General features: G+C 74.8%; 51 protein-coding genes and 1 pseudogene (2 of these 52 cut by a window edge). 23 read left to right on the top strand and 29 right to left on the bottom strand.

Annotation, left to right across the window (positions count from 1 at the left end; genetic code table 11):
* On the bottom strand, positions 1-556 hold the 5' end (the start) of the coding sequence (locus J2S46_RS16495) for an MFS transporter (protein WP_191289730.1). It extends 782 nt beyond the left edge of the window; 556 of the gene's 1,338 nt are visible here — the first part of the coding sequence; its start codon is at positions 554-556; its stop codon lies beyond the left edge, outside the window.
* 118 nt (positions 557-674) lie between these two features.
* On the opposite strand from J2S46_RS16495, the gene J2S46_RS16490 reads away from it, so the two are divergent.
* The 3 genes from J2S46_RS16490 (at position 675) to J2S46_RS16480 (ending at position 3,589) form a co-directional block, all read left to right on the top strand.
* Positions 675-1,727 (top strand): LysR family transcriptional regulator, encoded by a 1,053-nt coding sequence (locus J2S46_RS16490; RefSeq protein WP_370882193.1) that lies wholly within the window; start codon positions 675-677, stop codon positions 1,725-1,727.
* Between the two features lie 136 nt (positions 1,728-1,863).
* A complete protein-coding gene (locus J2S46_RS16485) occupies positions 1,864-3,012 on the top strand; it encodes an adenosine deaminase (RefSeq protein WP_073924210.1) in 1,149 nt (382 codons plus the stop codon).
* 208 nt (positions 3,013-3,220) lie between these two features.
* Entirely contained in the window at positions 3,221-3,589 is a 369-nt protein-coding gene (locus J2S46_RS16480; RefSeq protein ID WP_191289731.1) for a hypothetical protein, read from the top strand.
* 149 nt (positions 3,590-3,738) lie between these two features.
* Here the strand turns inward: J2S46_RS16480 and J2S46_RS16475 are convergent, their stop codons facing one another.
* From J2S46_RS16475 to J2S46_RS16455, 5 genes are all read right to left on the bottom strand, one after another.
* Positions 3,739-3,921, bottom strand: a complete 183-nt coding sequence (locus J2S46_RS16475; RefSeq protein ID WP_073924208.1) for a PspC domain-containing protein — start codon at positions 3,919-3,921, stop codon at positions 3,739-3,741.
* Positions 3,922-4,255: 334 nt separating this feature from the next.
* On the bottom strand, positions 4,256-4,879 hold the full coding sequence (locus tag J2S46_RS16470; RefSeq protein WP_191289732.1) for a VanZ family protein: 624 nt from the start codon (positions 4,877-4,879) through the stop codon (positions 4,256-4,258).
* Positions 4,880-5,064: 185 nt separating this feature from the next.
* On the bottom strand, positions 5,065-5,487 hold the full coding sequence (locus J2S46_RS16465) for a hypothetical protein (protein ID WP_191289733.1): 423 nt from the start codon (positions 5,485-5,487) through the stop codon (positions 5,065-5,067).
* Positions 5,484-6,986: an ATP-binding protein gene (locus J2S46_RS16460; protein ID WP_191289734.1), complete on the bottom strand. Its 1,503-nt coding sequence runs from the start codon at positions 6,984-6,986 to the stop codon at positions 5,484-5,486. Before J2S46_RS16460 ends, J2S46_RS16465 begins: the two co-directional genes overlap by 4 nt.
* An 81-nt stretch (positions 6,987-7,067) precedes the next feature.
* Positions 7,068-7,745 carry a response regulator gene (locus tag J2S46_RS16455; RefSeq protein WP_184918780.1) on the bottom strand — a complete coding sequence of 226 codons (678 nt, stop codon included), beginning with the start codon at positions 7,743-7,745 and terminating at the stop codon, positions 7,068-7,070.
* Between the two features lie 482 nt (positions 7,746-8,227).
* Between J2S46_RS16455 and J2S46_RS16450 the strand changes: the two genes are divergently transcribed.
* Positions 8,228-9,034, top strand: coding sequence for a SigE family RNA polymerase sigma factor (locus J2S46_RS16450; RefSeq protein WP_229912649.1), 807 nt, complete (start codon positions 8,228-8,230; stop codon positions 9,032-9,034).
* Between the two features lie 278 nt (positions 9,035-9,312).
* Here J2S46_RS16450 and J2S46_RS16445 read toward each other — a convergent pair whose 3' ends face one another.
* Positions 9,313-10,533: a PucR family transcriptional regulator gene (locus J2S46_RS16445; protein ID WP_191289735.1), complete on the bottom strand. Its 1,221-nt coding sequence runs from the start codon at positions 10,531-10,533 to the stop codon at positions 9,313-9,315.
* Positions 10,534-10,666: 133 nt separating this feature from the next.
* Here J2S46_RS16445 and lysA point away from each other — a divergent pair, with 133 nt between their 5' ends.
* The gene (gene lysA / locus J2S46_RS16440) at positions 10,667-12,070 is read left to right on the top strand and encodes a diaminopimelate decarboxylase (protein ID WP_229912650.1); all 1,404 of its coding nucleotides are present in this window, start codon (positions 10,667-10,669) and stop codon (positions 12,068-12,070) included.
* Between the two features lie 39 nt (positions 12,071-12,109).
* Here the strand turns inward: lysA and J2S46_RS16435 are convergent, their stop codons facing one another.
* The gene (locus J2S46_RS16435; protein ID WP_191289736.1) at positions 12,110-12,760 is read right to left on the bottom strand and encodes an ATP-binding protein; all 651 of its coding nucleotides are present in this window, start codon (positions 12,758-12,760) and stop codon (positions 12,110-12,112) included.
* Positions 12,761-13,074: 314 nt separating this feature from the next.
* On the opposite strand from J2S46_RS16435, the gene J2S46_RS16430 reads away from it, so the two are divergent.
* On the top strand, positions 13,075-14,196 hold the full coding sequence (locus J2S46_RS16430) for an ALF repeat-containing protein (protein ID WP_191289737.1): 1,122 nt from the start codon (positions 13,075-13,077) through the stop codon (positions 14,194-14,196).
* 82 nt (positions 14,197-14,278) lie between these two features.
* Here the strand turns inward: J2S46_RS16430 and J2S46_RS16425 are convergent, their stop codons facing one another.
* From J2S46_RS16425 to J2S46_RS16405, 5 genes are all read right to left on the bottom strand, one after another.
* Positions 14,279-14,689: a hypothetical protein gene (locus J2S46_RS16425; RefSeq protein WP_191289738.1), complete on the bottom strand. Its 411-nt coding sequence runs from the start codon at positions 14,687-14,689 to the stop codon at positions 14,279-14,281.
* A 356-nt stretch (positions 14,690-15,045) separates the two neighbouring features.
* On the bottom strand, positions 15,046-15,948 hold the full coding sequence (locus tag J2S46_RS16420) for an aldehyde dehydrogenase family protein (protein ID WP_191289739.1): 903 nt from the start codon (positions 15,946-15,948) through the stop codon (positions 15,046-15,048).
* Positions 15,941-17,419 carry an aldehyde dehydrogenase family protein gene (locus J2S46_RS16415; RefSeq protein ID WP_191289740.1) on the bottom strand — a complete coding sequence of 493 codons (1,479 nt, stop codon included), beginning with the start codon at positions 17,417-17,419 and terminating at the stop codon, positions 15,941-15,943. The genes J2S46_RS16420 and J2S46_RS16415 overlap by 8 nt, the downstream gene beginning before the upstream one ends.
* 5 nt (positions 17,420-17,424) lie before the next feature.
* Complete coding sequence (deoC, locus tag J2S46_RS16410) at positions 17,425-18,411, bottom strand: deoxyribose-phosphate aldolase (protein WP_079197768.1); 987 nt, start codon at positions 18,409-18,411, stop codon at positions 17,425-17,427.
* Between the two features lie 129 nt (positions 18,412-18,540).
* Positions 18,541-18,819, bottom strand: coding sequence for a PDDEXK nuclease domain-containing protein (locus J2S46_RS16405; RefSeq protein WP_191289741.1), 279 nt, complete (start codon positions 18,817-18,819; stop codon positions 18,541-18,543).
* A gap of 98 nt (positions 18,820-18,917) precedes the next feature.
* Here J2S46_RS16405 and J2S46_RS16400 point away from each other — a divergent pair, with 98 nt between their 5' ends.
* From J2S46_RS16400 to J2S46_RS16385, 4 genes are all read left to right on the top strand, one after another.
* Positions 18,918-19,529 carry a TetR/AcrR family transcriptional regulator gene (locus J2S46_RS16400; protein WP_229912651.1) on the top strand — a complete coding sequence of 204 codons (612 nt, stop codon included), beginning with the start codon at positions 18,918-18,920 and terminating at the stop codon, positions 19,527-19,529.
* 54 nt (positions 19,530-19,583) lie between these two features.
* Positions 19,584-20,327, top strand: a complete 744-nt coding sequence (locus tag J2S46_RS16395) for an ABC transporter ATP-binding protein (RefSeq protein WP_229912652.1) — start codon at positions 19,584-19,586, stop codon at positions 20,325-20,327.
* Positions 20,324-21,061 carry an ABC transporter permease gene (locus J2S46_RS16390; protein WP_191289742.1) on the top strand — a complete coding sequence of 246 codons (738 nt, stop codon included), beginning with the start codon at positions 20,324-20,326 and terminating at the stop codon, positions 21,059-21,061. The genes J2S46_RS16395 and J2S46_RS16390 overlap by 4 nt, the downstream gene beginning before the upstream one ends.
* An 81-nt stretch (positions 21,062-21,142) precedes the next feature.
* Positions 21,143-21,823 (top strand): PH domain-containing protein, encoded by a 681-nt coding sequence (locus J2S46_RS16385; protein WP_191289743.1) that lies wholly within the window; start codon positions 21,143-21,145, stop codon positions 21,821-21,823.
* Positions 21,824-21,907: 84 nt separating this feature from the next.
* On the opposite strand, the gene J2S46_RS16380 is transcribed toward J2S46_RS16385, so the two are convergent.
* The 6 genes from J2S46_RS16380 to J2S46_RS16355 form a co-directional block, all read right to left on the bottom strand.
* Positions 21,908-23,608: a phospho-sugar mutase gene (locus J2S46_RS16380; RefSeq protein ID WP_191289744.1), complete on the bottom strand. Its 1,701-nt coding sequence runs from the start codon at positions 23,606-23,608 to the stop codon at positions 21,908-21,910.
* A 218-nt stretch (positions 23,609-23,826) separates the two neighbouring features.
* A complete protein-coding gene (locus tag J2S46_RS16375; protein WP_191289745.1) occupies positions 23,827-24,660 on the bottom strand; it encodes a purine-nucleoside phosphorylase in 834 nt (277 codons plus the stop codon).
* A 249-nt stretch (positions 24,661-24,909) separates the two neighbouring features.
* Complete coding sequence (locus J2S46_RS16370; protein ID WP_191289746.1) at positions 24,910-25,995, bottom strand: NlpC/P60 family protein; 1,086 nt, start codon at positions 25,993-25,995, stop codon at positions 24,910-24,912.
* A gap of 116 nt (positions 25,996-26,111) precedes the next feature.
* A complete protein-coding gene (locus tag J2S46_RS16365; protein WP_191289747.1) occupies positions 26,112-26,594 on the bottom strand; it encodes a poly-gamma-glutamate biosynthesis protein PgsC/CapC in 483 nt (160 codons plus the stop codon).
* Positions 26,591-28,168 (bottom strand): poly-gamma-glutamate synthase PgsB, encoded by a 1,578-nt coding sequence (gene pgsB, locus J2S46_RS16360; protein ID WP_229912653.1) that lies wholly within the window; start codon positions 28,166-28,168, stop codon positions 26,591-26,593. The genes J2S46_RS16365 and pgsB overlap by 4 nt, the downstream gene beginning before the upstream one ends.
* 110 nt (positions 28,169-28,278) lie before the next feature.
* Complete coding sequence (locus J2S46_RS16355) at positions 28,279-30,525, bottom strand: HAMP domain-containing protein (protein WP_307350346.1); 2,247 nt, start codon at positions 30,523-30,525, stop codon at positions 28,279-28,281.
* 302 nt (positions 30,526-30,827) lie between these two features.
* On the opposite strand from J2S46_RS16355, the gene J2S46_RS16350 reads away from it, so the two are divergent.
* Positions 30,828-31,811, top strand: a complete 984-nt coding sequence (locus J2S46_RS16350; protein WP_191289749.1) for a hypothetical protein — start codon at positions 30,828-30,830, stop codon at positions 31,809-31,811.
* Between the two features lie 35 nt (positions 31,812-31,846).
* Here J2S46_RS16350 and J2S46_RS16345 read toward each other — a convergent pair whose 3' ends face one another.
* A complete protein-coding gene (locus J2S46_RS16345; RefSeq protein WP_073924190.1) occupies positions 31,847-32,284 on the bottom strand; it encodes a gamma-glutamylcyclotransferase family protein in 438 nt (145 codons plus the stop codon).
* Between J2S46_RS16345 and J2S46_RS16340 the strand changes: the two genes are divergently transcribed.
* Entirely contained in the window at positions 32,283-33,884 is a 1,602-nt protein-coding gene (locus tag J2S46_RS16340) for an NAD(P)H-quinone dehydrogenase (protein WP_268255684.1), read from the top strand. The genes J2S46_RS16345 and J2S46_RS16340 overlap by 2 nt on opposite strands.
* 234 nt (positions 33,885-34,118) lie before the next feature.
* Positions 34,119-35,042 carry a DeoR/GlpR family DNA-binding transcription regulator gene (locus J2S46_RS16335; protein ID WP_229912665.1) on the top strand — a complete coding sequence of 308 codons (924 nt, stop codon included), beginning with the start codon at positions 34,119-34,121 and terminating at the stop codon, positions 35,040-35,042.
* Positions 35,043-35,117: 75 nt separating this feature from the next.
* On the opposite strand, the gene J2S46_RS16330 is transcribed toward J2S46_RS16335, so the two are convergent.
* The 7 genes from J2S46_RS16330 to J2S46_RS16300 all read right to left on the bottom strand — a co-directional run bounded on the left by J2S46_RS16330 (position 35,118) and on the right by J2S46_RS16300 (position 42,617).
* Entirely contained in the window at positions 35,118-36,479 is a 1,362-nt protein-coding gene (locus J2S46_RS16330) for an esterase-like activity of phytase family protein (RefSeq protein WP_191289752.1), read from the bottom strand.
* 482 nt (positions 36,480-36,961) lie between these two features.
* The gene (locus tag J2S46_RS16325; RefSeq protein WP_191289753.1) at positions 36,962-38,737 is read right to left on the bottom strand and encodes an acetyl/propionyl/methylcrotonyl-CoA carboxylase subunit alpha; all 1,776 of its coding nucleotides are present in this window, start codon (positions 38,735-38,737) and stop codon (positions 36,962-36,964) included.
* Between the two features lie 228 nt (positions 38,738-38,965).
* Positions 38,966-39,715 (bottom strand): hypothetical protein, encoded by a 750-nt coding sequence (locus J2S46_RS16320; protein WP_191289754.1) that lies wholly within the window; start codon positions 39,713-39,715, stop codon positions 38,966-38,968.
* Positions 39,716-39,880: 165 nt separating this feature from the next.
* The gene (locus tag J2S46_RS16315; protein ID WP_191289755.1) at positions 39,881-40,480 is read right to left on the bottom strand and encodes a nucleoside triphosphate pyrophosphatase; all 600 of its coding nucleotides are present in this window, start codon (positions 40,478-40,480) and stop codon (positions 39,881-39,883) included.
* Positions 40,481-40,542: 62 nt separating this feature from the next.
* Positions 40,543-40,668: a morphogenic membrane protein MmpB gene (gene mmpB / locus J2S46_RS16310; RefSeq protein WP_266323152.1), complete on the bottom strand. Its 126-nt coding sequence runs from the start codon at positions 40,666-40,668 to the stop codon at positions 40,543-40,545.
* Positions 40,669-40,785: 117 nt separating this feature from the next.
* Complete coding sequence (locus J2S46_RS16305; protein WP_191289756.1) at positions 40,786-41,004, bottom strand: acyl-CoA carboxylase epsilon subunit; 219 nt, start codon at positions 41,002-41,004, stop codon at positions 40,786-40,788.
* A 23-nt stretch (positions 41,005-41,027) separates the two neighbouring features.
* The gene (locus J2S46_RS16300; RefSeq protein ID WP_190213074.1) at positions 41,028-42,617 is read right to left on the bottom strand and encodes an acyl-CoA carboxylase subunit beta; all 1,590 of its coding nucleotides are present in this window, start codon (positions 42,615-42,617) and stop codon (positions 41,028-41,030) included.
* A gap of 291 nt (positions 42,618-42,908) precedes the next feature.
* On the opposite strand from J2S46_RS16300, the gene J2S46_RS16295 reads away from it, so the two are divergent.
* From J2S46_RS16295 to J2S46_RS16280, 4 genes and pseudogenes are all read left to right on the top strand, one after another.
* Complete coding sequence (locus tag J2S46_RS16295; protein ID WP_191289757.1) at positions 42,909-43,823, top strand: biotin--[acetyl-CoA-carboxylase] ligase; 915 nt, start codon at positions 42,909-42,911, stop codon at positions 43,821-43,823.
* Between the two features lie 185 nt (positions 43,824-44,008).
* Positions 44,009-45,121, top strand: coding sequence for an adenylate/guanylate cyclase domain-containing protein (locus J2S46_RS16290; protein WP_229912654.1), 1,113 nt, complete (start codon positions 44,009-44,011; stop codon positions 45,119-45,121).
* 384 nt (positions 45,122-45,505) lie between these two features.
* Positions 45,506-46,633, top strand: a pseudogene (locus tag J2S46_RS16285) (GGDEF domain-containing protein); the annotation flags it as partial.
* Between the two features lie 925 nt (positions 46,634-47,558).
* Positions 47,559-47,921 carry a hypothetical protein gene (locus J2S46_RS16280; protein ID WP_191289758.1) on the top strand — a complete coding sequence of 121 codons (363 nt, stop codon included), beginning with the start codon at positions 47,559-47,561 and terminating at the stop codon, positions 47,919-47,921.
* A 213-nt stretch (positions 47,922-48,134) separates the two neighbouring features.
* Here the strand turns inward: J2S46_RS16280 and fdhD are convergent, their stop codons facing one another.
* Positions 48,135-49,010, bottom strand: coding sequence for a formate dehydrogenase accessory sulfurtransferase FdhD (gene fdhD, locus J2S46_RS16275; protein ID WP_191289759.1), 876 nt, complete (start codon positions 49,008-49,010; stop codon positions 48,135-48,137).
* 143 nt (positions 49,011-49,153) lie between these two features.
* Here fdhD and hutH point away from each other — a divergent pair, with 143 nt between their 5' ends.
* Positions 49,154-50,737 (top strand): histidine ammonia-lyase, encoded by a 1,584-nt coding sequence (hutH, locus tag J2S46_RS16270; protein WP_191289760.1) that lies wholly within the window; start codon positions 49,154-49,156, stop codon positions 50,735-50,737.
* Positions 50,738-50,779: 42 nt separating this feature from the next.
* Here hutH and J2S46_RS16265 read toward each other — a convergent pair whose 3' ends face one another.
* Positions 50,780-51,229: a hypothetical protein gene (locus tag J2S46_RS16265; protein WP_191289761.1), complete on the bottom strand. Its 450-nt coding sequence runs from the start codon at positions 51,227-51,229 to the stop codon at positions 50,780-50,782.
* 183 nt (positions 51,230-51,412) lie between these two features.
* Between J2S46_RS16265 and J2S46_RS16260 the strand changes: the two genes are divergently transcribed.
* The 5 genes from J2S46_RS16260 to J2S46_RS16240 form a co-directional block, all read left to right on the top strand.
* Positions 51,413-52,282: a MurR/RpiR family transcriptional regulator gene (locus tag J2S46_RS16260; protein ID WP_073924176.1), complete on the top strand. Its 870-nt coding sequence runs from the start codon at positions 51,413-51,415 to the stop codon at positions 52,280-52,282.
* A gap of 271 nt (positions 52,283-52,553) precedes the next feature.
* A complete protein-coding gene (locus tag J2S46_RS16255; RefSeq protein WP_073924175.1) occupies positions 52,554-52,928 on the top strand; it encodes a hypothetical protein in 375 nt (124 codons plus the stop codon).
* 172 nt (positions 52,929-53,100) lie between these two features.
* Entirely contained in the window at positions 53,101-53,460 is a 360-nt protein-coding gene (locus J2S46_RS16250) for an SHOCT domain-containing protein (protein ID WP_191289762.1), read from the top strand.
* 172 nt (positions 53,461-53,632) lie between these two features.
* Complete coding sequence (gene hutU, locus J2S46_RS16245; protein WP_191289763.1) at positions 53,633-55,306, top strand: urocanate hydratase; 1,674 nt, start codon at positions 53,633-53,635, stop codon at positions 55,304-55,306.
* 20 nt (positions 55,307-55,326) lie between these two features.
* On the top strand, positions 55,327-55,471 hold the start of the coding sequence (locus tag J2S46_RS16240) for an allantoate amidohydrolase (RefSeq protein ID WP_191289794.1). The gene runs 1,040 nt beyond the window's last position; only the first 145 of its 1,185 coding nucleotides appear in the window; its start codon is at positions 55,327-55,329; the stop codon falls past the right edge of the window.

Below are 55,471 nucleotides of genomic sequence, written 5' to 3'. Positions count from 1 at the left end.
TGTTGCCCGCGACGTACAGGCCCATCGCGGAGGCCAGCGCGCTCGGGTGGATCTCCTCGGCGAGGTAGGCCATCGCGGTGGCGGGGAGCCCGGCCAGGGCGGCGCCCTGAAGGACGCGCAGCACCACCAGGGTGCTCAGGTCGGGGGCGAACGGCAGGGCCAGGGCGAGGGCGGAGGCCGCCAGCATGGAGGCCGTCATCACGGCGGTGCGCCCGTACCGGTCGGAGAGCGCGCTGGCCGGCAGCAGGGCCAGGGCCAGGCCGAGGGTGGCGGCCGACGCCGTCCAGCTGGCCTGGCCCGGGGTGAGGTCGAGGTCGGCCGAGAGGATCGGCAGCAGGCCCTGGGTGGAGTACAGCAGGACGAAGGTCGCGACGCCGGCGGCGAACAGGGCCAGGTTGGCGCGGCGGAAGGCGCGGTCGCCGGGGCGGTGGCGGCGGTCGGCACCGACCGTGCCGCCGGGGGGCCGGCCGGTGGGGGCTTCGGTGGCGGGGGACGACTGGGTGAGGGCACCCGTCGGCGTGGTGGCCGCGGCTGCCCCGGTACTGGCGGGTGGCATGGGACGACCGTAGGACCAGGCCGACTGATGCGTCCAATGCATGATTGACTCGAAATCGATGCGTACAGGCATGAGTCGAGGTGGCGGGGCCGAGGCGCCGCCGGGAGGCGGGGACGGCGTGACGGACGGCACCGGGCGGCCGGCGGAGCGGGCCGGGGAGCGGACGGCGGGCGGGACGCCCGATGCGCCGCCGCAGGGGCTGCGGGACGCGCCGCCCGCTGGGCCGCCGGTGGAGCTGCCGATCCGGCTCGCCGAGCTGGGGCCGGAGACGGCGGTGGCTCAGCTGGCGCCCCGGCTCGCGCAGTTCGCGGCGGTCGCCCGGCTGGAGCACGTGACCCGGGCGGCGCAACTGCTGGGGATGCCGCAGCCCACGCTGTCCCGGGCGGTGGCCCGGCTGGAGGAGGAGCTGGGGGTGGACCTGCTGGCCCGTCAGGGGCGGACCGTCCGGCTGACCAGGGCGGGCCGGCTGCTGCTGGGCTCGGTCGAACGGGCCCTCGCCGAGCTGGAGCGCGGGGCGGAGGCGGCCAGGGCGGAGGCGGACCCGGCGAGCGGCCGGGTGGCGTTCGGGTTCCTGCACACCATGGGGACGGACGCGGTGCCGGCCCTGCTGCGCGGGTTCCGGGCGGTGCAGCCGCAGATCCGGTTCCAGCTGGTGCAGGACTACACGGCGGCGATGCTGGAGCGGCTGCGCGCCGGCGAACTGGACCTCTGCCTGGTCTCCCCGCTGCCGGACGCCCCGGACCTGACGGCCCGCCCGCTGGACGAGCAGCGGCTCGCGCTGGTGGTGCCGGACGGGCACCGGCTGGCGGGGCGGCGGCGGATCCGGCTGGCGGAGGTGGCGCGGGAGCCCTTCGTGGCGGTGGAGCGCGGGTACGGGCTGCGGGCGATCACGGACGGGTTCTGCGCGGAGGCCGGGTTCGTCCCGAAGCTCGCCTTCGAGGGGGAGGACGCCGAGACGCTGCGCGGCCTGGTGGCGGCCGGGCTGGGGGTGGCGCTGCTGCCGCCGGCCCTGGTGGCCCGGCCGGGGGTGGTCGAGCTGGAGGTGACTGCGCCGCGGACCCGGCGGGCGATCGGGCTGGCCTGGGCGACGGGCCGGCCGCTGACCCCTCCGGTGGCGGCCTTCCGGGACTTCGTGCTGTCGCGGCGCGGGCGGCTGCTGGACCACGGCTGACGGGAGCCGCCCTGCCGCTGGACCACGGCTCCCGGGCCGGCCGGGACGGGGCCCTTCGGTGGAATCCGGGTGCCGGTTCTTCACCGGGTGTGATTCGTGCTAGGGAATCTACGCGCGTAGGGGCTACACTCCCGCAATGGAGAAGCAGATCCCCGTGACCGCGGGCACCACCGGCCCCCGCATCCCCACTCCCGACCAGATCGCCCGCGCGCCCAAGGTGCTGCTGCACGACCACCTCGACGGCGGGCTGCGGCCCGAGACCATCGTCGAGCTGGCGGCGGCCTGCGGCTACGAAGGGCTCCCCACCACCGACCCGGCCAAGCTCGGCCTCTGGTTCCGCGAGGCCGCCGACTCCGGCTCGCTGGTCCGCTACCTGGAGACCTTCGCGCACACCTGCGCCGTGATGCAGACCCGCGACGCGCTGGTCAAGGTCGCCGCCGACTGCGCCGAGGACCTCGCCGCCGACGGCGTCGTCTATGCCGAGGTCCGGTACGCCCCCGAGCAGCACCTGGAGGCCGGTCTCACCCTGGACCAGGTCGTCGAGGCCGTGAACGAGGGCTTCCGGCTCGGCGAGGCCAACGCCCGCGCGGCCGGCCACCGGATCCGGGTCGGCACCCTGCTGACCGCCATGCGGCACGCCGCCCGCTCGCAGGAGATCGCCGAGCTGGCCAACCGCTTCCGCGACCACGGGGTGGTCGGCTTCGACATCGCCGGGGCCGAGGCCGGCCACCCGCCGACCCGCCACCAGGGCGCCTTCGACTACCTCAAGGGCGAGAACAACCACTTCACCATCCACGCCGGCGAGGCCTTCGGCCTGCCGTCCATCTGGGAGGCCCTGCAGTGCTGCGGCGCCGACCGGCTCGGCCACGGCGTGCGGATCATCGACGACATCACGGTGCACGAGGACGGCGGCGTCGAGCTCGGCCGCCTCGCCGCGTACGTGCGCGACAAGCGCGTCCCGCTGGAGATGTGCCCAACCTCGAACCTGCAGACCGCGGCCGCGGCCTCGTACGCCGAGCACCCGATCGGGCTGCTCAGCCGGCTCAAGTTCCGGGTCACGGTCAACACCGACAACCGGCTGATGAGCGGCACCAGCATGAGCCAGGAGTTCGGGCACCTGGTGGACGCCTTCGGCTACACCCTGGGCGACATGGAGTGGTTCACGGTCAACGCGATGAAGTCGGCGTTCCTGCCCTTCGACGAGCGGCTCGCGATGATCAACGATGTGATCAAGCCGGGCTACGCCGAACTCAAGGCGGAGTGGCTGTTCAGCGTGGGCGGCTGAGCCTCCGGCCGGTGGCCGCGGTCCGATGGGCGCCTCCCGAGCGGGATCGGCGCTCATCGGACAACTGGGCCGTGTGAGTGAAGCGGCTTTGATCCGCATGCGACGGAGTCACTACGGTGTGCCAGTCGTTGCTGACACGGTGTGGCGGCGGGTGCCGTCCTACGCGCCCGGACGGCTGCCACCGACGAGGACTCAAGGGGACCAACTCATGAAGCAGGCCACTCTCAAGGCTGCCGGCGTCGCCGCTCTCGGCGTCGCTATGGCGGCGGCCGCCGCCGGCACCGCGTCCGCCGCCCCCGCCGCCACCGGCGGGCTCGGCACCCCCGTCGGCGCGCTCACCAACCCCGCCCTGACCGGCGCCGCGACCAACGCCGTCAGCAGCCTGCCGGGCGGCGACCGGGTCGCCAGCACCGTCGGCACCCTCGCACCGAGCGCCGGCCAGGCCGTTCCGGCCGCCGCGGACGCCGCGCCCGCCCCCCGCGCCGGCCTGCCGGCCGTCCCCGGCCTGAGCAGCACCCCGGTCGGCGGCCTCACCGGCGCGCTCGGCGGGGCCGGCCTGCCCGGCCTCGGCGGCTGAGCCGGTCCCACCACCCGCCGCGCGGCCGGGCCCGCGCGAGCGTTGCCGTGAACAGGCCTGCGGGCCCCGGAACTCCCGGGGCCCGCAGGCCTGTTCACGTGTCGGTGGTGCTGCCCTCCGGCCGCCGGGGCGCGCGCGGCGCCCCGGGCTCACGGTTCCTGGGGCAGCAGCAGCCAGAGCGCCAGATAGACCAGGAACTGCGGCCCGGGCAGCAGACAGGAGAGCACGAACAGCACCCGGACGGTCCACGGGGTCAGGCCGAAGCGCTCGGCGATCCCGGCGCAGACGCCGGCGATGACTCGGTTGTGACGGGGGCGGGCGAGGCGGCTCATGACAGTCTCCGAAGGGTTTCGGCCCGGTGCCGGTCTCTCCGGTGGGCGTGTCTCCATCCTCGGCGGGGCGGGGCGTCCGGGCGTCAGCCCCGAAGGCGACCCGGCCCCTGGCATCCCACCGGGGCCCGCGCGGCCGGTTCTCGGGGTCCCTCTCAGGGTCTCCCCGGAGGGCGGACCGCGGGCCGGCCCGGGGAGGGGGCGCGGTCCACCGGCCGTCCGAGCAGGGCCGCGAGGCCCGCGACCGCGGTGCGTCAGCAGGGTGTCGTGCTCCGGGCGCGGTGGTTCGGGCGCGGTGGTTCGGCGTCCGCGGGGCGGGGCGGTCGTACGCGGTGGTTCAGCGCGTCCGCGGGGCGGGGCGGCCGTACGCGGCGGCAGTCAGCTTGGCCGCCGTCGGCACCGGGACGGAGACCGGAGCCGGCACCTGGGCGGGTACGGGCGCCGGGGCCGCAGGGCGGCGCTCCCGCGCGGGCCGGGCCCGGAGCACGGCCCGGGCGGCCGGGACGACCGCGAGGTGGGTCAGCGAGACCCCGGCCACGCCGAGCAGGATGTGGTCCACGTTCAGCACATGCCCGGGTACCCAGGAACCCAGGATCTCCAGCCCGGTGGCCAGCAGCGCCGACACCCCGGCCACCCGCAGGAAGGACGGCAGCCAGGCCGCCCGCAGCCGGCCCCGGACCAGTGGCAGCAGCACCCCGAGGGGCGCCAGCAGCAGCAGTTCGCAGGCCACCTGCCAGAGCCCGGCGGCCTCGCCCAGGGACAGCGCCTGCCGGACCGACCCGAACGGGGTCAGATTTGCGTCGTACACCCAGGCCACCGGCAGCGGACGCAGCACGAACCAGCCGACCACCAGCAGGTGCAGCACCAGCGCCGTCAGGCCGGCCGCGCGGAACGCGCGGGGGACTTCGGCGGCGGACGGCGGAGCCGACCACTGACGGGTCGGCTCGTTCTCGGTCCGCACTCCGACACGCTCGGCGCGTGTGCTGGTGCCATCTCGCTGCACATCGGGGAGGACGCGGGCCCGGGGCACCTCGGTTCCCACCGGTCGCGGGGACCTTCCGGGCCGCCGACGGGGCTACGCGGACTCGACGGGCGATGCGCGCTACGCGGGCGATGCGGGCCCGGGGCGCCGGGGCGCCCGGCCCGTCAGGGGCAGCCGGGCCGGCCGGACCCGCCGGCCGAGGGCGAGGGCAGGGCGCTGAACAGGCTGTCCGTCGGGACGGCGGCGGGCGAGGGCGTCGCCGGCCCGGACGGGCTCGCGGCGGGGGAGGCCGCGGCGGACCTGCCGGTGCCGGCCGCCTTGGCCGACGGTGTCACGGCAGCGGGCGCCCGCTGCACGCTCGGGGCGGCGGAGGGGGTGGCCGCCGCGGTCGGTACCTGCACCGGGCTCGGGCAGGCCGTCCGGCTGGCGGGCCCGCCGGCGTCCACCGGGACGGCGGTCGGGCGGATCCCGCAGCCGCTGGCCAGGGCCGCCAGCACGGCCGCCGTCACGAGGACGCCGGCCGGCACCCGGCGGGAGGTGTCCGCGCGACGCCGCGAGGGCTGTCGCACGTCGGGGCGGGCGTTCATCGGATGTCCTCGTCCTGGTCTGCGGGCCGCGGCTGGGTGAGCGGCAGGGTCAGGGTGAAGACCGCCCCCTGCTCGCCGTTCGCGGCCTCGATGGTGCCGCCGTGTATCTGGGCGTTGGCCATCGCGATCGACAGCCCCAGACCGCTGCCCTCGGAGCGGGCCCGGCCCTTGTCCGCCTTGTAGAAGCGGTCGAAGACGTGCGGCAGCACGTCCTCGGGGATGCCCGGCCCGCTGTCGGAGACCTCGACGACCACGTTCTCCCCGCGCTCGCGGACCTTCACCCGCACCGGTGACCCGCCGTGCTTGAGCGCGTTGCCGATCAGGTTGGCGAACACCACGTCCAGCCGGCGCGGGTCGACCACCGCCCGGACGCCGCGCGGCGCGTCCAGCTCCACCGCGTCGTACCAGGCCCGGCCGTCGATGCAGGACATGATCAGGTCGGCGATGTCCACCTCGTCGGCGACCAGCTTGGCGGTGCCGGCGTCGAAGCGGGTCACCTCCATCAGGTTCTCGACCAGGTCGGAGAGCCGCCTGGTCTCGCTCACCACCAGCCGGACGGCCGGCTCGATCATCGGGTCCAGCGACTCGGCCTCGTCCTCCAGGATGTCCGTCACCGCCGTCATCGCGGTCAGCGGCGTGCGCAACTCGTGCGACATGTCGGCGACGAAGCGCCGGCTCTGCGCCTCGCGGGCGCTCAGCTCCTCGACCTGCTCGTGCAGGGACTCGGCGGTGCGGTTGAACGTCCTGGCCAGATCGGCGAGTTCGTCCGCGCCCTCGACCTCCAGACGGGTGTCGAGCCGGCCCTCGCCGAGTTGCCGGGCGGCCTCGCCGAGCCGCTTGACCGGCCGCAGCACGGTGGCGGAGGCGGCCTGCGCCAGCAGGGCCGAGCCGATCAGCGCCAGCAGGGTGGCGATCGCCAGCGACCAGCCGAGGGTGTTGAGATCGGCCCGCTCGTTCTCCAGCGACTTGAACATGTAGGCGGTCGGGCCGGTCGGTACGACCTTGGTCCCGCCGATCAGGAAGGGCCGGCCGGACAGGCTCTGCCGCTGCCAGTACAGGTGGTACGCGTCGGAGTTGCTCGCCGTCAGCTCGCGGGGCTTGTTGACGGTGGTCCGCAGCGGGCCGGGGACCTGGGCCAGCGTGTAGAGCGACGGGTCGGAGGAGGCGGTGCACTCCGGGTGCGCGTCGTCGACGACCAGGACGTCGTAGCTGAGCCCGGAGCTGGCCACCTGGGCGGCGAGCGCGGTGAGTTCCTCGCAGGTCGCGCCGAGCGGCAGTTCCGAGACGTTGCGGGTCAGCGACACCCGGAAGTCGTTGAGGGCGGTGTCCTGGGCGCGCTTGAGGACGGCGTCCCGGTTCAGCCAGTACGCGATCCCGGAGGCCGACACGGCGGTGGTCAGCGCGACCACGGCGAACACCGCGATCAGCCGCACCCGCAGCGAGCGCAGCCTGCGCCACCGCACCGGTCCGAACCGCCGGGTCCCCTGAAGGTCAGTCACTTGAACCTGTCGCGTAGATAGTCGTCGGGATGGATGTCTGCTGGACGAAGGACCGCACGGCTCGGCGCCCGGCCCGCCCGGTCAGGCCGGCGGGTCGAGCCGGTAGCCCACGCCGCGCACCGTCCGGATCAGCGTCGGGGCCGAGGGCACGTCCTCCACCTTGGCGCGCAGCCGCTGGACGCAGGCGTCCACCAGACGGGAGTCGCCCAGGTAGTCGTGCTCCCAGACCAGCCGCAGCAGTTGCTGCCGGGACAGCGCCTGGCCGGGCCGCCGGCTGAGCTCCAGCAGCAGCCGCAGCTCGGTGGGCGTCAGCTGGAGGTCCTCGCCGTCCTTGGTGACGGTCATCGCGGAGCGGTCGATCACCACCGAGCCGTAGGCGGAGGAGTCGGAGCTCTCCCGTTCGCCGCGCCGCAGCACGGCGCGGATCCGGGCGTCCAGCACCCGTGGCTGCACCGGCTTGACGACGTAGTCGTCCGCGCCGGACTCCAGGCCGACCACGACGTCGATGTCGTCCGAGCGCGCGGTCAGCAGGATGATCGGCAGCTGGTCGGTGCGCCGGATCCGGCGGCACACCTCGAAGCCGTCGATTCCGGGCAGCATGACGTCCAGGACGATCAGGTCCGGACGCTGCTCCTTGAAGAGCTTCAGTCCGTCCTCGCCCGAGGCGGCGGCGGCCACGCGGTGGCCCTGGCGGGTGAGAGCGAGTTCGAGGCCGGTCCGGATGGCGTCGTCGTCCTCGATCAGAAGGAGGAATGGCACGGCCTCATTCTGGCCCACCCGGCCCGCCGAATCACCCCCGCGACCGGCATCGCGGACAGTCGCCCGGGCGGCGGCCGTGACCGGGCGCCGGGAGCCGCAACCGGAACGAGGTGTTCAGGCGTCCTCGGGTGCGAGCGGTGAGGGGTGCGTGATGGTCCCGGCCGCTGTGACAGCCCTGTGACAGTCGGCGGACAGCGCCATCACAACCGGCGGGCAAGATTTTCCATGTCGCCGCAACGCAGCAGGCCAACAGGCCGGTCGCGGAGGCGGCGCAAGGAATCCGCTCGTACCGACCAAGGGGGCGCACGATGAACGCATCGCTTCAGACCCGGAGCAACCCGGCTGTGCGGAACGCGCGTTCGTCAGCCGGCGTCCAGCCGGCCCACCGGACGCGGTACGAGGTCAGGACCGACGAGACTTCCGGTGCCGTCGTCGTACGGGGGTGCGCCCACAGCACCGGTGGAAACCCTGCCGGACGCCGGGTGGGTGGCGTCGGCAGGGCGGGGGAGCTGTACGGGATCGGCCGACGGGGGAACGCGGCCGACTCCGCCAACACCCTCACGCTGCGGGGCATCCTCCCCGTCCGCGTCGAGGGCAAGGACACCCCGGGGGGTGCAGGGAACGGCCTGGCGGCGCTCGGCTCGGGGGAGCCGGACGCCCGCGAGGCCGCAGGTGCGACGCTGCTGCGGCTGTCTCCCGCGGCGGGACGCACCGGCGGGGGAGTGCAGGGAGGCGCGCAGGGGGAGCCCTCGGCCGCCGCGGAGGACCACATCACGGAGTTCACCGCGTACGTGCGCGAGCGCCGCGCCTCCCTGTACGCCACCGCCTACCACCTGACCGGTGACCGCTACGAGGCCGAGGACCTGCTGCAGAGCGCGCTCTTCAGCACCTACCGCGCCTGGGGCCGGATCACCGACAAGGCCGCGGTCGGGGGCTACCTCCGCCGCACCATGACCAACCTGCACATCTCCGCCTGGCGGCGCCGCAAGGTCAACGAGTACCCGACCGAGGAGCTGCCGGAGACGGTCGGTGACACCGACGCGATGGGCGGCACCGAGCTGCGCGCCGTGCTCTGGCAGGCGCTCGCCAAGCTGCCCGAGAACCAGCGCACCATGCTGGTGCTCCGCTACTACGAGGGCAAGACCGACCCGGAGATCGCCGACGTGCTCGGCATCAGCGTCGGCACCGTCAAGAGCAGCATCTGGCGCGCCCTGCGCCGGCTGCGCGAGGACGAGCAGCTCAACCGCACCGGCGACACCGCGCACGCCTTCGGCGAGCTGGTGGCGTAACGGGCACCACCACAGGACTCCCGTCGGGGGACGGGACAGGAAAGGCCGCGGGAAGGCGGCGACCGCTCGGGGGAGCGGACGCCGTGGGGGGAGGCCCGCGGTGCAGGACTCCCGTCGGGGGACGGGACAGGAAAGGCCGCGGGTCCGCGGTGGACGCTCGGGGGAGCGGACGCCGCGGGGGAAGTCCGCGGCCGTGAACGGCGGCCGGACCGGTGCGGGGGAGATGCACCGGCCCGGCCGCCGTTCGCCGTGCCCGGGCCGGGACGCCGGCCGGACGGTCAGGTGGACAGCCGCAGTTGCAGCCAACAGGAGAGCCGGACGTCCGGATCGTCCAGGTCCAGGCCGAACAGCTCCCGGGCCCGGCGCAACCGGTACTTGAGGGTGTTGGGGTGCACCGCCAGGCGCTCGGCCGCCTGCGCGACGTTGCCGACCGCGTCCAGCCAGGCGGTGACCGAGGCGGCGTAGGCGGTCTGCTGCGCCCGGTCGTGCGCGACCATCGCCTCGATCCCGGGGTGCCGCAGCCGGGGCAGCCGGGCGAGTTCGTCCGCGACGTGGGCGAGCAGCACCCGGGCGTGGGCGTCCCCGAGGTCGGCCACCTCGGGGGAGTCCTCGCCGGCCGTGGTGACCCGCAGGATGTCGTCCACCTCCGAGCGCAGGTCGGGGAGTTCGGCGAGATCGTCGGCGGAGCGGCTGAAGGCGGCCCGCAGCGGGGTGTCGAAGGTCCGGCCGAGGGTCGCCACGGCCTGCTCGGCGAGCCGGCGCACCGCCGCCGGGTCCAGCTCCGCCAGCAGCACGTAGACCGTCCGACCGGCCGTGCTGACGGCGGCGTCGGCGTGCACCGCGGCCCAGTGCCGGGCCGCGGCCGCCGCCAGCCGGACCAGCGGCGGCGTCTCGCGTCCGGCGGCCCGCAGCGGCGCCAGGCCGATCAGGGTGAGCCGGGCCCGGGCGGGCAGCCCCAGCCGGTAGCGGGCCTCGGCGGCCGGCCGGCCGCCGTTGAGGGCGTCGCGCAGCGCGTCCTCCCTGGCGTGCAGGTCGAGTTCGGCGGAGCTGCGGCGGCGCAGCATGTGCAGCGCGGCGAGCCGGGCGCCGTCGACCAGGGCCCGTTCGGCGGCCGGCACGAGCCGGCCGGCCGGGTCGGTGGCGGCGGGGCCCTCGATCGCCCAGATGGTGCCGAGCGGCAGGTCCCCGGCCCGGATGGCCACCGCCGAGCGGGGCATCTCGTCCGCGCCGAGGGTCGGCACCCGGACGACGCCCGGGGCGGCCAGCACCTCGCGGTACTGCCCGCGCTGCTCCGGTTCGTCGTCCGGTACCCGGCGCTCCAGGATGCCGCGCCGGCGCAGGTCGTCCATCGGCTGGCCGGGCAGGGCGGAGTAGGCGAGGACCCGCCGGTCGAGGTCCTCGACCGCCACCGAGCCGCCGACCACGGCCGCGATGGCGTTGGCGAGCGCGAAGAGTTCCTCGCTGGTCCCGTCGACGATTGGCGATTTCGCGAGGTCCATGCCCCCACCTTAGGCAGTTCCGCCAAAGACCGGCCGGCCCCGCACCCGGACGATGGTGCTCACACCCTCCGGACGCGTCCCCTCGCCGGTGCGCGGCCGACCACACCCCAGCAGCAGGAAAGGCAGGGAGTCCATGAGCTTCGCCGCCACCACGCCCGCGGCCCGGCCGTCCACCGCCCGGAGCACGGGGAACGCGGCCCCCGGGCCCCGGGTCCCCGCGGCGGGGACCGGCTCGGCGACGGGCGGCGCGGCCGCGGGGCAGCGGGTGACGGCCGCCGGCGAGGAACTGCTCGGGCTCTTCCCGCCCGGCACCTCCGTGGCCGGCGACGGCACCCTGCTGATCGGCGGGGTCCCGGTCACCGAGCTGGCCGAGGCCTACGGCACACCGGCCCTGCTCGTGGACGAGAACGCGGTACGCGCCCGGGCCCGCCGGTACGCCGACGGACTCGCCGCCCGCTGGCCCAACTCCCGGGTGACCTTCGCCTCCAAGGCCTTTCCGTGCACCGCCGTCTACCGGTTGCTGGCCGAGGAGGGCCTGGGCTTCGACGTCGCCGGCGGCGGCGAGCTGACCCTGGCCCTGGCCGCCGGCGCCGACCCGGAGGGCCTGGTGGTGCACGGCAACGCCAAGACCGAGGAGGAGCTGCGGCTCGCGGTCGAGGCGCGGGCGGGCCTGATCGTGCTGGACAGCTTCGACGACATCGACCGGCTGGAGCGGATCGTGGGCGAGGTGTCCGGCCGTACCCAGGGGGTGCTGGTCCGGGTCACCCCCGACATCCGGCCGGACACCCACGAGGCCGTCTCGACCGGCCAGGCGGGCTCGAAGTTCGGCCTGCTGCTCCCGCAGGCGAGGGAGGCGATCGCCCGGCTGCGCGGCAGCGACCGGCTGCGGCTGGACGGCGTCCACGCCCACGTCGGTTCGCAGATCATGGAGACCGGGCCGTTCGCGCGGGCCGTCGAGGCGCTGGCCGGGCTGGGCGAGTTCGCGGTGTACGACCTGGGAGGCGGGCTCGGCTCCCGCTACACCTACCGGGACCGCCCGCCGAGCGTCGAGCACTACCTGGACACGCTGGTGGGGACGGCGGGCATGGTGCTGCCGGCGGGGGCCCGGATCCTGATCGAGCCGGGCCGTTCGGTGGTCGCGGAGGCGGGGGTCTCGCTGTACCGGGTGGTGACGGTCAAGCCGGGCGGGCAGCCGTTCGTCGCGGTGGACGGCGGGATGGGCGACAACCTGGAGGTCTCGCTGTACGGCCAGCGCTTCGAGGCCACCGTGGCGACCAGGGTGGGCGGCGGCGAGCGGTGCCGGCTGGTCGGCCGGCACTGCGAGTCCGGCGACCTGCTGAGCGCGGGCGTGCCGCTGCGCGACCCGCGCCCCGGCGACCTGGTCGCGGTGCCGGTGACCGGCGCCTACACGTACGCGCTGAGCAACAACTACAACGGGGCCCGGCGGCCCCCGGTGGTCTTCTGCCGGGACGGCGGGCACCGCGCGGTGGTGCGTCGCGAGAGCTACCAGGACCTGCTCCGCCGCGACCTCGGCTGAGGCCGGCGCCGGGCCGCCGCCGGCCGGCGGGGACGGCCGTCAGACGCCGACCTGTACCTCGACGGGCGCGGGTGCGGCGGCCACCGCCCGGACCCGGCGCCCGGCCTCCGGGCCGGCGCAGGCGTACGCGCCCAGGCCGACCTGGCGGGCGACGATGCCGCGCTCGGCGCGCATCAGCCGCCAGCCGCGGCGCAGCAGCACGGGAAGGGACTTGCGGCCCTCGCGGACGTCCCGGCGCAGCCGCCGCCAGGCGGTGGTGGCCGGGCGGTTGCGCAGGCAGATCGCGTCCCCGAGCAGGCCCTCGGCCGCGCACTGCCCGACGATCTCGGCGGCGAAGATGCCCTCGGCGATGAACGCGGGTGCCCCGGCGAGGTCCAGTGCGCGGGTGCCGACCCGGCCGTTGTCGGGGATCGAGTAGACCGGGACGTCGGTGCGGCCGGTGGCGCCGAGCCGGCGGATGGCCTCGACGGCCTGCTCGCGGTGCCAGGAGAGCGGGGAGTCCCAGTCGACGGCGCCGTCGTCGAGCCGCGGCAGGCTCGGGTCGTCGCCGTCCTTGTAGAAGTCGTCGAGCTGGAGCACGGGGAGTCCGCTGCGCTCGGCCAGTGAGGACTTCCCGGAGCCGGAGGGTCCGGACAGCAGGACGACCTGGGCGCGGGCTGTCGGCGCGGGGTTCAGCGGGGAGTCACTCACGAGACACCAGTCTGACGCATCGGACGGCGATGCCGAAACGGTGCGGAGCGGACTTCCGGCGGCCGGCGGGGCGGCCGTCCGCCGGACGGTGACGGGGGCGGACCGGCGGGCTACGGGGCGTACCGATCGGCGGGCCGTCCGGCCGGCCGGTGCCGCACGTCCTGCCGCGGTGCCGCCCGGCCGGCACCTTCGGAGCCCGGCCGTGCCAGGCCCGCACGGATCACCTCGGCCAGTAAAAATTCGGTCATACGAAAGTCAAAAACGATCTAGGCTGGGGCGGTTCACGATCTTCCTAGGCAAGGCAGGTTCTTCGGATGAAGTTGGCGCGCGTTTCGGCGATCCTCGTGGCGGTCGCGATCGCACCCGCTGTCCTGCTCCCCGGCTCGGCGTTCGCCGTCGGAACGGCCGACGGCGGTGCGCCGGCCGGCACCTCCGCCCCGGACGCCCCCTCGGCCGAGGAACAGGAACCGGCGCCCGAGGCACCGAAGGCGTCCGACCCGGCCGAGGACGCGGACCGCGCCGCGGTGCAGAAGCTGCTGGACGACCCGAAGAGCGGCCGGGGCGTCCGGGAGGCGGCCGCGAAGGCGCTCGCCGGCACCGCGGAGGACCTGCGGCGCTTCCTGGAGACCGGCCAGTACATCGCCCGCGGGGAGGACGACCGGGTACGGGTCTTCCAGATCCTGAGCGTGGGCGGCCCGGCGGTGCGGAAGGCGGCGAGCGCCGCGCTGAGCGCCAACACCGATGAGTCGATCAGGGAGTTCCTGGAGGTCGGCCAGTACGTGGCCCACGAGGAGGACGACCGGGCCGAGATCCTCGCGATCCTGGGCGACCCGACGAGCGGACGGGGCGTCCGGGAGGCGGCCGCGAAGGCGCTCGCCGGCACCGCGGAGGACCTGCGGCGCTTCCTGGAGACCGGGCGGCAGGCGGCGCAGGACTCGGACGACCGGGTCCGGACCTCCCAGCTCGCCGAGACCGGTGGCCCCGCCGTGCGGGCGGCCGCCCTGGCCGCGCTGAACGGCAGCATCGAGGACGTCCGGCTGTTCCTGAAGACCGGCCAGTACGAGGCCGCGGCGAAGGACAAGGCGGCCGCGGACAAGGCTGCCGCGGACAAGGCCACCGCCGACAAGCAGGCGGCCGACAGGCAGGCGGCCGACAGGCAGGCGGCCGACAAGGCCGCCGCGGACGCTGCCGCGGCCCAGGGCGGACGGGGTGACGGCGCCCGGCCCGCGAGCCTGACCACCCCGGTCACCGCTCCCGCCACCGGGACGACCACGACGGCCGGCACCACCGCGGGCGCCCGCACCGGCGGCACCCAGCTCGCCGCCACCGGTGCCGGTGACGCCCTCCCCTGGGAGGTCGGCGGCGCCGCCGCCGCTCTGGCCCTCGGCGCGGGCGCGGTCCTGGTGTCCCGCCGGCGCACCGCCGACGAGGGCTGAGCGGCTCCGCCCGCACGGATGACGACGCCCCGACCCGGCCACCGGCCGGGCGGGGCGTCCGGCGTTTGCGGCCGGCGGCCGCTCAGGCCTCGCGCAGGGGGGCCGGCCCGGTGAGAGCCGTGTGCAGCAGCGGCAGGTAGCGGCTGTCCACCTGCAGGTGCACCGGGCGGCCGCCGCCGGGCGGCCGGTAGGTCTTGGCGGCCCAGTCCTGGCTCTGCCAGGAGTCCGGCTCGGGGTCGTGGAGGGTGCCGCCGACCGGCAGGTCGAGGTCGGCGCGGCCGCGGGCACGGAAGACGGCGCGGGTCGCGCCCGGGGTGAGCCACAGCCGTCCGGAGACGTACTCGGCCGGCCACGCGGACCCGTCGGGGCGCGCCGAGCACGGCACCCGGACCGGCCGGCCGGCGCCGAGCCGGCGTCGTGTGCGGGCCACGTGCAGGCTGCGGACGAAGCCGTCCGTCAGCAGTGCCAGCAGCTCGCCGATGACTTCCCCCATGGTGTTCCCCTCCCGGTCGGTGGCCCCAGTCTGGGCGCCGGGGACCGGTGGGGGGAGCGCCGATCGCCTCGGTCGGTCGCGACGAAAGTCGACGGCCGGAGACGGCCGGTGAAGGCAGGTGAAGGCCGGAGACGTCCACTGGCGGCCGGTGACCCGCGGGGGTCGGTCGGGCCGTGGCGCGGTGACGGTGCGCCGGTACGTGCGGGCCGGTCTGGCCGGGCCCGGAAAGTCGACGGACCCGCGCCAGGGGGGGGAGGCGCGGGTCCGTCATGGCACGTCCGGGCCCTGGGGGGGGTAGGGCACTGGGGACGGCCAGTCTGTGGAGTTGTACCGGAGCCCTCCGGCCCCGGGGCCGGTCAGATCCCGATCGGGTGCCAGACCGTCTTGGTCTCCAGGAAGGAGAGTAGCCGGTCGGTACCGGGCGCAACGGTCCAGTCCTGGGCGAACGGGTCCACCTCGGGTCGAACCACCCGCTTCAGGGTATCCGCGGCGGACGCCTCCAGCTCCGCCGCCGCGCCGGGCCCGTCGGCCGCGATCGCCCCGGTGAGGTCGACCGCGTTGACGTCCTGGTGCGAGGCCAGCGTCGGGGCGATGTCCGCCGTCCGGCCCGAGATGATGTTGACGACGCCGCCCGGCAGGTCGGAGGTGGCCAGCACCTCGCCCAGCGAGAGGGCCGGCAGCGGGGCGTCGGCGGCGGCCGCCACCACCACGGTGTTGCCGGTGGCGACGGCCGGCGCGATCACCGAGACCAGGCCGAGGAACGAGTGCCCGTACCCGGCCTGCGGCGCGACGATCCCGACCACGCCGGTCGGCTCGGGCACCGACAGGTTGAAGAACGGCCCGGCGACGGGGTTGCCGTTGCCCGCGATCTGGGCGACCTTGTCGGTCCAGCCCGCGTACCAGACCCAGCGGTCGATGGCGGCGTCCACCAGGGCGGCGGCCTTCTTGGCGCCGATGTTCTCGGAGACCGCCACCTCGGCCGCGAACGGCTCGCGCCGGCCCTGCAGCATCTCGGCGACCCGGTAGAGCACCTGACCGCGGTTGTACGCGGTGGTGCCCGACCAGCCCTTGACCGCCGCGCGGGCGGCGAGCACGGCGTCGCGGGTGTCCTTGCGGGTGCCGAGCGGGGCGTTGGCCAGCCACTGGCCCTTGCTGTCGGTCACCTCGTACACCCGCCCGCTCTCGGAGCGCGGGAACTTCCCGCCGACGTACAGCTTGTAGGTCTTGAGGACGTCAAGTCGCGTGCTGGTCTCAGACATCGAGGTACGCCTCCAGGCCGTGGCGACCGCCCTCGCGGCCGTAGCCCGACTCCTTGTAGCCGCCGAACGGCGAGGTCGGGTCGAACTTGTTGAAGGTGTTGGCCCACACCACGCCGGCCTTGAGCTGGTTCGCCATCCAGAGGATGCGCGAGCCCTTCTCGGTCCAGACGCCGGCCGAGAGGCCGTACGGGGTGTTGTTGGCCTTCTCGACCGCCTCGGCGGGGGTGCGGAAGGTCAGCACGGACAGCACCGGGCCGAAGATCTCCTCGCGGGCGATCCGGTGGGCCTGGCTGACGCCGGTGAACAGCGTCGGCTTGAACCAGAAGCCGGCGCCCGGCAGTTCGCAGGCGGGCGACCAGCGCTCGGCGCCCTCGGCCTCGCCGGCGGCGGTCAGCTCGGTGATCCGGGCCAGCTGCGCGGCCGAGTTGATCGCGCCGATGTCGGTGTTCTTGTCCAGCGGGTCGCCGACCCGCAGGCTGTCCATCCGGCGCTTCAGCGAGTCCAGCACCTCGTCCTGGACGGACTCCTGGACCAGCAGGCGCGAGCCCGCGCAGCAGACGTGGCCCTGGTTGAAGAAGATGCCGTTGACGATGCCCTCGACGGCCTGGTCGATCGGCGCGTCGTCGAAGACGATGTTCGCGGCCTTTCCGCCCAGTTCCAGCGACAGCTTCTTGCGGGTGCCGGCCAGCTGCTTGGCGATCGCCCGGCCGACCGGGGTGGAGCCGGTGAAGGCGACCTTGTTGACGTCCGGGTGGGAGGTCAGCGCGGCGCCGGTGCGCCCGTCGCCGGTGACGATGTTGACGACGCCCTTCGGCAGACCGGCCTGGCGGCAGATCTCGGCGAAGCGCAGCGCGGTCAGCGGGGTGGTCTCGGCGGGCTTCAGCACCACGGTGTTGCCGGTGGCGAGCGCCGGGGCGATCTTCCAGGCCAGCATCAGCAGCGGGAAGTTCCACGGGATGACCTGGCCGGCCACGCCCAGCGGACGCGGGTTGGAGCCGTACCCGGCGAAGTCGAGCTTGTCGGCCCAGCCCGCGTAGTAGAAGAAGTGCGCGGCGACCAGCGGCAGGTCGACGTCGCGGGTCTCGCGGATCGGCTTGCCGTTGTCGATCGACTCCAGCACGGCCAGCTCGCGCGAGCGCTCCTGGATGATCCGGGCGATCCGGAACAGGTACTTGGCGCGCTCGCTGCCCGGCAGCGCCGACCAGTCGGTGAAGGCCTTGCGGGCGGCGGCGACCGCACGGTCGACGTCCTCCTCGGTGCCCTGCGCGAACTCGGCGAGCACCTGCTCGGTGGCCGGGTTGACGGTCTTCAGGGCCTCGCTGCCACTGCTGTCGACGAACTCGCCGCCGATGAAGTGACCGTACGAGGTGGCGATGTCGCCGGCGGCCGCGGGGGACTCGGGAGCGGGCGCGTACTCGAAGAGGCCGTTCTTGCGCACGGGCTCTTCCGCCTTCTTGGTGTTCTTGGCCATGGTTCTCAGTCCACCGTCACGTAGTCGGGACCGGAGTACCGGCCGGTGGTCAGCTTCTGGCGCTGCATGAGCAGGTCGTTGAGCAGGCTGGAGGCGCCGAAGCGGAACCAGTGCGGGCTCAGCCAGTCGTCGCCGAGGGTCTCGTTGACCATGACCAGGTACTTCATGGCGTCCTTGGTGGTCTTGATGCCACCGGCGGGCTTCACACCGACCTGGACCCCAGTCTGCTCCTTGAAGTCGCGGACGGCTTCGAGCATCAGCAGCGTCACCGGGGGCGTCGCGTTGACCGCGACCTTGCCGGTGGAGGTCTTGATGAAGTCGGCGCCGGCCAGCATGGCCAGCCAGGAGGCGCGGCGCACGTTGTCGTACGTCTGCAGCTCGCCGGTCTCGAAGATCACCTTGAGGTGGGCCGCGGTGCCGTCGGGGCGCTTGCACGCCTCCTTGACGGCGGTGATCTCCTCGAAGACGGACAGGTAGTGGCCGGAGAGGAAGGCCCCCCGGTCGATCACCATGTCGATCTCGTCGGCGCCGGCGGCCACCGCGTCGGCGGTGTCGGCCAGCTTCACCGGGAGCGAGGCGCGCCCGGCGGGGAAGGCGGTGGCGACCGAGGCGACCTGGATGTCGGTGCCGTTCAGGGCCGCCTTCGCGGTGGCGACCATGTCGGGGTAGACGCAGATCGCGGCGACGCGCGGGGTGGTCTGGTCGGTCGGGTCGGGGTTCCTGCCCTTGGTGCACAGGGCGCGCACCTTGCCGACCGTGTCCGCGCCTTCCAGCGTGGTCAGGTCGATCATCGAGATCGCCAGGTCGATGGCGTACGCCTTCGCCGTGGTCTTGATCGAGCGGGTGCCGAGGGTGGCGGCGCGGGCTTCCAGGCCGACGGCGTCGACTCCTGGCAGACCGTGCAGGAAACGGCGGAGCGAGGCCTCGGAGGACGCGACGTCACTCAGGCCGCCGCCCGCAGCGCTGGAGGCTTGGGCTGCAACAGTGGACATAGTCACCAGACCAGCATATCTACGCGCGTAGCCATCCGCTAGGGCGAGCTACTTTCTGTCGGTCTTCGATACGGGACCGAGACCTCGGCCGCTCCGGCGCCCCGGCCCGGGTGTCGGACCGGCCCGCGACTACGTCTCCTGTGCCTCCCCGCCCCCGTGCTTCTCCAGCGCCTCGTGCGTCACCCTGGCCAGGTCCTCCGGGCTCGGCAGCAGCGGGTGCGGCTCGGCGGGCAGCGTCCGGCGGGTGGTCACGGCCGGCGGCTGGTTCGTCCCGCGCGGCGAGTGCTGGACGATGTCCTCGTCCCGGTGGGCGGCGATCAGGATGCCGAGCGTGGCGTCGTCGCGCTCCGGGTCACGGACCTTGTCGTCGACCACGGCGGTGTGGAAGTCGAGCTTCTCCTTGCTCATGCGGCAGAGCCTGCGGGTCCGGCGGTTCGCCTGCGGAGAAGTAACGATCCTGCTCGCTCGAACGAGTGGCCGGGGCGTCCGGTGCGGACAATGGTCCGGTGACGACCGCAGAGCAGCCCCCCGCCCCCCGCAAGAAGACCGGCCGGCGCCCCGGCGGCGCCGACACCCGCCGGACGGTGCTGGAGGCGGCCCGCGCGGAGTTCGCGGCGCGGGGCTACGAGAAGGCCAGCATGCGGGCGATCGGCCGGGCGGCCGGGGTGGACGCGGCCCTGCTGCACCACTACTTCGGGAGCAAGGACCGCCTGTTCATGGCCGCGCTGGAGTTCCCGGTGCAGCCGAAGGCGGCGGTGGCCCAGCTGCTGGACGGCGACCGGGCGGTGCTGGGCGAGCGGGTGGCGGAGTTCGTGCTGACGCTCTGGGAGCAACCCGGGGTGCTGGACCGGCTGATGGCGCTGGTCCGGGCGGCGGCCACCACAGAGCAGGTGGCGCGGTTGATGCGGGAGTTCGTCCAGGAGGAGCTGGTGGCCCGGATCGCGGCCGAGTTGCAGGTCGAACAGCCGGAGCTGCGGGCCGAGTTGATGTTCTCGCAGATCGTCGGGTTGGCGATGGCCCGGTATGTGATCGGGGTCGAGCCGCTGGCCTCGGCGACCCGTGCGGAGCTGGTGCCGCTGCTGGCGCCGACCTTCCAGGGGTATCTCGGCGGCGCCTGAGCCGGCCGCGTCCGACGGCTTGACGCCATGGGTCCGCGGCGAGAAACTCATCACATGATGAATTCACTCGCGGGCGAACCTCCCGCGATCCGGGTCACGGCGCTGAACGTGCTGCGCGGCGGCCGGAGCGTCCTGCACGACCTGGCCCTCGACGTCCCCCGGGGCTCGATCACCGGCCTGCTCGGCCCCAGCGGCTGCGGCAAGACGACCCTGCTCCGCTCGATCGTCGGCGTCCAGAAGACCGCCTCCGGCCGGGTGGAGGTGCTCGGCGAACCCGCCGGCGGCGCCGGCCTGCGCAGCCGGGTCGGTTACGTCACCCAGGCGCCCTCCGTCTACAGCGACCTCAGCGTCCTGGAGAACCTCCGCTACTTCGCCGCCGTCCTCGGCGCCCCCAAGGGCGACCCGGAACGCGTCGTCGCCGCCGTCGGCCTGGCCGGCCACGAGCACGACCTGGCCGCCCGGCTCTCCGGCGGCCAGCGCGCCCGGGTCTCGCTGGCCGCCGCGCTGCTGGGCCGGCCCGAGCTGCTGATCCTGGACGAGCCGACCGTCGGCCTCGACCCGGTGCTCCGCCAGGACCTCTGGCGGCTCTTCCGCGAACTCGCCGACCACGGCAGGACCCTGCTGGTCTCCAGCCACGTCATGGACGAGGCCGCACGCTGCGACCGCCTGCTGCTGATGCGCGAGGGCCGGCTGCTCGCCGACGACACCCCCGCCGAACTGCTGCGCCGCACCGGCGCCGCCGACGTCGACAGCGCCTTCCTCGCCCTGGTGGCGGGCAGAACGGAAGCAGTGGCATGAACCTCACCCGAACCTCCGCCACCGCCCGCCGGGTGCTCGCCCAGCTGCGCCACGACCCGCGCACCATCGCCCTGCTGCTGGTCGTCCCCTGCCTGCTGCTGACCCTGCTGCGGTTCATGTACGACGGCCAGCCGCAGGCCTTCGACCGGGTCGGCGCCGCGCTGCTCGGCATCTTCCCGCTGCTGGTTATGTTCCTGGTCACCTCGGTGGCGATGCTCCGCGAGCGCACCTCCGGCACCCTGGAGCGGCTGCTCACCATGCCGCTCGGCAAGCTCGACCTGCTGCTCGGCTACGCCCTGGCGTTCGGGGTCGTCGCGCTCGTCCAGGCGGCGCTGGCCTCCGCGCTCACCCTCGGCCTGCTCGGGCTGGACGTCGCCGGTCCGACCTGGCTGCTGTTCGCGGTCGCGCTGGGCGACGGGCTGCTCGGGATGGCCCTCGGCCTGCTGGTGTCCGCCTTCGCGGCCACCGAGTTCCAGGCGGTGCAGTTCCTGCCCGCGGTGATCCTGCCGCAGCTGCTGCTCTGCGGGCTGTTCGTGCCGCGCGAGAGCATGGCCCCCGTCCTGCGGTGGCTCTCCGACGTGCTGCCGCTCTCCTACGCGGTGGACGCCATGAGCAGGCTCACCACCACCGGCGGGACGGGCGGCCCGCTGCTGCGGGACCTCGCGGTGATCGCGGGCTCGGCCCTGCTCGCCCTCGCCCTCGGTGCGGCCACCCTGCGCCGCCGGACGGCCTGAACCGGCGCCCGGCGCTGTGACCTCGGTCCGGGCCCCTTCGACCCCTGTGGATCGGGGGGCCCATGGGGCAGAATCGACGCCATGACCGATTCAGACGGCACGCCCCACCAGGGCTCCGCCGCCCCCGAAGGCGAGCCCGTGTACGCCGACCGCGTGTACCGCTCCGTTCCCGGCATCATCTCCGGCGTCATGCTGCTGGCCATCGCCGGCTGGCTGATCGTCGACGCCGTCCTCAACGGCACCGGCAAGACGCCGTGGGTCGCGCTGGCCGCGGTGCCGGTGTTCGCAGCCCCGGTCGTCGCCTACACGCTGCGCCCCGCCGTCCTCGCCGACGACCGGCGGCTGCTGGTCCGCAACCCGCTGCGGACCGTCCGCGCTCCCTGGGCCTCGGTCGAGGGACTGCGCGCCGGGTACTCGGTCGAACTCTTCGCCAGCGGCAAGAAGTACCAGGTGTGGGCCGTGCCGGTGTCGCTCCGCCAGCGCAAGCGGGCGAACCGGCTGGCCGCCCGCAGCGCCGCCTCGGGTGACCCGCACGCCTCCCGGCTGGGGACGCTGGTCCGCCCGAGCACGCCCGTGCTGCCGGGCGCACCCGACCCGAACCGGGCCTACTCCGACCAGGTCGTCGCGGTGCTGCAGGATCTCGCCGAGCGCAACGCCGGCCGGCCGGACGCCGCCGGCGAGGCGACCGCCACCTGGTGCTGGTGGATCATCGCGCCGACCCTGGCCGGGCTGGTCGCCCTGATCGCGGTGATCGCGGCCTGAGCCCGCCCCGCCCGGATGCGAGCGGGCCCGGCCGACAGGACTTCGTCGGCCGGGCCCGCTGCTGTGCCGGGGGCGTTCCGGGGGTCAGGCCTCGATGCCCGCGGCCTCGGCGAGGTCCCGCTTGATGCCGGCCAGCACGCCGGCCGCCGCCTCCCGGGCCGCGCCGAGCGCCTCGGCCGACGCGACCGGCAGGACCACCTCCAGGTAGCACTTGAGCTTGGGCTCGGTGCCGGAGGGACGCACCACGATCCGGGCCGAGCGCACGCCCTCGCCGGCCAGCCGGTAGCGCAGGCCGTCGGTGGGCGGCAGGTCGGCCGAGCCGGCCGTCAGGTCGTCCGCCTGGGTGACCCGCAGCCCGGCCAGCACGGTCGGCGGCCGCTCGCGCAGCCGGCGCATGGCGTCGCCGATCAGCGACAGGTCGCTCACCCGGACGGAGAGCTGGTCGGTGGCGTGCAGCCCGTGCTCGACGGCCAGGTCGTCGAGCAGGTCGGTGAGGGTGCGGCCGTCCCGCTTGAGGCCGGCGGCCAGCTCGGCGACCAGCAGGGCGGCGCTGATGCCGTCCTTGTCCCGGACGCCCTCCGGGTCGACGCAGTAGCCGAGCGCCTCCTCGTAGCCGTAGCGCAGGCCCTCGGCGCGGGAGATCCACTTGAAGCCGGTCAGCGTCTCGGCGTAGCCCAGGCCCGCGGCGGCCGCGATCCGGCCGAGCAGGGTGGAGGAGACGATGGTGGTGGCGAAGGCGCCGACGGCCTTCTTGGCCACCAGGGCCTCGCCGAGCAGCGCGCCCACCTCGTCGCCGCGCAGCATCCGCCAGCCGCCCTCGGCGGCCGGGTCGGGGACGGCCACCGCGCAGCGGTCGGCGTCCGGGTCGTTGGCGATGACGATGTCGGGCCCGGCCGCGGCGGCGGTCCGGAAGGCCAGGTCCATCGCCCCGGGCTCCTCCGGGTTGGGGAAGGCCACGGTCGGGAAGTCGGGGTCGGGCTCGGCCTGCTCGGCGACCACGGTCGGGGCGGGGAAGCCGGCCTTGGCGAAGGCGGCGACCAGCACGTCCCGGCCGACCCCGTGCAGCGGGGTGTAGACGACGTCGAGCTCGCGCGGGCCGCCCGGGTCGAGCACGCCGGCGGCGCGGGCCAGGTACGCCTCGACGACCTCCTCGCCGAGCACCTCCCAGCCCTCCTCGGCGCGCGGGACGTCGGCGAGCGCCAGGACGGCGTCGATCTCGTCGGCGATGCCGGCGTCCGCGGGCGGGACGATCTGCGCGCCGTCGCCCAGGTAGACCTTGTAGCCGTTGTCCTGCGGCGGGTTGTGGCTGGCGGTGACGGTGACGCCGGCGGCGGCGCCCAGGTGCCGGACGGCGAAGGCCAGCACGGGGGTGGGCAGCGCGCGCGGCAGCAGGGCGGCGCGCAGGCCGGCGCCGACCATGACGGCGGCGGTGTCGCGGGCGAAGTCGTACGACTTGTGCCGGGCGTCGTAGCCGATCACCACGAGGTCGCCCAGCTGCTCGCGCCTGACGTATGCGGCCAGGCCGGCGGCGGCGCGGATCACCACCGCGCGGTTCATCCGCATCGGGCCGGCGCCGAGTTCGCCGCGCAGTCCGGCGGTGCCGAACTGGAGCCGGCCGGCGAAGCGCTCGCTCAGCTGGGACCAGGCGATCCGGTTGCCGGACTCGGTCTCGCCCTCCGCCTCGGCCAGCAGGGCCGACAGCTCCTCGCGGGTCTGCGGGTCGGGGTCCTCGGCCAGCCAGGCCCGGGCCCGGGCGAGGAGGTCGGTGGTGGGTGCCTGGGTCATCGCTTCCAGCTCCAACGGGGAAGTCGTGCGGATGTCGGCAGGGTCGCCGGGGGACGCCGGGGGACGGCGTCCGGGGGCGGTCGGGGCCCGTGGCCGGCGAAGGCGCGCGGGCGGAGGGGGCGGGCGGCGGTGGGCGGGCAGCGGGGCAGGTGGACCGACGGGGTCCGCGGGAGGTGTCCCGCGGACCCCGTCAGTGATGATTCTGCGCCGCGGGCGGCTCAGATCCGCTCAAGGACCTTCGCCAGCAGCGCGCCCATGCGCTCGGCGGAGGCCTTGCCGGCCTCCAGCACCTCGGCGTGGTTGAGCGGCTCGCCGGTGATGCCGGCCGCCAGGTTGGTCACCAGGGAGATGCCGAGCACCTCGGCGCCGGCCTCGCGGGCGGCGATGGCCTCCAGCGTGGTGGACATGCCGACCAGCTCGCCGCCGATCACCCGGGCCATGTGCACCTCGGCCGGGGTCTCGTAGTGCGGGCCGCGGAACTGGACGTAGACGGCCTCGTCGAGGGACGGGTCCACCTCGCGGCACAGCTCGCGCAGCCGCTTGGAGTAGAGGTCCGTCAGGTCGACGAAGTTGGCGCCGACGATCGGGGAGTCCGCGGTGAGGTTGATGTGGTCGCTGATCAGGACCGGCTGGCCGGGGACCCAGCCCTGGCGCAGGCCGCCGCAGCCGTTGGTCAGCACGATGGTGCCGCAGCCGGCGGCGGCGGCGGTGCGCACGCCGTGCACCACGGTGGCCACGCCGTGGCCCTCGTAGTAGTGGTTGCGGCCGAGGAAGATCAAGGCGCGCCGGTCGCCGTCCGGGCCGGGGATCCGCACGGAGCGGATCTTGCCGGAGTGGCCGGCCACGGCCGGGGCGGGGAAGCCGGGGAGCTCGGTGGCCGCGAACTCGGCCACCGTCTCTCCGAGGGCGTCGGCGGCGGGCACCCAGCCGGAGCCCATCACCAGGGCGACGTCGTGGCGCTCGGCACCGGTCAGCTCGCGCAGGCGCTCGGCGGCGGCCTGGGCGGCGGCATAGGGGTCGGCGGAGACGACCGACTGAGGAGATACGTTCACGGGTCCGAGGATAGACGGGAATCGACTACGCGCGTAGAAAACCCTCTCAGGCCATGCCGGATTGTTACCCGGATGACCCAAAACCACAGGTCGAGGCCGGATCTGACCGTGCCCTTCCGGCGATATCCACAAACGCGGCCGCCCGGGCGGGCTCCGGCGAGCCCGTTCCGTCCGGCCCGGGTCGAGTTCCGGCCGGCGACCCCCCTCCGGTCCGGACGGTCCGGCCCCGGCCCGGTCCCGTCCGGACGGTCAGAGGCGCTTGGCGCTGCGCAAGCCCTTGGCGTACATCCCGTTGTCGTCCAGGCGGGCCGTGCCGCCCTTGTCGCCGAAGGTCGGGCCGTCGGCCTCCTCCCGGCTGGAGATGTAGCGCGGGTGCCCGTCGGTGTCGATGCCGAGGAAGATCCCGGTGTGGTCCAGCCTGGCGCCGGTCCGGCTGTCAATCTCGAAGAAGACCAGATCACCGGGCTGCAGGGCGTCGATCGACAGCGGCCGCACCGTCACGTCCGAGCCTGGCAGGGTGGTCAGCGGCAGGACGGGCACGCCGGGCGAGAACCGGGCCAGGCCGTTGGCACTGCGGGCCAGGCCGGCGCCGGCCACGTCCTTGCTCAACAGCGGGAAGCCGGACCGGTAGCCGTACACCATCCGGACGAAGCCGGAGCAGTCGAAGGCGCCGTAGCGGGTCTTGTCCGGTCGCTTGGTGACCTTGTCGGCGAAGCTGTACGGGATCCCCAGGTAGTCGAAGAAGTCGGTCTGCTCCAGCCGGAGGTCCTGGCCGGTGGAGCCGTCCGGGTTGATCGGGCCGAACGAGGCGTCGCCCCGGTAGCGGACGCCCTTGCCGTCCTTCTCGGGCGCCGCGCCGGCCATGTACTGGGTGGCGATGGCCAGGACGTCGTCGGCCGTGCTGCCCAGCGACTGCTGGAACCACGTCCGGAACCAGGCCTCGCCCTCCGCGCCGACCCGCCACGGCTGGGGCATCAGCCGCACCCAGGAGTCCCCGGTGACGGTCGCGGAGGTGGTGCCCGGCTCGGCGAATACCCGGCCGGGGCCGGTCAGCACGGCCGTCCTCGCCTTGTCGGTGAGGGTGGCCAGCACCGCGCCGCCGGCGTCCCGGACGACCGTCCGGTCCGGGGCGGCCAGCCGCTCGTAGCGGTAGTCCCCGGCTTTCGGTGCGGCTCCCGCGGCCTGGTGGGACGCGCGCGCGGCCGCGACCAGCGGGGCCGCCGCGGTCGCGGGCCGCTCCGCGCGCCGCCGGAGCTCCATGGTCGTGTAACCGCTGGTGGCGAGCAAGGTCAGAGCGAGCGCGCCGCTGAACAGGGACTTGCGGGAGACGCTCATTGCGGGGTCCTCGGGAGGTGACGGGGGCCGTGCCGGCCGGGAGCGGGCTCTGCGGTGGGAGTGGGGTGGTGCGGGGCCGCCTCGGTGCGGGTCCGGGGGCCGGGTCGGGGGCGGGCTCAGCTGCCGGGCAGGGCGCCGAGCAGCAGGCCGGCGGTGAGCACCACGTAGTTCGCCAGCGTCACCGTGCTGGTGGCCATCAGCGTCGCCGCCCGCGGCTGGCGGACCAGCTGGTAGGCGATCAGGCCGGGCACGATGAAGCCCAGCGTCTGGTTGGCGTACAGCGTCGGCAGCTCGCGCTGCAGCACCAGCATCACGGTTGCCTGGAGCACGACCCCGGTGAGCACCACGGCGGCGAACAGCCGCTTGCCGTAGAGGATCACCAGCTTCTGGACCACCCTGGTCGCCAGGTAGGTGAGCAGCGTGACGCCGATGACGATCCCGACCCGCTGGAGGTCCTCGACCAGGGTCAGCGCCAGCCAGCCCGGGGTGATCATGCCGCCGGGGGAGAGGTTGGTGGTCAGGTAGCAGACGAGGGAGAAGACCAGGCCGAGCGCGATGCCGATGGCGGCGATCTCGGGGGTGAGCTCGGTGGGAATCACTGCTGGTCTCCGTACTGGTTCTGGAACTGGCCGGGCGTGGGGGGCCACGGCTGCCGGTGCTGGTCCGGCGGCCGGTACTGCTCCGGGACCGGGGTGGGCGAGGGCTCCCGGTACGGCGGGGGCTCGCCGTACGACGGGTCGGACGGGCGCTGCCCCGGGTGCGGGGGCCCGTACGACGCAGGGGGCCCGTACGAGGCCTGGTGCCCGTACGGGGCCGGGTAGGCCTGCGGTGCCGGGGCGGGGTACTGCCACGGGAGGGGGCGGCCCGGCTCCGGACGGGGTTCCGGCGCCGCGTACGTATCCGGGTAGGGCTCCGGCTCCGCGTGCGCGGGGCGGGCTGCGGCTCCGGCCGGTCCTGCGGCCCCGTCCTCACTCCCGCCCCGGTCCTCCTCCTCGTCGGGGACGAGGTGGGTGAGCTCCTCCAGGAAGAGCTCACCCTGGCCGTGGATGTTGCCGACCGCGACCAGCGAGGTGTCGGGGCCGAGGGCCGCCAGCAGTTCGGCGGTGAGGGCGGCGGGGTCGCGCCGGTCGCCGCCGAGGTCCACCACCCGGCCCTGCCACGCGGCCGGGATGCCGTCCCGGGCGCTCCTGGTCGGGTGACCGATCAGGAAGACGGTGTCCGGGTCCAGGTCGGGCACGATGCCGCCCATCTGGCCGTTGCGCTCGACCCGGTCCGGACGGCAGTTGATCACCACGTTCAGCGGCCGCCGGATCGCCCCGAGGTCCAGCAACTGCTGCACGTTCATCAGCGTCGACTCGGGGTCGTTGGCCGCGAACACGTTGGCGAAGCGCAGCCGCTTGCCGTCCTCGGTGCGGTAGCGGTCGACCGACAGCACGCCCGGGTCCGGCGGGGCCTCCCGCATGCCGCGCAGCGCGGTCCGGCGTTCCACGCCGAGCAGTTCGGCGACGGCCAGCGCGATCGCCACGTTCTCCTTGAAGGTGAACCAGCTGAAGCCGCGCAGTTCCTCGTCGCTCACCGTCTCCGGGTCGACCACGATCAGCTCGCAGTTCCGCCTGGCGGCCTCCTCGCGCAGGATGTCCACCCGGTCCCGTTCGGCCGTCACGCAGACACCGCCGACCGGCATCGAGCGGGAGAGCGAGCGGGCGACGTCGTCCAGGGTCGGGCCCATCTCGGCGAGGTGGTCCTCGCGGACGTTGCAGAGCACGCCGATGGTGGAGCGGATCAGTTTGGTCTGGTTGACCTCCTGGAGGGCCGGCATCACCGCCATGCACTCGATCACCAGGGCGTCGGGCCGGTAGGTGGCGGCCCGGCGGACGATGCCGATCTGCTCCACCACGTTGGCGATGCCGAACTTCCGGTGGACCGGCTCCTCGGTCGCGTCCGGGTGGATGAAGCGGGCCGCCGTTCCGGTGGTCTTGGCCACCGTCACCAGGTCGCCGCCGCGCAGCGCGCCGGCGCACAGCCGGGTGATCGAGCTCTTCCCCCGGATGCCGTTGACCAGCACCCGGACCGGGATCTGCTCCAGCGCCGCGAAGTGCCGGCGCTGTTCGACGATGCCCGCCACCAGCAGGACGGCGCAGCACACCACCAGCACGATGTAGAGGAAGAGCACGGGGGGTTCCTTCGGCCGGCCCGTTCGGGCGGCGGCACGGGGGTCTCGGGTCGTACGGCGGGCGTACGGCGGTCGGGCTTACGACGGTGGGCCGGCAGGCGGGTGCCGCCCTAGCGCTGTCCGGCCGGGGCCGGTCGGTCCGTCGGCTGCCCGGGTGGGCGGGCTGCCCTTCGGCCGGTGGGTGGCCGGCCGAGCAGTTCCAGCTCCTGGCGGAGCAGCTCAAGGCTCCGGGCGATCGCTCCCACCTCGTCGTGGTGCGCGGGGTACAGCACCGTCCGGCGGTCGCCCGCGGCCAGGTTCTCGGCGCTCGCGGCCAGCCGGCGCAGCGGGATGCCGACCGCGACGAACAGCCAGCCGAGGCAGAGCGCGGCCGCGGCCAGGCCGAGCATCCCGGCCAGCAGGGCCCGCCGGTCGGCCTTGTTCTGGTCCAGGTGGAGCCAGGCCACGGGCTGGGCGCTCACCACGGACCAGCCGAGCCCGGCCACCGTGCCGTTGCCGCCGAGCGGTGCCGCCGCCAGTACGGCCGGGGACCCGTCGTGGCGGACCACGTCGGCGGCGGCGCCCTTGCCGGCGGAGGTGAGCACCGCTTCGGCGCGGGATTCGGGCAGGTCGCCGAAGGAGCTGAAGGCCTCGTTGGCGGAGAGCACCTTGTGCCGGTCGTCGAGCAGCCAGACCCGGCCCAGGCCGGGGCGGCTCAGCAGGCCGTCGAGGAACTCGCGCTTGAACTCCCCGACCACGACGGCGGTCGGCGGGGCAGCGGGGGGCGCCGCCCCGCCGGCCGGTTCGGCGCTCCCGCCCGGGACCTGCGGGCCGAGCCCGACCCGGGCGGCGACCTGCGGTTCCTTGCCGCTCTTGTTGAGGAGCAGGACGCCGTCCGGCCCGACCGCCCCGGCGCCCGCGTGCCGCGGTGCCTCGCCGGCCCGGGCCACCACCGCGCCGGCGGGGCTGAGGACGTACAGCGACCGGTAGCGGCCGTGCTCCGCGAGCGTGCCGCGCAGCACCGCCTCGATCGGCTTGGCCTCGGTGCCGTCGCCGAGCGCCGGGGCGATCGATCTGAGGTCGGCGTAGCCCTCGTTGAGCGCCTGCCGGATCCGGTCCGCGGCGGTGTCGGTGCGGTCCCGCTGGGCGGAGACCACCTGGCCGGGGACCCGGATCGCGCCCTTGTCGCCACTCAGCAGCAGCAGCGGAGCGGACCAGCTCAGGACGACCACCGCGCCGAGCGCGAGTGGCAGGGCGATGCCGGGTGCGAACCGGCCTCGACGGCCCGCGCCGGACCCCGGGGCGGTGGCCGGCGGACGGGAGGGGTCGAGCAGCTGGCGGCGGACCTCCTCCAGCGCGCGGGTGATCCGGCCGGCCTCGCCCCGGGCGGGGCCGGCGACCGGCTGGTCGAGCCGCTCGCCCCGGGTCAGCCGGCGGGACTCCAGGAAGAGCCGCAGCAGCGGGCGCTGCAGGGTGAGCACGAGCAGGCCGGCCACCAGCAGGGCGACCAGCAGCAGGGCGCCGGCGGCGGCGGTGCCCAGGAGCGGGTGACGCAGGCTGCCGGCCTGCCGTTCCACGGTGGTGCTGGAGATCAGGGTGAGGCCGAGCGGGGCGGCCAGGTCCTGGGGGTCGGTGCCGGCGACGGCCGAGTAGCCGACGATCCGGCGCGTCCCGTGCTGGTCGGCGGGGCCGACCAGGCTGCCGGAGGCCACCTCCGCGGGGTCGCCCGGCTGCCGCGCCGCGCGGGTGCGGGCGGTGGTGACGATCCGCCTGTCCGGTTCGGTGCCGAGCGGTGGCCCGGCGCTGTCGAGCACCGATCCGGCGCTGTCGAGCACCTGCAGGCTCTGGGACTTGCCGGTGGTGATGCCGGGCAGCCGCAGGCCGCCGGAGGCGACCAGCAGGGCCCGCTGCCCGCCGGGGGTCGCCACCAGGGCGAAGGTCAGCAGCCGCGGGCCGCTCGCGGTGCCGGTGAGCAGGGGGGACGGCGCGGTGTCGCCGAGGGCGCCGAGGTCCAGCAGGCCGGCCAGCGGTACGGTCTCGCCGCGGGCGGCCAGCAGTTTGCCGCTGCCCGGCTGGAGGATCACGGTGCCGCGCCACTTCTGGTAGGCCTGGCCGAGGGCACCGAGCACGGCGGCCGGCTCGGCCGGCGCGGCGTCGAAGCGGGCGGCGGCGCGGCGCAGGTCGGTGGCGTTCTCGTTGACGGCGGCACGCAGCGCGGTGGCCCCGTCCTCGGCCGCGTACTGCTGGGACTCCCGGACGGCCTGCGGGGCGTCGTCCAGCCGCAGCCCGCCGACGGCGATCGCGGTGAGGGCGGAGACGGCCAGCAGGAGCACCAGCAGCAGGGCGATGGGTGGCCGGATCCCGCCGAGCAGGGGCATGTCGGCCCGTCGCCGGTAGCGGTGCTGGCGAGGCGGTGACGCGGCCGTGCTCAAGAAGGGCCTCGATGTCGGTGTGGGCCGGAACGGGACGGACGGGCGAGCGGGGCCCCCGACGCCTCGCACGGGTGAGCGATTGAAGCCTGAACAGCATACGTACCCGAGCCCGCCGATCGGCGGGGTACGGTAACGGAGCGGTATCGATCCGGTCGTTCGCCTGACCGGCTGCCGCCGGCCCCGGGATCCTTATCGGTTTGCGACAGCCCCGGCCGTCACCTCCCGCGCGGGCCGGTAGGTTCTCCGGCATGGACATACGGGTTGCCCGGCGCCGGGCCCTTCCGGTGGTGCTGCTGGCTCTGGCCGTGCTGGCCGTGGTGCTCACGGCGGCGCTCGGCGGCGCCCGTGACGGATCCGGGGCGGACGGTGCGACGGGGCAGGCGGCCCCGGCCGGGCCCGAGCAGGTCGATCTGGCCGCCCGGGTGCACGCCTACACCGCCGGTTTCGGCCCCTCCACGCCCTACACCACGCCCGACGAGGAGCAGCGGCGCGCGGTCGCGGACGGTGTGGCGCAGGCGGTGGAGGGCGGCCCGGCTCAGGCCGGTCCGCGCCTGCGGGCGGCCGGCTACCGGCTGACCGAGTGGGTGGACAGCGCTTCGGGGCGGCGGTTCGCCGAGATCGCGGACGCGTCCGGGGGCAGCGAGGCCGAGCGCGGCTGGGGCCGGGTGTACCTGGACCTGTCGGCGAAGGCGTCCTGGTCGGTCCAGGTGCCCCATCCGGTCTTCGACACCGACACCGAACTCCTGGGCGTGGCTGCCTTCCGGGCGGCGCCGGGCGGGGTGATGGTGCTGGCGGGGGCGCACCGCAAGGCCGGGGCGGGCGGTTCCTCCGACCCGGCCCACCGGACGGACACGGTGTTCGACGCGGTGATCGGGGCGCTGGCGGCCCGCGGGCTGCCGGGCATCCAGGTGCACGGGTTCGACGAGGGCAGCCTGCCCGGACGGGACGCTGTGGTCTCCGGTGGGAGTTCCTCGCCCGGTCCGGCCGCCCAGCTCACCGCCGACGGCCTGGAGGGCGCCGGGTTCGCGGTCTGCCGCGCCTGGCGTGACAGGTGCGGGCACCTGGAGGGCACGACCAACGTGCAGGGCAGGTTCGCCGCCGGCCTCGGCGTGCCCTGGCTGCACGTGGAACTGGGCAACGGCCTGCGGACCGACCCGGCGCGGCGCGCCGAGGTGGCGGCCGCACTGGGCGTGACCGCCCGTTCCTGGAGCGCGGCCCGCCGCTCGCCCTGAGGGGCCCGGCCCGGCCGGTGCCCCGGCGGGTGCCGTCAGCAGGGCCGGCGGCGCAGGTCCAGCACGTAGTCGTGGGGGGCGCCGGCGCTCTCGGCCGCGTCCGCGATCAGCCCGAGGTAGCGGGCTGCGGGCAGTCCGCCCTCGTAGTCGTTCAGGACGTACGTCCAGACCTGGATGTCGCCGTCCAGGGTGTGCGCCCGCAGCTTCATCTTGCGGTAGATGCCGAGTTGCACGCCCTCCCAGCGGTCCAGCCCCTCCTCGTCCATCGGCGCGACGTCGTAGAGCGAGACGAAGACCTGCTCCTTCTCGTCCTCCACCACCGTGGCCAGCGAGCCCTCCCAGCCGAGCTGCTCGCCGCCGAAGGTCAGCCGCCAGCCGTCCAGCCAGCCCGTCCCGCGCAGTGGGGAGTGCGGGGCACGGCGGGTCATCTGCCGGGCATCGAGATTGGTGGCATACGCGGCGTAGAGGGGCATGGGCGTCAGCCTACGGGAGTTGAACGCGGGAACCGGCCGGGGGGAGCTTCCACGGGTGTGCCGGGCCGCCGCCGGGCCGTTCGTCGCCCACTGTTCGCGGGGCAGCCGTGACCCCGGCGTGGCGGCGGGGTCGGCGTGCGGGACAATGGTGCACGTGACTCGGATCGTGATCATCGGTGGCGGACCTGGCGGATACGAGGCAGCCCTGGTGGCGGCCCAGCTCGGCGCGGAGGTGACCGTCGTCGACCGCGACGGCCTCGGCGGATCGGCGGTGCTCACGGACTGCGTGCCGTCGAAGACGCTGATCGCGACCGCGGAGGTGATGACCACCTTCGACAGCTCGTACGAGGAACTCGGCATCATCGTCGCGGACGACACTCCCCCGATCGAGGGCTCGGCCCGGGTCGTCGGCGTGGACCTCGGCAAGGTCAACCGACGCGTCAAGCGCCTGGCGATCGCCCAGTCGCACGACATCACCCAGTCCGTGACCCGGGCCGGCGTGACCGTGCTGCGCGGCAAGGGCCGGCTCGGGGGCGGCGGGCAGGCCGCGGACGGCTCCCGCGAGGTGCTGGTGGACGGCCCCGACGGCGGCGTCCAGACGCTGCGCGCCGACGCGGTGCTGATCGCCACCGGCGCCCACCCGCGCGAGCTGCCCGACGCGCAGCCCGACGGCGAGCGGATCCTGTCCTGGACCCAGGTCTACGACCTGGAGGAGCTGCCGCGCGAGCTGATCGTGGTCGGCTCCGGCGTCACCGGCGCCGAGTTCGCCGGCGCGTACCAGGCGCTCGGCTCCAAGGTCACGCTGGTCTCCAGCCGCGACCGGGTGCTGCCGGGCGAGGACCCGGACGCGGCCGAGGTGCTGGAGGAGGTCTTCCGCCGCCGCGGCATGAACGTGATGAGCCGCTCGCGGGCGGAGGGCGCCAAGCGGGTCGGCGACCACGTGGAGGTCTCCCTCGCCGACGGCCAGGTGATCCGGGGCACGCACTGCCTGATGGCGGTCGGCTCGATCCCCAACACCGCGGAGATGGGTCTGGAGGAGGCCGGGGTCAAGCTCAACGACTGGGGCCAGATCCAGGTCGACCGGGTCTCCCGGACCAGCGCCCCGGGCGTCTACGCGGCCGGCGACTGCACCGGCGTCTTCATGCTGGCCTCGGTGGCCGCGATGCAGGGCCGGATCGCGATGTACCACGCGCTGGGCGACGCGGTGCAGCCGCTGAACCTCAAGACGGTGGCCTCCAACGTCTTCACCGACCCGGAGATCGCCACGGTCGGCTACACCGCGGCCGACGTCTCCTGCGGGAAGATGGACGCGGTCGAGGTGAAGCTCCCGCTGCGCGGCAACCCGCGGGCCAAGATGCAGGGCATCCGGGACGGCTTCGTGAAGCTGTTCTGCCGCCCGGGCACCGGCATCGTGGTCGGCGGCGTCGTGGTGGCACCGCGCGCGAGCGAGCTGATCCACCCGATTTCGCTCGCCGTGGACGCCAATTTGACGGTCGAACAGGTGGCCAGCGCGTTCACCGTCTACCCCTCGGTGTCCGGTTCCACCGCCGAGGCCGCCCGGCAGTTGCACATCCGCAAGCGCGCCGAGGGCGAATCCTGAGCGGGGAATGAGCAGTTGGGGCGGCCGTCGCGACGCGGCCGCCCGTTGCGCGCGCCGGCGCATCACCCGTACGGCGGGCGTGCTCCCCGGGGTCTGACGGCGCGTAGTGTACGGTCACGCGCCGCTCTTGTGTGAGCAATTCCCGTTACCAGGAGCAAACGCCTGAAAGCAGACGGTCATTCAGTTACCGTCGGTTCTGTGTTTGCAGCAGAACGTCGCCAGTTGATCCTCGAAATGGTGCGCGCCAACGGAGCAGTGTCGCTCCGTGAACTGGCCCGCGTCGTCCAGACCTCCGAAGTGACCGTCCGCAGGGACGTACGGGCACTGGAGGCAGAAGGGCTCCTCGACCGCCGTCACGGCGGCGCGGTGCTCCCCGGCGGCTTCAGCCGCGAACCCGGATATCCGCAGAAGACCCATCTCGCCGCCGCCGAGAAGAGCGCCATCGCCGATCTCGCGGCCGGCCTGGTGGCCGAGGGCGACGCCGTCGTGGTGGGCGCCGGCACCACCACCCAGGAGCTGGCCCGCCGGCTCGCCCGGGTGCCGGGGCTGACGGTGGTGACCAACTCCCTGCTGGTCGCCCAGGCCCTGGCGCACGCCAACCGGGTGGAGGTGGTGATGACCGGGGGCACCCTCCGGGGGTCCAACTACGCCCTGGTCGGCAGCGGCGCCGAGCAGTCGCTGCACGGGCTGCGGGTCTCCAAGGCCTTCATCTCCGGCAGTGGGCTGACCGCCGAGCGCGGGCTGTCGACCACGAACATGCTCTCCGCGAGCGTGGACCGGGCTCTGGTGCAGTCGGCCGCCGAGGTCATCGTCCTCGCCGACCACACCAAGCTCGGCGCGGACACCATGTTCCAGACCGTCCCGACCGACGCCATCACCCGCCTGGTGACGGACGAGCACGCCACCGCGGACGACGCCACCGCCCGAGAGCTGGACGCGCTGGCCGACTGCGGCGTGCAGATCGACGTCGCCCCGCTCGGGCTGCCGGTCGACCAGCCGGTGCACGGCACCGGCCCGGTGCAGCACCAGGCCCCGCTCGGTGTCGGCCCGCGCCGGGCCGGCCCGCCGCCGCCCGGCGCCGCGCCGTTGCCCGGCCAGCGCCGCCCCGGCGCGCACAGCGGCATGATCGTCCGTCCGCTCGCCTCCGGGCGCCCCTGACCCGGCGTCGGGGCGGGCCCGACCGGCCGCAGCCGCGACGCCGGCCCGTGGTTCCCGGGCGCTGCCGCCGGTGCGTCAGTCCCCGCGCGGGAAGGGGAAGGTGCGGCCGTACGAGCCCCAGAGCCGTATGTCCCGTCCGTCCGTCCGGCCGTCGCCGTTCAGGTCGCCGGCCCGGCCGGACCGGAGCAGCCGCCGCAGGTCCGCCCGGTCGACGGACCCGTCGTGGTCGACGTCCGGGCTGTGCACGGCCAGCAGCCCCGGGCGGACGGCCAGCAGGTGGAAGGCCGTGCCCGGGCTGCCGAGGGCGCCGAAGTTGTCGTCGGTGACCAGTACGAGGGACCGGGAGCCGTCCGCCAGCTGTGGACCCCAGGTGAGGCCCTCGACGTTGTCGGGGGCGGTCCCGGTGGTCGCGAAGTCGAACAGCAGCCGCTTGGCCATCGCCCGCTCGGTGCCGGCCAGCGCGGCCCGGCCGCGCACGTCGGTGGCGCCGACCGTGGTGGTCCACCAGATCCGGATGCCGAAGTCGGTGCCGGACCGGGCGGTCCGCTCGACCACCAGGTAGTCGCTCTCGTTGACCGCCAGGATCTCCGAGGCGCCGCGCTGGGCGCCGGCCGGCACCGGACCGGCGTCGGCCGGCGGCCCGAGCGGGTAGACGAACTCGCCCAGCGTCCGGCCGTCGGCGCGGCCCTGCACCAGCAGGCGGGAGCGACCGCCGGCGCCGGCGGTCGGCGCCGGACCGTCCTGCACCAGCGGACCCTCCGTCAGGGTGACCACCTTGGAGCCGTCCAGGGAGAGCGTCAGCCCCTCGAAGGCCTGGTTGTCGCGGACGCCGGAGACCGGCGTGCCGTCCGCCGCGAGCACCGGCCGGTACGCCGCCGGCAGCGGCAGCTCCCGCCGGTGGCCGCCGTCCGGGGCCGCCTCGCGCACGAACGGTGGCAGGCCGGCCGCGGCGGCGCCCTCGCTGGTCCACAGCAGGCCCTTGCCGCCGGGCGTCCAGCGGATCGCCTCCGGGTCCACCGTCGGCCGGGGGAAGGGCTTGCCGTCGGGGCCGGTCAGCACCGTGCCGCCGGCCGGCTGCGGGGAGCGGACCGCGAAGCCCTTGGCGTCCAGCGGCAGCCGCAGGATGTGGAAGCGGGCCGGGGCCAGCTCGGAGCGGTCGTCGCTGAGGACCACGTAGCGGCCGGAGCGCGGGTCGTAGTCGATGCCGGAGATGCCGCCGAAGGGCACCCCGTCCAGCACGGTGCCCACCGGGACGGTGATGGTGTCCAGCAGCCGGACGTCCGGGCGGTGGCCGCCGTCGGCGCCGCGCGCCGGCCGCTCCGGCGCCGCGGGCGCGGCCGTGGCCGGGCCGCCGCCGAGGCAGAGGGCGGCGAGGACGAGCGTGCCGGCGGCCGCCGTGCGCCGGTGGTACGGACGGGGGCCTTGGGGCTGGGGCATGGACGACTCCGGAGGAGCGGTCCCGGCGCGGGCCGGCCCCTCGGCCGTGGGCACGGGGAGCCGGCCGCCGCGGGGACCGGCGGGTGGGGCGAGCTGGGGCGGGCCCGCGGCGGCGCGCAGCCGCCCGGACGCGGAACGCCCGGCGGCGGGGTGGCCGTCCGCCGGGCGATGACGGGTGCGCCGCCGAGCCCGTGCCGGGACCTCGGTGCGACGCGCCGTCAATCTAGCGGAAGGGTGGGGCGCGGGCCGAGCCGGAGCATGACGGCAGCGTGAATTCGGCCGGAAGCAGACGTCGCCGGGGTGCGTCGGGCGGTGGTGCTCACCCGTCGTGCCCTCCGGCGCCCGGGCCCCGGGACGGCACGGACGGCAGCCCCGGACGGCATGGACGAGAGCCCCCGCCGCTACGGACGGCAGCCCCGGGAACGCCGGAGCGGCCCGCACACCCGGAGGTGTACGGGCCGCCCGACGGCGCGGATCCCGCGTCAGTTGTCCTTGATCTCGCAGAGCGCCGCGCCACTGCTGACGCTCGCACCGACCTCGGCCTTCAGACCGACGATGGTGCCGGCCTTGTGCGCGTTCAGCGGCTGCTCCATCTTCATCGCCTCCAGGACGACGATCAGCTCGCCCTCCGCGACGACCTGGCCCTCCTCGACGGCGACCTTGACGATGGTGCCCTGCATCGGCGACGCCAGGGTGTCACCGCTGACCGCCGAACCGGCCTTCTTGGCGCCGACCCGGCGCTTGGCCTTGGCACCCGCGGCTGCGCCGGCCGGAGCGGCCGAGACACCGAGGGACGAGGGCAGCGAGACCTCGATCCGCTTGCCGCCGACCTCGACCACCACGGTCTCGCGGGCGTCGGCCTCGTCGGCCTCGCCGCCCGCGCCCGTGAACGCCGGGATGGTGTTCTGGAACTCGGTCTCGATCCAGCGGGTGAAGACCGTGAAGGGCCCCTCGCCGCCGTGCACCTCCGGCGCGAACGCCGGGTCGGTGACCACGGCCTGGTGGAACGGGATGGCCGTGGCCATGCCCTCCACCTTGAACTCGGCGAGCGCACGCGCGGCGCGCTGCAGCGCCTGCTTGCGGGTGGCGCCGGTGACGATCAGCTTCGCCAGCAGCGAGTCCCAGGCCGGGCCGATGACCGAGCCGGTCTCGACACCGGCGTCCAGCCGCACGCCCGGGCCGGACGGCGGCGAGAACAGCGTGACGTTGCCGGGGGCGGGCAGGAAGCCGCGGCCCGGGTCCTCGCCGTTGATCCGGAACTCGATCGAGTGACCGCGCACCGCCGGGTCGTCGTACCCCAGCTCCTCGCCGTCGGCGATCCGGAACATCTCGCGGACCAGGTCGATCCCGGTGACCTCCTCGGAGACCGGGTGCTCGACCTGCAGACGGGTGTTGACCTCCAGGAAGGAGATCAGGCCGTCCTGCGACACCAGGAACTCGCAGGTGCCCGCGCCGACGTAGCCGGCCTCGCGCAGGATGGCCTTGGACGCCCGGTACAGCTCGGCGTTCTGCTCGGCGGTCAGGAACGGCGCGGGCGCCTCCTCGACCAGCTTCTGGTGCCGGCGCTGCAGCGAGCAGTCACGGGTGGAGACGATCACCACGTTGCCGTGCTGGTCGGCCAGGCACTGGGTCTCCACGTGCCGCGGCTTGTCGAGGTACTGCTCGACGAAGCACTCGCCGCGGCCGAAGGCGGCGACCGCCTCGCGGACGGCCGAGTCGTACAGCTCGGGGATCTCCTCCAGCGTGCGGGCGACCTTCAGGCCGCGGCCGCCGCCGCCGAACGCCGCCTTGATGGCGACCGGCAGGCCGTGCTCGGTGGCGAAGGCGACGACCTCGTCGGCGCCGGAGACGGGCTCCGGGGTGCCGGCGACCAGCGGGGCACCGGCGCGCTGCGCCACGTGCCGGGCGGTGACCTTGTCACCGAGGTCGCGGATGGCCTGCGGCGGCGGGCCGATCCAGGTCAGGCCCGCGTCGAGGACGGCCTGGGCGAAGTCGGCGTTCTCGGAGAGGAAGCCGTAGCCCGGGTGGACGGCGTCCGCACCGGAGTCGGCGGCCGCCTTCAGCACCTTGGCGATGTCCAGGTAGCTGGTGCCGGGGGTGTCGCCGCCGAGCGCGTACGCCTCGTCGGCCGCGCGGACGTGCAGCGCATCCCGGTCCGGCTCGGCGTAGACGGCGACGCTGGCGATACCGGCATCCGAGCAGGCCCGGGCGACGCGGACGGCGATTTCTCCGCGGTTGGCGATGAGCACCTTGCGCACAATGGCTCCCTTCTTGAACCTCGTCGAGTCTAGGGATTACAGGGTGGTACCGGCGAGTAGCCCAAGGTGGTGAGCTATCCCACACGGAGGGTGACGCGATTGCGTGACCGGTCGGGCACGGAGCGGGACGCTCCGCAGGTCGTGGATGGTGACAGTGTCAGGCCTGGGCCTTGAGAGGTGGTCGCGCCGCCGCCCCGTCATGTCGTGGCCTTCGCCACATCCGGTCGGTCACGCGGCCACCTGGGCGGCCGGCCGGGTGGTCGCCGCGGTGGTGACGTCGGCCGCCAGTTCGACGACGTCCGGGCCGTACGCCTCCGGGCTGACCACCCGAAGGACCAGGGCGAACGTCTCGTCGGTCCCGTAGCGACGGGCCAGCCGGCGGTGGTGGGCCACCAGGTACCGGACGGCCGCGTGGTTGGAGGTCGCGGTCTGGCCCGCGATCAGGAACACCGGCCGGGTGTCCGGGCCCGCGTGCAGCCGGGCCAGCAGGACGTAGACCCGGTCGCCGGAGGCACTGGTCGCCTCGGAGCGGCGGTACTCCTCCGTGCCCACCGATATGGTGTCGCCGTAGGGCGGGTCCGGCTTGGGGACGAACCGGACGCCTGGCAGCCAGTTGGCCAGATGCGCCGCCGTGCGGTCGTTGCTGCCCGGGCCGCCGAGGCAGAACTCGGCCTTGGTGCCCAGGCCTTGGCGTACCTCGTCGTGCGCGACGACGTCGGCCTGCGCCCCGCACTCCTTCACCAAGGTCGCCAACTCCATCAGCGCGTACACGTCGTTGCGTGACACGTTCTTCGAACCGGCGGTGCCCCCACGGCGGTTGACCACCAGCAGGCACTCGGTGCGGCCGGGCATCCCGAAGAACTCGCGGACGCGCTCCAGCCGTCGCCGGCGGCGCAGGTTCTGGGCGAGCCAGCCGAGCGAGGCGCTGATCGCGGTGGCGACCAGGCCGAGCACCACGTTGAGCACGCTGTCGGTCATCCCTGCATGTCCTCTCCGGGTCGGCGGCCCGGCCAGCCTATCGGCGTGGTCCGCTCGAAGGGGCTGGATCACCGGGACAGATGTCCGGCCGCGTCTCTGTCGGAATCGGCAGCGTCGGGGCCGCCCGGATGTGTTCGGGAGCCCGGCCGGGGGCCGCCCGGCGGGTCAGACCCAGAGGTCGGTGATCCGCACCCCGAGATCGCCGAGCAGCCGGCGCAGCAGCGGCAGCGACAGGCCGATCACGTTGCCGGGGTCGCCGTCGATCCCCTCGACGAACGGTGCCGAGCGGCCGTCCAGGGTGAACGCTCCGGCCACGTGCAGCGGCTCGCCGGAGGCGATGTACGCGGCGACCTCGGCGTCGTCCGGGGTGCCGAAGCGGACCGTGGTGGAGGCGGTGGCCGAGGACTGCCGGCCGGTGGCGGTGTCGATCACGCAGTGCCCGGTGCGCAGCACGCCGGAGCGGCCGCGCATCGACTGCCAGCGGGCGAGCGCCTCGGCGGCGTCGGCGGGCTTGCCGAGCGCCTCGCCGTCCAGCTCCAGGACGGAGTCGCAGCCGATCACCAGCTCCCCGCCGGCGAGCTCGGCCGCGACGGCCTTGGCCTTGGCCTCGGCGAGCACCAGGGCGAGTTCGGACGGCGTGGCGGCGGTGACGGCGTCCTCGTCGACCCCGCTGACGACGACCCGCGGGTCGAGGCCGGCTTGGCGCAGCAGTCCGAGCCGGGCGGGGGAGGCGGAGGCGAGCACGAGGGTGCGGCGGTCGGTCATGGGCACCAGGGTAGGGGGTGCCCGCCGGCCGCCGGCCGCACCGGTGGGGGCGCACGGCCCGCTCAGAGCATCAGCAGGACGGCCATCACCAGTGCGAGGGCCGCGAGCAGCGGTCCGGCACGGCGCAGCCGTTCCTGCAGTTGACGAGTGTCGGGGGAGGGCTCGTCGCGGGGGTCTGACCAGAGCACTTCTCCAGGGTGCGCCGCGCGGCCTGCGGGGCGCCTGAGTATCCGTACTCAGGTTTCGGGGCAATCCGGGCCATCCGGCCCGGATCGCCCCGGGGTCCTACGGGTGGACGGGCCCGGTCAGCGGGCCCAGCCCGAGGTGCGCCAGACGTCGGGGCCCGGCTTCGGGGTGGTGCGCAGGCGCCGGGCGCGGTCGTTCCAGGGGGTCGCCGGGCCGGCACCGGTGCGGGCCGCCTCGGCGGCGGCCTGTGCGGCGGCGGCCCGGGCTGAGACCACCGCCAGGACGGTGGCCAGCTCCTCGGGGGTCGGCTGCCCGTGCAGCACGTGGATCGGGGCCATGCTCAATCCTCTCCCAAAGCCGCTCACAGGGGAATGTTGCCGTGCTTCTTCGGCGGCAGGGTCTCGCGCTTGCCGCGCAGGGCCCGCAGGCCGCGGACGATGTGCCGGCGGGTCTCGGAGGGCGCGATGACCGCGTCCACGTAACCGCGCTCGGCCGCCAGGTACGGGTTGAGCAGGGTGTCCTCGTAGGAGGCGAGCAGCTCGGCGCGCTTCTCCTCGGCCTGCCCGGCGGCCTCGGCCTCGGCGATCTCCCGGCGGTGCAGGATGTTGACCGCGCCCTGGGCGCCCATCACGGCGATCTGCGCGGTCGGCCAGGCCAGGTTGAGGTCGGCGCCGAGGTGCTTGGAGCCCATCACGTCGTAGGCGCCGCCGAAGGCCTTGCGGGTGATCACGGTGATCAGCGGGACGGTGGCCTCGGCGTAGGCGTAGATCAGCTTGGCGCCGCGCCGGATGATGCCGTCCCACTCCTGGCCGGTGCCGGGCAGGAACCCGGGCACGTCGACGAAGGTCAGCACCGGGATGTTGAAGCTGTCGCAGGTGCGCACGAAGCGCGCGGCCTTCTCGCTGGCCGCGATGTCCAGGCAGCCGGCGAGGTCCATCGGCTGGTTGCCGACGATGCCGACCGGGTGGCCCTCGACCCGGCCGAAGCCGGTGAGGATGTTGCCCGCGTACAGCGCCTGGGTCTCCAGGAACTCGCCGTCGTCCAGGACGTGCTCGATCACCTTGTGCATGTCGTACGGCTGGTTCGCCGAGTCCGGCACGATGGTGTCGAGTTCGAGGTCCTCGTCGGTGACGGTGAGGTCGGCCTCCTCGGGGTAGGCCGGCGGGTCGCTCAGGTTGTTGGAGGGCAGGTACGAGAGCAGGCTCTTGACGTACTCGATGGCCTCCTTCTCGTCGGCGGCCAGGTGGTGCGCCACGCCGGACTTGGCGTTGTGGGCGCGGGCGCCGCCCAGCTCCTCCATGCCGACGTCCTCGCCGGTGACGGTCTTGATCACGTCCGGGCCGGTGATGAACATGTGCGAGGTCTGGTCGGCCATCACCACGAAGTCGGTGATCGCGGGGGAGTACACCGCGCCGCCCGCGCACGGGCCCATGATCAGCGAGATCTGCGGGATCACCCCGGAGGCGTGCACGTTGCGGCGGAAGATCTCGCCGTACAGGCCGAGCGAGACCACGCCCTCCTGGATCCGGGCGCCGCCGGAGTCGTTGATGCCGATCACCGGGCAGCCGGTCTTCAGCGCGAAGTCCATCACCTTGACGATCTTCTCGCCGAACACCTCGCCGAGCGAGCCGCCGAACACGGTGAAGTCCTGCGCGAAGACGGCGACCTGACGGCCGTCCACGGTGCCGTAGCCGGTGACGACACCGTCGCCGTACGGGCGGTTCTTCGCCTGACCGAAGTTGGTCGAGCGGTGCCGCGCGAACTCGTCGAACTCCACGAAGGAGCCCTCGTCCATCAGCTCCACGACCCGCTCACGGGCCGTCAGCTTGCCCTTGGCGTGCTGCTTCTCCACGGCCGCGGCCGAGCCGGAGTGCACCGCCTCGTCGAGCCTGCGCCGTAGGTCGGCGAGCTTGCCGGCGGTGGTGTGCGGGTCGTACGACGCCTCGGTCATCCGGTGGCTCTCCCTGATCCATGGGCCGCGACCTGTCAGTACTGGGGTGAGGGCAGGGCGGCGCAACGAACTACCGTTGAGTAGCGTAGCCAGCGCGGACCGTTTCCCGTTATGGCCAGCGACACAGTGTGTTAACGAGCGTTATGCGGGACGATGGGGCGGCCTACGCGCCGGTGCCGACGCCCGCCACCATCCTGTCCCGGCCGCCCGCCGGCCCGCCGCCGCAACGCACGGGGACGCCGCCCGGCCGCCTGCGTGCCGCCGTCACCCGCGAGCCCTAGGCTCGGCCCCATGAGCGAGTCACTGAGCGAACCTGCCGACGAGTCCGCCCCCCGCCGCAGCGGACTGCGCGGCTTCGGCGGCGCGGGGCCGTCCCCCTGGACCGACCTGGACCGCCCGCCGCTGGACGCCGCCGCCCTGCGCCGCGACCTGCTGAGCCCCGGCGGCCTCTGGACCTCGCTCGACGTGGTGGCCGAGACCGGCTCCACCAACACCGACCTGGCCGCCCGCGCCCGCGAGGGCCTGCCCGAGGGCGCGGTGCTGATCGCCGAGGAGCAGAGCGCCGGACGCGGCCGGCTGGAGCGCAGCTGGACGGCGCCGGCCCGGTCCGGGATCTTCCTCTCCGTCCTGCTGCGCCCGGCCGCCGTCCCGGTCGAGCGCTACGGCTGGCTGCCGATCCTGGTCGGCGTGGCGGCCGCCAGCACCCTCGGCCGGGTCGCCGAGGTGGACGTCTCGCTGAAGTGGCCCAACGACCTCCAGGTCACCATCGACGGCACCGAGCGCAAGATCGGCGGAATCCTCACCGAACTCGGCGGCGGCGCCGTGGTCGCGGGCCTCGGCATCAACGTCTCGCTGCGCGCCGACGAGCTGCCGGTGCCCGCCGCGGCCTCGCTGGCGCTGGCCGGTTCCGCCGTCACCGAGCGCGACACCCTGCTACGGGCCCTGCTGCGCGAGTTCGCCGACCTGTACCGGGAGTGGACGGCCGCCGCCGGCGACCCGCAGGCGAGCGGACTGCTGCCCGCGTACACCGACCGCTGCGCCACCCTCGGCCGGGCCGTCCGGGTCCAGCTGCCGGGCGGACGCGAGCTGGTGGGGGAGGCGGTGGCGATCGACGGCGACGGCCGCCTGGTGGTCCGGACGGCCGACGGGACGCGGCAGCCGGTCGCGGCCGGGGACGTCGTACACGTACGGCCGGAGAGTGGCTGAGTCGCTACCCCCGGGCCCGCCCGCCCCGGGCGGATGCCCCGGATTACGCGATTTCGTGCGAACATTCCACCTGGCAGCGGTGTGAGGCGCGCCACTACCCCCTGGGGTGGGCGGTGTGCGCCACCGCCGGGGAAGTCGAGTAGGCGGGACATGAGCGAGTGCGGCGACCGCACGGGGACGGACCGGTGGCAGAGGACGGCAACGGCGGCGCCAAGGCGGATCCGGACGACCAGACGGTCGCGCTGGATCTTGAGCGGCTGATCCTGGACGCACCACGCCGCTACACCCCGTACCAGGCCGCCCGGGCCGCCGATGTGCCGATGGAGCTGGCCACCCGCTTCTGGCGGGCGATGGGCTTTCCGGACATCGGGCAGTCCCGGGCGCTGACCGACGGGGACGTGATCGCCCTGCGGCGGCTGGCCGGCCTGGTGGAGTCCGGGCTGCTGAGCGAGTCGATGGCGATCCAGGTGGCGCGCTCCACCGGCCAGACCACCGCGCGGCTGGCCGGCTGGCAGATGGACACCTTCCTGGACAGCCTCACCCAGGCCGTCGAACCCGGCCTGACCCGCGCCGATGTCGCGTACCCGCTGGTCGAGCTGCTGCTGCCGGAGCTGGAGCAGTTCCTGGTCTACGTCTGGCGCCGGCAGCTGGCGGCCGTCACCGGCCGGGTGGTGCAGGCGGCCGAGGACGCCGAGATCACCAGCGGCCGGCTCGCCGTCGGCTTCGCCGACCTGGTCGGCTTCACCCGGCTGTCGCGCCGGCTGGAGGAGGAGGAGCTCGGCGAGCTGGTCGAGACCTTCGAGAACACCTGCTCGGACCTGATCGCGGGCCTCGGCGGCCGGGTCATCAAGACCCTCGGCGACGAGATCCTGTACGTCTCGGAGGACCCGGTGACGGCCGCCGAGATCGCGCTCGGCCTGGTGGAGACGCTGGCGGACGACGACACCATGCCGGAACTGCGGGTCGGTCTCGCCTTCGGCACCGTGACCTCCCGGATGGGCGACGTGTTCGGCACCACGGTGAACCTGGCCAGCCGGCTCACCTCGATCGCGCCCAAGGACGCGGTGCTGATCGACGGCGAGTTCGCGGCCGTGCTGGAGCAGAACGGCAGCGTCGCGCCCGCGGAGCTGGACGGCCCGGACCTCGCCGACGCGATCTCGGCCGCGGCCGGGCTGCCGGTCGGGGTGGACGTCAACGCCGGGCACCGGTTCCGGCTGCAGCCGATGTGGCGCCGCCCGGTGCGCGGGCTCGGCCTGGTCGAGCCCTGGCTGCTCTCACGCCGGGTCCGCACGGACTGACGCCCGCCGGGCGGCTGCGCCGGTGCGTCCGGCGGCGCGGTCACCGGGCCCGGGAGGCGCCCGGCGCCGGCCGTGCGCCTGACGACTCCCGGCGTACGCGCAACGACTGAAGCCGTGGCGCGGCCGGACGCGTCGTCCCGGACAAATGGGGCATACGCCTGGCAGATCGCCCTAGTCTTGGGGCACCGCGGTCGTGCCCGGCCGGGGCGGGCCCGGCCCGCCGGGCCGCGACGGCGGCCACGACGGCGTCCGACCGGACGGCCGGACGACCGACCACAGGATCGAGGCGAGCCGGTGAGCGGTGAGGCCAGCGTCACGGACCGCGAGCAGTCCGCGCCCTCCCCCGACCTGCGGCTGCAGTCGGTGGTCGAGCTGGCCCAGGACATGGCCGGCGCCCTCACCCCGCTGGAGGCCGTCCGGGTCGCCGCCGTCCGCGCCACCGCCGCCCTCGACGCCACCATGGCGGCCGTCTCCGTCTGGGACCGCGAGTCCGGCCGGCTGCGGGTGCTGGTCAACCACGGCGAGCTGGCACCGGGCGAGGAGGAGCTGCCGGAGGACGAGTCCTACCCGGTGGCGGACTTCCCCGAGATCGTCACCTACCTGGAGGAGCGCTGGACCACCGGCCGGCTGCCGCGCGCCTGGCTGCAGACCGCCGAACCGGCCGAGCCGGAGGACGGCGGCGAACCGGCCGGCCACGCCCAGCCGGGCGCCGGCGCGTTCCGCCAGCACCGCGCCGCCGGGCTGCGAAGGCGCGGGCGCGAGTGCTGCCTGGTCGCGCCGATCGTGCTGCACGGCCAGGCCTGGGGCGAGCTGTACCTGGCCCGCACCGCCGGACTGCCCGTGTTCACCGAGGCCGACGCCGACTACGCCACCCTGCTCGCCGCCCAGATCTCGGCCGGCCTCGCCCAGACCGAACGGCTGGCCGACCTGCGCCGGCTCGCCTTCACCGACCCGCTCACGGGGCTGGCCAACCGGCGCGCCGTCGACGCCCGCCTGGAGAGCGCGCTGGCGGCGCACAACCGGGACCACACCGTCGTCTCGCTGGTGGTCTGCGACGTCAACGGCCTCAAGCGGGTCAACGACCAGCTCGGCCACGAGGTCGGCGACCGGCTGCTGGAACGATTCGCCCACCAGCTCTCGCTGGCCGCCGCCAAACTCCCCGGCAGCCTCGCCGCCCGGCTCGGCGGCGACGAGTTCTGCCTGCTCGCCGAGGGCCAGAAGGCCGACGAGGTGGTCGCCGTCGCCGAGGAGCTCTGCGCCCGGGCGCTCGCCCTGGCCGAGGGCGAGGGCGTGGCCTGCGGCGTCGCCTCCACCGGCGACTCGATCGGCCCGGTCACCACCCCCGACCGGCTGTTCCGGCTCGCCGACGCCGCCCAGTACCGCGCCAAGGCCGCCCGCGCCGCCCACCCCGTGGTGGCCGGCCGCAGCCACGGCCCCGGCTTCACCCCCGACCCGACCGTGCTGCTCGCCGACGCCGCCGACCCGCACCACCGCGCGGACGGCCGCGGCCGAGGCTCCGCCTCGCGGGCCGCCGGGGACCGCCGCCGGATCCGCGGCGCCGCCCACAGCGCCGACCCGGGCCAGCTGCTCACCGCCGTGCTCGCCACCCTCGACCAGGCCGGCGCGGTGCGCTCCCACCACCCGGCCGACACCCTGGGCCGGCTGGCCGGCGTGGCCGAGACCGCCGCCCGGTTGCTGGACGCGGTCGGCTGGTGGATCTCCTACGTCCCGCCGGGCTCGCACCTGATGCGCACCGTCCAGCACGCCGTGTACCGGATGACCAGCGGCCCCAGCAGCTCCCGGGCCGAGACCCAGCGGGCCCAGATCGAGGCCCCGGACGCCATCTTCGACCTGCGCCACTACCCCCTCACCCGGCGCACCGTCCGCGGCGGCTCCTTCGCCCTGCGCGCCGGCGCGGCCGGGAACGACCCCGCCGAGGAGGCCATGCTGGTGGTCAGCGGCTACCGGGGGATGGTCGCGGCCGGCGGGCAGAACGTGGCGGGCGGCTGGCTGGTCGAACTCTTCGCCGACGACGCGACCCTGCCGCTGGGTCAGGTCGCCTCCGCGATGCGGGCCCTGGTCGCGGTGGCCCTCTCCGGCCCGGCCTCCCCGCCGCCGTCCTGAGCCGGCCCGGCCCCCTGCGGCCCCGGTGCGCCCGGCCTGCTGCTCGCCCGCCGAAGTCCGTCCCCCTCCGGCCCCGCCGGACGGTCCGTGTACCGTCCGGCCGGACGGCCCCCGTGCCGGCCCCGGACCGGGCCGTCCCACGCATGAACGGGGGCGGGCCGGGTAGCCGGGGCGTGTCGGTGACCGCTCTGTTCCGGGCAGGTAGCGGTCCGGGAACAGTCGTGGCCGCAGGCCTGTCGTACCGTCGTGGCGCGTGGCACAGTGAGCGCGATCGGCGGCCAAGTGGGCCCGGCCGGATCGGGGAGATGAGTCGATGAGAGCACGTCTGGCGAGTGCGGTCCTGTCCATAACGCTGGCCTTCGGCGGCGCGGCGATCGCCGCGGCCCCGGCGCAGGCCGCGCCTCGAACGGCCGTGGCCGTGTCGGCCCAGGGAGCTCCCGCGCAGGCGGCGCAGGCCGTTCAGGGTGCGCCGGCGGCGGCCCCGGCGAGCGGCAGCACCGTGACCGTCGCGAAGAAGCACACCGAGCTGGCGAAGTCCAAGTCCAAGTCCAAGAAGAAGAAGTCGGGGTTCTTCGGCAAGCTGATCGGCGTGGTCATCGGCATCGTGGTGCTGCTGGTGGTGATCGCCGTGATCATCGCGGTGGTGCTGATGCTCCGTCGCCGCAGCCGCGACTGACGTCCGCCGGCCCGGCCGGGACGTGAGCCCGTCCCTCGCCCCCGGCCGCCCGGTCCGCCGTCCCGTCCACCGCCCGGTGGGCGGGACGGCGTCGTTCACGGAGGTGTCGTTCCGGGCACCGCGTTCCGGGCACCGCGTTCCGGCCACCGCGTTCCGGGCCACCGCGTTCCGGCCACCCGCGTTCCGGGCCGCCGGCCGGACGCCCCGCGGGCCTCAGCCCCCGTGCGCGTGCTGGTGGACGGGCGGCCCGGCGGGCGCGGGGGCCGGCCCGGCCGTCACCCGGTCGGGGCGGGTGTACACGTTGGCGCTCTCGCCGCGCAGGAAGCCCACCAGTGTCAGGCCGAGCTCCTCCGCCAGGTCCGCCGCCAGCGAGGACGGCGCGGAGACGGCGGCCAGCAGCGGGATGCCGGCCAGCGCCGCCTTCTGGGTCAGCTCGAACGAGGCCCGGCCGCTGACCAGCAGCAGGTGCCCGGTCAACGGCAGCCGGCCCTCGCGCAGCGCCCAGCCGATCACCTTGTCCACGGCGTTGTGCCGGCCGACGTCCTCGCGGGCGCAGAGCAGCCGGCCGGTGGAGTCGAAGAGACCGGCGGCGTGCAGGCCGCCGGTCGAGTCGAAGGTCCGCTGGGCCGCGCGGAGCAGGTCCGGCAGCCCGTAGAGCAGTCGCGGCGCGACCCGCAGCGGGTCGGCGGCGACCGGCCGGCGGACGTGGGTGCGGACCGCTTCGACGGTGTCGCGCCCGCACAGGCCGCAGGCACTGGTGGTCAGCAGGTTGCGGTAGGCCGAGAGCGGCAGGGCGGCGCCGCCGCGCAGGGTCGCGTCCACCACGTTGTAGGTGTTGGCGCCGTCCTCGTCGGTGCCCGCGCAGTACCGCAGGGCCGCCAGGGTGTCGGCGGTGTGCACCAGCCCCTCGCCGACCAGGAACCCGGCGACCAGGTCGAAGTCGTCCCCGGGGGTGCGCATGGTGACGGTCAGCGGTTCGCCGCCGACACGAATCTCCAGCGGTTCCTCCGCCGCCAGCGCGTCCGGTCGCGCGCCCGTCGTGTCCCCTCGCAGCCGGACCACCCGGCGCCGTGCCGTTGCTCGCCCCATCAGCTCTCCGCCTTCGCTCGCTCTGCCCCACCAGCCTGCGCCACTCGGGAGCGGACGGGTAATCCGGGGTGGCGGCGCGGATCACCCGACCAGGGTCGCGCCACCGGTTGTCATATCTTCATTCACCTGATGTGATGGTGTATATGGATATGCACAGTGCTGTGGCCCCCGACGCGCCGCTCGTCCAGGTCGGCAAGGCCGACGTCAGCGCCGAGGACGTCCTCGCCGTCGCCCGGGGCAACGCCCGGGTCGAGATCGGCCCGGACGCGCTCGCCGAGATGGCGGCCGCCCGCGCCACCATCGAGGCCCTCGCCGCCGAGCCGCGCCCCGTCTACGGAGTCTCCACCGGTTTCGGCGCGCTCGCCGTCCGCCACATCAGCCCCGAGCTGCGCGCCCAGCTGCAGCGCTCGCTGGTCCGCTCGCACGCCGCCGGCATGGGCCCGGCCGTGGAGCGCGAGGTGGTCCGTGCGCTGATGTTCCTCCGGATGAAGACCCTCGCCTCCGGCCGTACGGGCGTGCGCCCGCTGGTCGCGCAGACCATCGCCGACCTGCTCAACGCCGGCATCACCCCGGTCGTCCGGGAGTTCGGCTCGCTCGGCTGCTCGGGCGACCTCGCGCCGCTCTCGCACTGCGCGCTCGTCCTGATGGGCGAGGGCGTCGCGTGCGGCCCGGACGGCACCGAGCGTCCGGCCGGCGAGCTGCTCGCCGAGGCCGGCATCACCCCGGTCGAGCTGCTGGAGAAGGAGGGCCTGGCCCTCATCAACGGCACCGACGGCATGCTCGGCATGCTGGTGATGGCCATCGCCGACCTGTCCCGCCTGTTCACCACCGCCGACATCACCGCCGCGATGTCGCTGGAGGCCCTGCTCGGCAGTGACAAGGTGCTGGCCCCCGAGCTGCACGGCCCGATCCGCCCGCACCCGGGCCAGGCGCTCAGCGCCGCCAACATGCTCGCCGTGCTCAAGGGCTCCGGCCTCACCGGCCACCACCAGGACGACGCCCCGCGCGTCCAGGACGCCTACTCGATCCGCTGCGCCCCGCAGGTGGCCGGCGCCGGCCGCGACACCCTCGCGCACGCCCAGCTGGTGGCCTCCCGCGAGCTGGCGGCCTCGGTCGACAACCCGGTGGTGCTGGCCGACGGCCGGGTGGAGTCCAACGGCAACTTCCACGGCGCCCCGGTCGCGTACGTGCTGGACTTCCTCGCCATCGCCGCCGCCGACCTCGGCTCGATCTCCGAGCGCCGTACCGACCGGCTGCTCGACAAGGCCCGCTCGCACGGCCTGCCGGCCTTCCTGGCCGACGACCCGGGCGTGGACTCCGGCCTGATGATCGCGCAGTACACCCAGGCGGCGCTGGTCAGCGAGAACAAGCGACTGGCCGTCCCGGCCTCGGTCGACTCGATCCCGTCCTCCGCGATGCAGGAGGACCACGTGTCGATGGGCTGGTCGGCCGCCCGCAAGCTGCGCCAGGCCGTCGAGAACCTGGGCCGGATCGTCGCGGTCGAACTGACCGCCGCCGCCCGCGCGCTGGAGATCCGCCGGCAGGCCGACGGCAGCGGGCCGCTGGCTCCGGCCACCGCCGCCGCGCTCGCCGCCGCCCGCGAGGCGGGCGTGGGCGGGGCCGGCCGGGACCGCTTCCTCTCGCCGGACCTGGAGGCCGCCGCCGAGCTGGTCGCCTCCGGCGAGCTGGTGCGGGCCGTCGAGCGCGTCACCGGGCCGCTGGCCTGATCCGCCCCGCAGCGGGTGGGCCGGCAGCGGCAACGGCCGCCGTCAGGCCCACTCGCTCCGGGCGCCGGCCTCGGAGCCCCGCTCCTCGCGCTTCTCGGCCTGCGCGGCGGCGAAGTTCACCCCGACGATGCCGGCCCAGCACACCAGCAGGCCCATGAATCCGGAGGTGCCGGCGGCGATGCCGGACAGCGGTACGCCCATCACCAGGGACAGCATCGGCATCCGGCCGGCGCCGCCGAACCGGCCCCGGCGCCGGCCCGGGTGCCCGTGCGGCCCGCCCCGCGCGTACGCGTCGGCCGGCGGGTACGCCCCGGCCGGCCCGTACCCGCCGAGCCGCTCGGCGACCCGCTGCTCGACCCGCGCGTCCAGCCGGGCGTCGATCCGGGCGAGGAAGGAGTCGACGAGTTCGGACTCGAACTCCTTCCCGAGCTCCTTGCGGGCCTGCACGGCGGCGTCGAGGTCCTTCTTGAGTTCGTCCTGGCGAGTGTCCATACCGGCCACTCTGAGGTCGGCGGATCGTCAGGGTCCACCGGACGGGCCCGGTTTCGGGGGCGGCTCAGGGAGAAATCAGGGTCACCCCGAGGCCGCGGCCGTCCCGGCGGTCGAGACGTCTTTGCCCACGGGGCGAGACTGCTGCACAGTCGTCCGAACAGCCCGCATCCGGAGGAAAAGCCGATGACCGCCACCGACGACGCCGGCCCCGTCGGCCCCTCCGCCCGGCTGCTCCAGCTCTTCGAGGGCCACCGGCTCACCCCGACCCAGCGCCGGATCGCCCATTCGCTCGTCCGGCACGCCCCCGAGGCGCCGTTCCTCTCCAGCGTCGAGGTCGCCGAACTGGCCGGGGTCAGCCAGCCCTCGGTGACCCGCTTCGCGGTCGCCCTCGGCTACGACGGCTACCCGGCACTGCGCAAGCAGCTGCGCGAGCTGGGCGCCGGGGAGCCGGCCGCGCCGGAGAGCCCGGACGACGCCGTCCGCAACGAGCACCAGCAGGCGGTCCTCGCGGAGATCGCCCACCTGCGCCACCTCGCCGAACTCCTCGCCGACCCCGCTCCGGTCCTGCGGGCCGCCCGGGTGCTGGCCGCCTCGCGGCCGCTGCCGGTGCTCGGGCTGCGCGCAGCCTCGGCCCAGGCCCGCGGCTTCGCCTACTTCGCGGCCAAGGTGCACCCGGACATCCGGCTGATCGACGAGGGCGGCTCGATGCTCGCCGACCGGCTGGAGCAGGCCGCCGCCGCCGGGGCCAGCGCGCTGCTCTGCTTCGCCCTGCCGCGCTACCCGCGCGAACTGATGGACGCTCTGACCGCGGCGCGGGACTGCGGGCTGACCGTCCTCACGGTGGCCGACAGCGCCTTCGCGCCGGTCGCCAAGCTCTCCGACATGCTGCTGCCGGCGGCGGTGGGCACCGGGCTGGTCTTCGACACCGCCTGCGCCCCGATGATGCTGGGCCGGGTGCTGCTCCAGGCCATGTGCGACGAACTGCCCGGCGCGGAGGCCCGGCTGGAGGGCATCGAGCAGTCGGCGACGGCCCGCGGGCTGTTCCTGGAGTGAGCGGCGGGCCCCGTGACGGGTGCGCGTGCGGGAGCGGCCGCGGTGACCGGTGCGCGTGGCGGGGCCCGGAGTCACCGTCACCGGGCGTGCCCGGGGCGGGCGTACGGGCCGGCGGCGGCCGTGCCGGGCACAGTTCGGTGTAGACCGGCCCCGGACCGGCCCCGCCGGGAGTGAGTCCGCCCAAACCCGGGCATCCCCTCCTCAGGCCCTGTTGACGGGGCCACCAGAACGGCGGGGGTCTCCCTCGCCGATGGCTGGGGGAGTGCACGACATGCGTGTGATCCACGAGATGAAGCTGGTCGGCCGGCTCGGTACGGGCGCCGACGAGTGGACCTGCCCCACCTGCGGCCGACGGGTCTCCCTGCGCCGGCTGCCCGAGCCCGAACTCATCGTCCTCGACCCCGGTGACGAGAGCGCCGTCCATGTCGGCGTGATCGAACCCGACGCCGCCTCGGCCGCCGCCGCCGAACGCTACGGCCTGGGCCCGATCCAGGAGATCCCGCGCTCGCCCCGGACCCCGGACCCGGCCGCCGCGGCCGCGCCGGCGGCCCGCCAGGAGCAGCCGGCCCGCCCGGCCCCGCACGCCGACGACCGCCGCTGGCTCGCGGAGATCGGCATCGACTGGGACGGCGAGACGGCCGCGTAGCACCGCCCCGAGGCCGGGCGCCGCCGGGCCGCACCGCCGCCGGCGGCCGCCCGGCCGCCCGGCCGTCGTGGTGCCGCGGCGCCGGCCGCCCTTATGCGCAGCACAGTGCGGCGGGCGCACACTGGACCGTGCGGATATCCACCTGACCCACGGTCTGTGACAGGTGAGCAAGATGAGGCACTACTGGCATGACGGGCACGACACGGCCTGGACGTGGATCGTGCCGGGGATCTTCACACTGCTGTTCGGGCTGGTGCTGATCGGCGCCCTGGTGCTGCTGTGGCGGGCGCTCGCGCACCGCACCGCGGGCCCGGCCGCGGCGCCGCCGCACTGGCAGGGCGCGCCGGCGCCGCCCACGCCCGAGCAGGTGCTCGCGGGCCGGCTGGCGTCCGGCGAGATCGACGTCGAGGAGTACCGGCTGAGGGTGGCCGCCCTGCGGGGCGGGGCCCCGCCGCCGACGCCGCCGCCCGCGCCTCCGCCGTCGCCCCCGCCGCCGCCCCCGTCGCCGCCCTCCGCGGGCCCGCCCGGCTGACCGCGGACCGGGCCCGGCCCGGGGCGTCCGCGCCGCCGGGCCCGCGCCGGGCCGCCGGCTGAAGAGGGCTCTTCACCGCGGATCCCCGTGGATGTCTGGCCGCCACCCGGATGTTTGGATATATTCAGTCTTATCAACCCTGAATGAATCCATCCGCAAGGAGGCCGGCAGCATGGTGCAGCAGCAGACGGGCAGTGGTCCGCGCGAGGTGCGTGCCGCACGCGGGACGGGCCTGACCACCCAGGGGTGGCAGCAGGAGGGCGCCCTGCGGATGCTCATGAACAACCTCGACCCCGAGGTGGCCGAGCACCCGTCCAAGCTGGTCGTCTACGGCGGCACCGGCAAGGCCGCGCGGGACTGGCGCTCGTACGACGCCATGGTGCGCACCCTGCAGACGCTCAAGCAGGACGAGACCATGCTGGTCCAGTCCGGGCGCCCGGTCGGGGTGATGCAGACCCACGAGTGGGCCCCCCGCGTGCTGATCGCCAACTCCAACCTGGTCGGCGACTGGGCCAACTGGGAGGAGTTCCGCCGGCTGGAGAGCCTCGGGCTCACCATGTACGGGCAGATGACGGCCGGCTCCTGGATCTACATCGGCACCCAGGGCATCCTCCAGGGCACCTACGAGACCTTCGCCGCCGTCGCCAACAAGAAGTTCGACGGGACGCTGGCCGGCACCATCACCCTCACCGCCGGGCTCGGCGGCATGGGCGGCGCCCAGCCGCTGGCCGTCACCATGAACGGCGGCGTGGCGATCTGCATCGACTGCGACCCGTCGCGGATCGCGCGCCGGATCGAGCACCGCTACCTGGACGTCGAGGCGACCAGCGTCGCCCACGCGCTGGAGCTCGCCACCGACGCCCGCGACAAGAGGCAGCCGCTCTCGATCGGCCTGCTCGGCAACGCCGCGGACCTCTTCCCGCAGCTGCTCGCGATGGACGCGCCGATCGACATCGTCACCGACCAGACCAGCGCCCACGACCCGCTGAGCTACCTGCCGACCGGGGTCGCCTTCGAGGACATGGCGGACTACGCGGCCGCCAAGCCCGCCGAGTTCACCACCCGCTCGCGCGAGTCGATGGCCCGCCACGTCGAGGCGATGGTCGGCTTCATGGACGCCGGCGCCGAGGTCTTCGACTACGGCAACTCGATCCGCGGCGAGGCCCAGCTGGCCGGCTACGACCGGGCCTTCGCCTTCCCCGGGTTCGTCCCCGCGTACATCCGGCCGCTGTTCTGCGAGGGCAAGGGCCCGTTCCGCTGGGCGGCGCTCTCCGGCGACCCGCAGGACATCGCGAAGACCGACAAGGCCGTGCTCGACCTCTTCCCCGAGAACGAGTCGCTGCACCGCTGGATCAAGATGGCCCAGGAGAAGGTGCACTTCCAGGGCCTGCCGGCGCGGATCTGCTGGCTCGGCTACGGCGAGCGGGACAAGGCCGGCGAGCGGTTCAACGACATGGTGGCGTCCGGCGAGCTCGCCGCGCCGATCGTGATCGGCCGCGACCACCTGGACTGCGGCTCGGTCGCCTCCCCGTACCGCGAGACCGAGGCCATGCTGGACGGCTCGGACGCGATCGCCGACTGGCCGCTGCTCAACGCCATGGTCAACGTGGCCTCGGGCGCGTCCTGGGTCTCCATCCACCACGGCGGCGGCGTCGGCATCGGCCGCTCCATCCACGCGGGCCAGGTCACCGTCGCCGACGGCACCGCGCTGGCCGGCGAGAAGATCCGCCGGGTGCTCACCAACGACCCGGGCATGGGCGTCATCCGGCACGTCGACGCCGGCTACGACCGGGCCGACGAGGTCGGACGCGAGCGCGGGGTCCGTGTCCCCATGAACGAGCTGTGAGCGAGGACTCCTTCCGCCGGATGTGGGCGGAGCTGCTCCCCGTGGGCCGCTCCGCCGCCTCCGGCGGGTACCGCCGGCACGCCTGGGACGGCGCCGACGCCGAGTGCCGGGCGTGGTTCCGCGAGCAGGCCGAGAGCCGCGGCCTGGCCTACGAACTGGACCGCA

Origin of the sequence: Kitasatospora herbaricolor (assembly GCF_030813695.1) — a bacterium.
GTDB classification, from domain to species: domain Bacteria; phylum Actinomycetota; class Actinomycetes; order Streptomycetales; family Streptomycetaceae; genus Kitasatospora; species Kitasatospora herbaricolor.
This window is presented reverse-complemented; position numbering and strand designations above follow the sequence as displayed.

What these genes read in the sequence shown, in the direction of transcription:
- J2S46_RS16485 (WP_073924210.1), top strand. Translation starts at nt 1,864, where the DNA reads ATGGAGAAGCAGATCCCCGTGACCGCGGGCACCACCGGCCCCCGCATC.
- J2S46_RS16480 (WP_191289731.1), top strand. Translation starts at nt 3,221, where the DNA reads ATGAAGCAGGCCACTCTCAAGGCTGCCGGCGTCGCCGCTCTCGGCGTC.
- J2S46_RS16475 (WP_073924208.1), bottom strand. Translation starts at nt 3,921, where the DNA reads ATGAGCCGCCTCGCCCGCCCCCGTCACAACCGAGTCATCGCCGGCGTC.
- J2S46_RS16465 (WP_191289733.1), bottom strand. Translation starts at nt 5,487, where the DNA reads ATGAACGCCCGCCCCGACGTGCGACAGCCCTCGCGGCGTCGCGCGGAC.
- J2S46_RS16445 (WP_191289735.1), bottom strand. Translation starts at nt 10,533, where the DNA reads ATGGACCTCGCGAAATCGCCAATCGTCGACGGGACCAGCGAGGAACTC.
- lysA (WP_229912650.1), top strand. Translation starts at nt 10,667, where the DNA reads ATGAGCTTCGCCGCCACCACGCCCGCGGCCCGGCCGTCCACCGCCCGG.
- J2S46_RS16430 (WP_191289737.1), top strand. Translation starts at nt 13,075, where the DNA reads ATGAAGTTGGCGCGCGTTTCGGCGATCCTCGTGGCGGTCGCGATCGCA.
- J2S46_RS16425 (WP_191289738.1), bottom strand. Translation starts at nt 14,689, where the DNA reads ATGGGGGAAGTCATCGGCGAGCTGCTGGCACTGCTGACGGACGGCTTC.
- J2S46_RS16420 (WP_191289739.1), bottom strand. Translation starts at nt 15,948, where the DNA reads ATGTCTGAGACCAGCACGCGACTTGACGTCCTCAAGACCTACAAGCTG.
- J2S46_RS16415 (WP_191289740.1), bottom strand. Translation starts at nt 17,419, where the DNA reads ATGGCCAAGAACACCAAGAAGGCGGAAGAGCCCGTGCGCAAGAACGGC.
- deoC (WP_079197768.1), bottom strand. Translation starts at nt 18,411, where the DNA reads ATGTCCACTGTTGCAGCCCAAGCCTCCAGCGCTGCGGGCGGCGGCCTG.
- J2S46_RS16405 (WP_191289741.1), bottom strand. Translation starts at nt 18,819, where the DNA reads ATGAGCAAGGAGAAGCTCGACTTCCACACCGCCGTGGTCGACGACAAG.
- J2S46_RS16395 (WP_229912652.1), top strand. Translation starts at nt 19,584, where the DNA reads ATGATGAATTCACTCGCGGGCGAACCTCCCGCGATCCGGGTCACGGCG.
- J2S46_RS16390 (WP_191289742.1), top strand. Translation starts at nt 20,324, where the DNA reads ATGAACCTCACCCGAACCTCCGCCACCGCCCGCCGGGTGCTCGCCCAG.
- J2S46_RS16385 (WP_191289743.1), top strand. Translation starts at nt 21,143, where the DNA reads ATGACCGATTCAGACGGCACGCCCCACCAGGGCTCCGCCGCCCCCGAA.
- J2S46_RS16380 (WP_191289744.1), bottom strand. Translation starts at nt 23,608, where the DNA reads ATGACCCAGGCACCCACCACCGACCTCCTCGCCCGGGCCCGGGCCTGG.
- J2S46_RS16370 (WP_191289746.1), bottom strand. Translation starts at nt 25,995, where the DNA reads ATGAGCGTCTCCCGCAAGTCCCTGTTCAGCGGCGCGCTCGCTCTGACC.
- J2S46_RS16355 (WP_307350346.1), bottom strand. Translation starts at nt 30,525, where the DNA reads ATGCCCCTGCTCGGCGGGATCCGGCCACCCATCGCCCTGCTGCTGGTG.
- J2S46_RS16350 (WP_191289749.1), top strand. Translation starts at nt 30,828, where the DNA reads ATGGACATACGGGTTGCCCGGCGCCGGGCCCTTCCGGTGGTGCTGCTG.
- J2S46_RS16340 (WP_268255684.1), top strand. Translation starts at nt 32,283, where the DNA reads ATGGGCGTCAGCCTACGGGAGTTGAACGCGGGAACCGGCCGGGGGGAG.
- J2S46_RS16345 (WP_073924190.1), bottom strand. Translation starts at nt 32,284, where the DNA reads ATGCCCCTCTACGCCGCGTATGCCACCAATCTCGATGCCCGGCAGATG.
- J2S46_RS16335 (WP_229912665.1), top strand. Translation starts at nt 34,119, where the DNA reads ATGGTGCGCGCCAACGGAGCAGTGTCGCTCCGTGAACTGGCCCGCGTC.
- J2S46_RS16330 (WP_191289752.1), bottom strand. Translation starts at nt 36,479, where the DNA reads ATGCCCCAGCCCCAAGGCCCCCGTCCGTACCACCGGCGCACGGCGGCC.
- J2S46_RS16320 (WP_191289754.1), bottom strand. Translation starts at nt 39,715, where the DNA reads ATGACCGACAGCGTGCTCAACGTGGTGCTCGGCCTGGTCGCCACCGCG.
- J2S46_RS16315 (WP_191289755.1), bottom strand. Translation starts at nt 40,480, where the DNA reads ATGACCGACCGCCGCACCCTCGTGCTCGCCTCCGCCTCCCCCGCCCGG.
- J2S46_RS16305 (WP_191289756.1), bottom strand. Translation starts at nt 41,004, where the DNA reads ATGGCCCCGATCCACGTGCTGCACGGGCAGCCGACCCCCGAGGAGCTG.
- J2S46_RS16300 (WP_190213074.1), bottom strand. Translation starts at nt 42,617, where the DNA reads ATGACCGAGGCGTCGTACGACCCGCACACCACCGCCGGCAAGCTCGCC.
- J2S46_RS16295 (WP_191289757.1), top strand. Translation starts at nt 42,909, where the DNA reads ATGAGCGAGTCACTGAGCGAACCTGCCGACGAGTCCGCCCCCCGCCGC.
- J2S46_RS16280 (WP_191289758.1), top strand. Translation starts at nt 47,559, where the DNA reads ATGAGAGCACGTCTGGCGAGTGCGGTCCTGTCCATAACGCTGGCCTTC.
- fdhD (WP_191289759.1), bottom strand. Translation starts at nt 49,010, where the DNA reads ATGGGGCGAGCAACGGCACGGCGCCGGGTGGTCCGGCTGCGAGGGGAC.
- hutH (WP_191289760.1), top strand. Translation starts at nt 49,154, where the DNA reads ATGGATATGCACAGTGCTGTGGCCCCCGACGCGCCGCTCGTCCAGGTC.
- J2S46_RS16265 (WP_191289761.1), bottom strand. Translation starts at nt 51,229, where the DNA reads ATGGACACTCGCCAGGACGAACTCAAGAAGGACCTCGACGCCGCCGTG.
- J2S46_RS16260 (WP_073924176.1), top strand. Translation starts at nt 51,413, where the DNA reads ATGACCGCCACCGACGACGCCGGCCCCGTCGGCCCCTCCGCCCGGCTG.
- J2S46_RS16255 (WP_073924175.1), top strand. Translation starts at nt 52,554, where the DNA reads ATGCGTGTGATCCACGAGATGAAGCTGGTCGGCCGGCTCGGTACGGGC.
- J2S46_RS16250 (WP_191289762.1), top strand. Translation starts at nt 53,101, where the DNA reads ATGAGGCACTACTGGCATGACGGGCACGACACGGCCTGGACGTGGATC.
- hutU (WP_191289763.1), top strand. Translation starts at nt 53,633, where the DNA reads ATGGTGCAGCAGCAGACGGGCAGTGGTCCGCGCGAGGTGCGTGCCGCA.